Source organism: Alcanivorax sp. HI0044, from assembly GCF_001634945.1.
This window is the reverse complement of sequence record NZ_LWEZ01000225.1, coordinates 1-48075: the sequence shown is the minus strand read 5'-3', so window position 1 is coordinate 48075 and position 48075 is coordinate 1. Positions and strand designations below refer to the sequence as shown.

The window sequence follows — 48075 nt, the reverse complement described above, 5'->3', positions numbered from 1 at the left end:
AGGGAATCTCGTCGCCCTTGGCAAGGCCGGGCAACCAGCGGTCTTTCTGTTCCTGGGTGCCGTATTCCGCCAACAGTTCACCCGGGCCGAGAGAGTTGGGCACCATGGCGGTGACGGCGGCGGTGAGTGAGCGGGTGGCAATCTTGCTCATGATGCGGCTTTGCGCATAGGGCGAGAAGGCCTTGCCGCCGTATTCGGTGGGAATGATCAGGCTGAAAAAGCCCTTGTGCTTGAGGAAATCCCAGACCTCTTCGGGCAGGTCTCGCAGTTCGTGGAAGATCTGCCACTCATCAAGCATGTCGCACAATTGCACCACTTCGTTGTCGATGAAGGACTGCTCGTCATCGGTGAGCGTGGTGAACTGAATGTGAGCGAATTTCTCCCAATCCGGTCGACCGGAGAACAGGTCGGCTTCGAACCAGGTGGTGCCCGCCTCGATGGCTTCACGCTCGGTATCGCCTATGGCTGGCATGACCTTGCCCAGCGCGTTGTAGACCGGTTTGGTGATGAATTTCTGGCGCAGGTCCACGTGGTTGAGCACGGTAACGCCGGCGGCGAGCAGAATCAGGGAAATGGGATGGAACAGCCAGGAAGCGAGGAAGCCGCAGAGCAGCCACACAATAACGAAAACGGCACTGCCAATGCCTCGGCTGATTTGCTGATAGAAGAGGGTCATCAGCGTGGCAATTAACAACACAATAGCCAATAGGCTAAGCATGGTGATCTCCTTTGCCTGGGTGGAATACCTTCCAGCATACGGGCGTTACCATGGAGAGCGCGTGAAACTGCCGCCAGGAACTTCAAACCGTACACCGGACTTCAGTCTAACGCGCAGATGGCACAAGTTGCACAGGATTTAACCGGATTTAATCTGGATGATGCCTTACACTTGGCGCCACTTTTAATGCGTTTTCAGGAGCATAGCGTTGCAGCCGAACAGCCCTATCATTGAAGCCACAGAGCAGAATATTCAGCAAATCCTTGAACAATCCCAACAGATCCCGGTGATCGTGGATTTCTGGGCCAGCTGGTGCCAGCCCTGTCAGCAGATGGCGCCGATACTGGAGCGGCTGGTCAATGAATACCAGGGCAAGGTGCTGCTGGCGAAGGTGAATGCAGATGAACAGCAAATGCTGGCCAGCCAGTTTGGTGTGCGCAGTCTGCCCAGCCTGAAACTGGTGTATCAGGGGCAGCTGGTCAGCGAGCTGGATGGGGCACAGACCGAAGGCGCGTTGCGCCAGTGGTTGGCCCCGGTGGTTGATCCGGAAGCGGCACAGCAACAGCAGGAAGAAGGGTTCATCGAGCAGGTGCGCATGGCCATTGAGGCGGGCCACACGGAGCAGGCGGAAGGCGCGTTACGGCAGACTCTGGAACAGAGCCCGGACAAGCATGCCATTCGTGCCCTGCTGGTGGAATTGCTGCTGGGAGAAGGGCGCCTGGATGATGCCCAGTCGGTGCTGGCGCAAGTGACAGAAGATGCGGAACCGTTACGCCCGTTCCGGGCACGTTTCGCGTTGCTGGAGAAGCTGGAAGGGGCCGGGGAGAGTCTGACGGAGCTGTCTGCCCGTATTGCCGACAAGCCCACGCCGGAAGATCTATATGCCTACGGCTTGCAGGCCGCCGCAGCGGGGCAGTTTCAAGCGGGGCTTGAGGCGCTGTTGCAGCTGTTGCGTAACCACCGTGATTTTCGCGATGGCGTCGCCCGCAGTGCATTGCTGGAAGTGTTCGAATGCCTGCCCAAAGGCGATCCGCTGGCCAGTGAATACCGCCGCAAGATGTTCAATTACCTTTACTGAGCCTCCCGCCCAAGGGCAGCGGCCATCTCCGTTGCCCTTTCTGTTCTGCTTTCTTGCCTGTCTTCTCTCTGCTTGCTTTTCTCTCTGCTTGGCGCTGGTGTGTTTTGGTGCGTACCGGCACGTCTTGTGCTGTTTGATCCGGGGGCGTGCGCCAATTTAATGCCGTTGGCGCCCATCCATGGTGCATCTTTATGGTGCGACGTTCTTTTGTGGTGCGCAATGAATAATGTTCACCGCTAACCGATTGAAATCGCGTGCACTATTTTGTGGCCTGATTCTTGAATGCTCCTTGTCGGTGCAAGTTTCCGGCACGTTTTGTGTTGGTGCATGAGGACGAGGAGATACCGAATGAAAATGCTGACTGCGGTGGTCAAGCCGTTTAAGGCCGAAGAGGTGCGTGATGCGCTGGCCCAGATTGGGGTGCAGGGCATGACGATTACCGAGGTAAAGGGGTTTGGACGCCAGAAAGGGCACACCGAACTGTATCGGGGGGCAGAGTACGTGGTGGATTTTGTTCCCAAGGTGAAGCTGGAGCTGGCGGTCCGTGAAGAGCAGCTGGACCAGGCGATCGAGGCAATCATGAAAGCGGCCGGCACCGGCAAGATCGGCGATGGCAAGATTTTCGTGACGGACCTGGAGCAGGTGATCCGTATCCGTACCGGTGAAACTGGCAGCGAAGCCATTTAAGGGGCCCGGCGATGAAAAAATTGATAGCTGTATTGTTGATGTTGCCTTCGCTGGCGCTGGCCGATGGTCTGGATACCGGTGACAGTGCCTGGATTCTCACCGCCACCGCGCTGGTGCTGTTCATGACGCTGCCGGGCCTGAGCCTGTTCTACGGCGGCCTGGTGCGTGCCAAGAACATTCTGTCTGTTTTGATGCAATGTTTCGCCATCACCTGCGCGGTGTCGCTGGTGTGGTTGATCTGCGGTTATTCCCTGGCCTTTTCCGATGGTGGCAGCATGAATGCCTGGATCGGTGGCCTGGACCATGTGTTCTTTTCCGGGATTACCCGGGAGACGCTGGAAGGCACTTTGCCGAAAAGCCTGCACGGGCTGTTCCAGATGACGTTTGCCATCATTACTCCCGCCCTGATCGTCGGTGCCTTTGCCGAGCGCATGCGCTTCGGTCCGATGCTGGCGTTTTCCGTGCTTTGGCTGCTGGGGGTGTATATCCCGGTGTGTCACTGGGTCTGGGGTGGCGGCTGGCTGGCTGACCTGGGGCTGTACGACTTTGCCGGTGGCACCGTGGTGCATATCACTGCCGGTGTGGCCGCGCTGGTGGCCGCCGTGGTGCTGGGTAACCGAAAAGGGTTCCCGACCCAGGGCATGATGCCGCACAACATGACCATGACCGTGACTGGTGCCGGCATGCTGTGGGTGGGCTGGTTCGGTTTCAATGGTGGTTCGGCCCTGGCAGCCAATGGCGATGCGGCCATGGCCATGCTGGTGACGCACATTTCTGCCGCCGCCGGTTCGCTGGCGTGGATTACCATGGAGTGGAAAAAATTCGGCAAGCCATCCGCACTGGGCATTGCGACCGGTATGGTGGCCGGTCTTGGCACGATCACCCCGGCGTCAGGCTTCGTTGGGCCGGCCGCCGCGTTGGTGATTGGCCTGTCTGCGGGTGTGATCTGCTTCTACGCGGTGATCTTTATCAAGCACAAGCTGAAAATCGATGATTCCCTGGATGTCTTCCCGGTTCACGGGGTTGGCGGTATTCTCGGTACCCTGTTTGCCGGTATTTTTGCCTCCACTGAGCTGGGGCTGTTCTCCGGTTACGGCTTTGCCAGGCCCGAGTACACCATGCTGGACCAGCTGGGCGTCCAGGCGCTGGGTGTGGTGGCCACCTTTGTTTACACCGCGGTGGTGACCTGGGTGCTGCTTAAGCTGGTGGCCCTGTTTGCGCCGTTGCGTGTAGATGGCGACGAAGAGACACAGGGCCTGGATATTGCCCTGCATGAAGAGCGTGGCTACGACCTCTGATCGTTTGTTTGACGCTGATTTAAGGCGTTCGAAAAGCCCGGCATTTTGCCGGGCTTTTTTGTCCTATAAGGACGCATCTGCGGCTATTGCCACCCCCTGAGCCTTTCTATAAGGTACGGGTAAGTTTCGAACGCTCGTTTGAATTGGCTAGCAGCAATAAAGCCTGTGCCAGCCCTGTGAAAGGGGGCGTCGAAGTCATATTGATAGGTTTAAGGAGAAACAAGAATGAGCCTGGAATTTCTGTCTGACGAGTGGTTTGCAAAAGTAAAAGAAATCCGTGATGGCGCGGGTAATGTTGAAGCGCCGGCAGCTCTGGCTGACCTGGTAATCAATATCACTGTGAATGCTGACGGTGGCGACAAAGAGCTGGCTCTGGTGGGTGGCATGATCGAAGAAGGTCATCACGCTGACGCTCCGACGACCATGATCCTGCCGGCCGACCTGGCCAAGCGCATCTTCATCGAAGGTGACCAGTCTGCGGGCATGCAAGGCTTCATGAGCGGCCAGATCCGCATTGAAGGCGACATGAGCAAGCTGATGGCGCTGCAAACTGCACAGCCTTCTGCTGATCAGGTAGCCCTGATGAAGCAGATCCAGGACGTGACCGCGTAATACTGCGTTTTCGTTCCATAACAATGCCCGCCTTGTGCGGGCATTGTTGTTTTGAAAGACGCAAACATGCAGCAAGCAACACGCTGCACGCCGGTTGCGTGTTATGTGCCTCTTGCGAGACGTTCGCTGTGATTCAGATTCTGTAACGGCGTGGCCACTGTCACTGGCTGAACGCATAGCTGATCCAGCCAGCCGTGCGCACTGCGCTTGCCCGCATCCAGGTATTCGCTGAGCGAGTCTCGCCAAGGCTCGGCATACAGGGCCAGGCATAGCGGTTGCCGGCGTAGGGGATCGTGGGCAACGCAAATATGCTCCATCGACGCCGCCGCCAACAAATCCTGAACCATGGTTGTGGGCAGGGTCAGCAGGTCACAGGGCAGGCACAGGCACAGGCCGCGGATTTCCCCCAGCGCGGCTTCCAACCCGGCTAGCGGTCCAGGAAAACCGTCGCGCTGATCCGCGACCACCTGATCGGCCCAGGCTTGATAGCGGTCAGCATTGCGATTGGCACTGATCACAATGCGGGTGGGGCGGGGGAGTAGATTATCGAGCAGGTGAGTGACCAGCGGCTTGCAATCCACCTCCACCAGTCCCTTGTCGGCACCGCCCATGCGTTGGCCCTGCCCGCCGGCCAGAATGATTAAGGTATAGTCGACCATATTGCCTTCTCGTCTTGCTCTCGCGTTGGGTTCCGGGGGCGAATCGGCTATGCTCTGCGCGCGCGTTGGGCGATGCTGACAGCTTGTGTTTTGCCAGCCCCGAGTGCAGACACGTTTCAGGGACATTATGTGACTACCGCCCGTAATCATCTTACCGATTTAGCGCGCTTTGCGCCGCTTCTGCCTGGCTACCAGCCCCGTGAACCGCAGCTGGAAATGGCTGATGCGGTGGAAGACGTGATTGGCAGTGGTGCCACCCTGCTGGTCGAAGCGGAAACCGGCACCGGCAAGACGCTGGCTTACCTGGTGCCTGCACTGCTGTCTGAAGGCCCGACGTTGGTGTCCACCGGTACCAAGAGCTTGCAGGACCAGCTGTTCTTCAAAGACCTGCCCATGGTCAAGAAAGCCCTGAACCTGCCGAGAAAAGTGGCGCTGTTAAAAGGGCGTGCCAATTACCTATGCCCGTACCGGTTGGAGTTGCATCAGGAAGACGCCCGTTTTCTCACCCGTGAAACCGTAGGGCAGATGCAGATTGTGGCGCACTGGGCCGGGCGCACCCGTACCGGTGATATCGCCGAGCTGCAACAGATCCCGGAAGATGCGCCAGTATGGCCCTGGGTGACCAGTACCGCGGACAATTGCCTGGGAACGGAGTGCCCCCGCTATAACGAATGCCCCCTGATGAAGGCCCGCAAAGAAGCCCAGGAAGCTGACCTGGTGGTGGTGAATCATCATCTGTTCTTTGCGGATGCCGCATTGCGTGGCAATGGTGCGGCGTCTGAATTATTGCCCACCGCCAACACGGTGATTTTCGATGAGGCACATCAGCTGCCTGAAATTGCCGCGGCGTTTTTTGCGGACACCCTGAGCACACGGCAGATTCAGGAACTGGGCCGCGATAGCCTGTCGGAAGCCGGGCATACCGCAGCCGATCTGGCAGAGCTGAATCGCCTGGTTGCCGCCGTGGATAAAGGGGGCATGGACTTGCGTTTGAGCCTGGGTGACGGTGAGCGCCGTGAGCCCTGGACGGAAGTGGCCGAAAACAAGGCGGTGGTTGAAGCCGGGGAAGCTCTGCTGCAGGCCTTGCAGGAGCTGGACGCCTTCCTCGGACCGTTGGCCAAGGCGAGCAGAGGCATGGACGCCTGTTCCCGGCGGGCCAGTGAGCAGGTGGATTGCCTGGCGGCCTACCTGAAAGGCGGCCAGCCCAACCGGGTGTACTGGTTTGAGACGTTCAAACGTTCAGTGGTGCTGCACAGCACGCCGTTGTCTGTGGCCGCGCAGTTGCGGGCCCAGCGTGAACGTCACCCCTGCAGCTGGATTCTTACTTCAGCCACTTTGTCGGTGGGCGGGCGCTTCGAACATATTCAACATCGCCTGGGGCTGGACTCCGCCCGCACGCTGCGTCTGGAAAGTCCCTTCGATTTCAAACGCCAGGCGGTGTTTTATGCCCCGGAAGGCCTGCCGGCCCCGAACGACCGCGAGTACACCGCACAGCTTACCAATGCCATGGTGCCGGTGATTAATGCGGCGAAAGGGCGCACTTTTTTCCTGTTTACGAGTCACAGAGCGTTACGCGAAGCGGCCGTTATCCTTCGCCAGAAGCTGGATTACCCTTTGCTGGTGCAGGGCGAGTCTGGCCGGCGTGAATTGCTGGAAGCATTCCGGGAGAAGGGCAATGCCGTGTTGCTGGGTACCAGCAGCTTCTGGGAGGGCATTGATGTCCGCGGTGAAGCGCTCAGTTGTGTGATCATTGATAAATTGCCTTTTGGCTCTCCTGGTGACCCGGTGGCGGCAGCGCGTATCGAGCACATTAACCGCAACGGCGGTAATGCGTTCCGCGATTATCAACTTCCCCAGGCGGTGCTGGCCTTGCGCCAGGGGGCCGGGCGGCTGATTCGTGATCCGAAAGACACAGGTTTACTGGTGGTGGCGGACCCGCGGCTGTTAACGCGCAGTTATGGCAAGTTGTTCGTCAACAGCCTGCCCAACATGACCCGCACCCGTAAACTGGACGTGGTGCAACGGTTTTTTGATTATCTGGCCCGGCAGGGCCTGGAAGCGGAAAAGATGGAATCATGACGCGGATACTCGCACTGGAAACCGCAGGCGAAACCTGCTCGGTGGCGTTGCTGGACGATAGCAATGTGGTCGAATGTTTTGAACACGCGCCACGGCGACAGACCGAGCTGGTGCTGCCAATGGTTGAAGGGCTGCTGGCCGATGCCGGGGTCCGCTTGAAGGACCTTGATGGCATTGCCTTCGGCCATGGCCCGGGCGCGTTCACCGGCGTGCGTGTGGCTGCCGCGGTGACTCAGGGGCTGGCGTTTTCGGCGGACCTGCCCGTGGTGGGGATTTCCACCCTGGCGGCCTGCGCACTCAGTGCGCAGGCGATACAGGCGCACTCCCATGTGATTGCCTGTTTCGACGCACGTATGGGCGAGCTGTACCTGGGTGCCTATGAGTGTGAGGACGGCGCGGCCAATGCGGTTCTCAACGATGGCCTGTTTAACCCCGATGCCTTGCCGGATTTGCCGTCGGCGGACTGGATGATTGTCGGTTCCGGGCTGGTCTACCAGGACGCGCTGGTGGCGGCCTATGGCGCAAGCCACTGCGTTGTTGACGCCCATCCCCATGCGAAAGCGGTGGCGCAACTGGCATTATCAGCATTCGAACGCGGAGAGGGTGTCAGTGCGGAGCTGGCACAGCCAGTCTATTTGCGAGACCAAGTGATTCAGGGAGCTGTACGATGATCAACTGGGACCTTCCCAATGTGCATGAGCTGACGGTGACCGTACCAGCCGAAGCCATTGATGTGATGGGGCATGTGAACAACACCGAGTACCTGCGCTTTATGGAGCAGATCGCCTGGCATCACACCACCGAACTGGGATTGGGCTGGGACCTGTATCAGAAGCTCAACCGGGGCATGGTGGCGCGCCACACCGAAGTGGATTATCTGGCCCCGGCCTTTGAGGGTGAAAACCTGAAAATCGGCACCTGGATCGTTCACAATGATGAGCGCATCAGTATTACCCGCCGTTATCAGATTGTGCGTGAATCCGATGGCCTGACCCTGCTGCGCGGTCGTACCCGTTGGGTGTGTGTGGCACTGGATTCCGGCAAGCCGCGGCGTATGCCCCCGGAGTTCCTGAAGGGTTATCAGATTACCGCTGACGAATAGAAAACGTTACGAGTGACGAGGAGCGAGTTTCGAAAACCAAACCGGTTTTGATGTTCGCTCCTCGCAACTAGTGACTCGTCACTGACGTTTCATTTAATAAGGATATTCCATGGATTGGTTTCAGGCTCTGGTTTTGGCCCTGATACAGGGGCTCACCGAGTTCCTCCCTATCTCCAGTTCCGCCCACTTGATTCTTCCATCACAGATTTTGGGCTGGCCCGATCAGGGGCTGGCTTTTGATGTGGCGGTGCATTTGGGCACCTTGCTGGCGGTGATGGTGTATTACCGCCGTGATCTGGTGGCCATGGTAGGCGGCGCTGGCGTGGCGGTGCAGCAGCGGCAAATGAATGATGACCTGAAGCTGGGGTTACTGGTGGTGCTGGCCACCATTCCGGCTGTGGCGTTCGGTTTTCTTGGTGATGATTTTATTGAGCAGGAATTGCGCTCGGCGCTGGTGATTGCCATCACTACGTTGGTATTCGGGGCTCTGTTATGGGCATCTGATGCCTTCGGCAAGCGGGCGTTTTCGCTGGCCCGGTTGGGTATTGCCGGCGCCATTTTTATCGGCCTGGCCCAGGCGCTGGCGTTGATCCCAGGCACCTCGCGTAGCGGCATCACCATTACCGCGGCGCTGGCATTGGGGTATCGCCGTGAAGACGCGGCGCGTTTTTCCTTTTTGCTGTCCATACCGGTGATTCTGGGCGCGGGGCTGCTGAAAACCAAAGATCTGATCGAACAACAAATCGCGGTGGACTGGGCGATGATGGCCCTGGGTGTCGTGGTTAGCGCGGTGACGGCTTACCTGACGATTGTGTTCTTCATTCGCCTGCTGGAGCGCATCGGCATGCTGCCGTTTGTCATCTATCGGCTGATTCTGGGCGTGGCCCTGTTGTTCTGGCTGGCATGACCCTGAGTGGCTCTCTGGACACTGTGCTCGGTCTGTTACCCGGTTGCCCGTCAGGCTTGCCGGGTGCGCCGGTGGAAAACGAAGCGCAGGCCTGTGCTCGCTCGCTCGAACTGGTGCTGGGCTGGCATAATGCGTGCCTGAGCCTGTGGCGTCCGCAGGGTAAGGAAACGCCGCTGGCGGTTAGCTTCTGTGACGGAAAGCAGGGCTACCGGCTAACGACTGAGCGGGTGCGGCACGAGCGCCTGATCAAGGCGCTGGGCAAGCCCAAAGACGAGCGGATCCGGGTGCTCGATGCCACCGCTGGTCTCGGTCGTGATGCCGCGCTGATGGCGCAGGCAGGGTTTCAGGTGTTGCTGGCGGAACGTTCGCCGATTCTTCATGCCATGCTTGCGGATGGCCTGCAAAGAGCGCCAGCCGGCCTGGTTGCCAACATGCAGTTGCTGGCGTGCGAGGACAGCAGAACTACTGAGCCGCGGGCTCTCCACGCTGTGTATCTGGATCCCATGTTTCCAGCTCGGGAAAAAAGTGCTGCGGTAAAGAAAGACTTGCAGTGGTTGCAGCGGCTTTGTCCCTATCCGGACAAGGCTGAAGAGGAGCAGCTACTGGACTGGGCCCGCTCCCTTTCCCCCGCCCGTGTCGTCGTAAAACGCCCGGTAAAGGCGAGCTATCTGGCTGACATCGAGCCGTCGTTCAGCCAGAAAGGCAAGGCGGTGCGCTTCGATATCTATACGTGCACCTGAGCCAGCTCACTACTCCTCTCAGTAATCACGTCCCCACGACCGGTTCGCTAATACCCTGGCTTTATTCCCGGGTATCTTGATAAGAGAGGGGCGGCGGTGCCGGCGTTTATACTGGCCACCGTTGGCGGTGGCCGGCATGATCAGGAGCCGTCAGAAGAGGCGGTAAGCAGGTTGCCTAAATTGCTTACCCGGGTGACACGCCGAATGGCGTCACTGATATCGGGGCTGAGAATACGGTTAGCCTCGTCATCCAGTGCTTCCAGTTTCTCACTGAATTCCAGTGCGCCGCTGCCGCCGGGGGTGACCAGGCCGGTGGTGTAGAGCTGGGCGATAAAGTTCTTCAGCACTACCTTGTCGAAGAATTCCGGAGAGTTGAATTCGTACAGCAAAGAAAGGCGCTGGGCTGTCTGGTGGGCCAGTTCCCCTAGCTGTTCGGCGGTAAGCATGCCGGACCCATATTGCACCAGCAGCCGGATGGTCAGGTAGTAACGCTCCAAAGAGGGCATTACGGTCTGGCCAAGATGGTCCAGCATGTCGGATTCGTGGGTATGAATCGCGGCACCGTGCAGGCAGTCATTTTCACGGCCGATCAGTTGTTCCTGCTGCAGGACGGTGACGATATTATTGACGGCAGCTGCCAGTTCCTCGTCATCCTGCCAGTGCAGGAAGTACTCGTTACGCAGGAAAGGATAGAGCAGACGCACCATGCTTTGCAGTACATCCATGCTGATGGATCGTGCATTCATTACCAGCGAGCAGATCAGGCCCGGCAGAATGAACAGGTGCAGACTGTTGTTGCGCACGTACGCCATTTGCAGGGCGGTTTTTTCATCGGTGGTAACCACGTCGCCCAGCTTGTGTTCAATACGTTCCAGGAAGTCGTGCTCCAGGCCGTACTCAATAATGGCACTGGCGTCATCGTTGGCTAGTGCCGCGTTGTCACTGTAAGGCGCTTGTTTGAGCAGGGAAATATACAGGTCCAGTTGCTGACGAAGCTGGGCAATATCCATGGTGTGCTTGGGAGAGGCCAGCAACGCCAGGCTGAGCAGATTGACCGGGTTCGCCACAGCGGCAGCATTGATGGATTCGACCACCTCTTGTCCCAGTTCTTCCACCGCATGTTTGAACCAGGGTGGATTGTCACCGGGGGCCACGGTTTCATTGCGCCATTTCGGGTTATGGCCGTCCAGATAGTCCACCAGCTTGATCGGTTCACCGAAGTTCAGGTGCACCTGGCCAAAGTGGCTACGTAGCACGGAGAGTGATTTCATCAATCCGCCCACGGATTCCTTCTGCTTTTTCTTGCCGTGCAATTCACCGATGTATGAGCCGGCCTCAATCACTTTTTCGTAGCCCACATAGACGGGCACAAACGCGATTGGCTTGCGTGAATCACGCAGGAAGCTGCGTACGGTCATGGCGAGCATGCCGGTACGGGGTTTGAGCATACGGCCGCTGCGGCTACGCCCGCCTTCCACAAAATATTCGATGGAAAAGCCACGTGCTGTAATGGTGTGCAGGTATTCGCTGAATACGGCGGCGTACAGGGGGTTGTCACGGAAGCTGCGGCGCATGAAGAAGGCGCCGCCGCGACGCAGAATAGTGCCCACAATGGGCAGGTTCAGGTTGATGCCGGCGGCAATATGCGGTGGTACCAGGCCGTTGCGAAACATCACGAAGGACAGCAGCAGGTAGTCAATGTGGCTGCGATGGCAGGGCACGTAGATAATTTCGTGATCGCCGGCCACCTTGGTCAGGTTGTCCATGTTGTAGAGGCGAATGCCGCCATACAGCCGGTTCCACACCCAGTTCAGAAACAGCTCCAGGGTTCGGATTACGGTGTGGGAGTAGTCGGCCGCAATTTCCATGGCGTAACCGCGAGCCTTGGCTTCCAGCTTTTCTTCACTGACGTCCTGACGCTTCGCTTCAGCGCGAATCACTTCTCGCACCGGTATGGAATCGACCACGGTATTGGTCAGGGTGCGCCGGTGTGACAGGTCGGGGCCGATGGCCGCTTCCTGCTGACGGCGAAAGTGCACCCGCAGGATGCGCGATGCCTTGCGCACGGCCTGGTCGTCTTTCTGGCACTGGTCAACCAGGGTGCGCAGGGACATGGGGCGGCTGAACTGCACGTATAGTTGGCGGCCCTGGGTGATGATGATGAAGAATTTCTTGATAAACCCGGCCGGAGACCAGTTATCCGAAAACAGGATGCGCCACATGGAGTTTTCTTTTTCCGGGCGGCGCCCCCAGAACACGGAGACGGGCACAAGCTGTACATCGGCTTCCGGGTTGGCACGCAGGGCTGCAACCAGTTTTTCCAGCCGGGGAGGGGACACCGCCCGGCGCTGACGGCGGTTACCCAGTTGGCGGCGGTAAAGCTGAAAATAACTGTGGTTGAGGTGGGTTTTTCCCAGTGTCAGGCCGCGCAGGGCAGAAGAGAGCCCCAGCTGCCGGGCGGTCTGGTCCGCCACGGCTGCGTCGGCAGCAGAGCGGTCGCTGAGTACATAGACCACCGGAGTATTGGCAGCAAGCTGCAGTTCCTTGGGATCCGAAGGGAGCGCATTGGCGCGGGTGCACAGGCGTAAAAATACGCGTATGAGGAAGAAGCCTAGTCGATCCAGGCCAAGCCAAGGTGTCATAGTCGGATACAGTTAACGAATGTGAGCCAAGTGTATCGAAAGCCCTGAGCCTGGAACACCAGCGGATATTTCAATTTGTTTCAAAATTGCTGCGACTGGACGACAACGAGCGTATGGCAGGGGCCGGCGCTGATTCGACCTGCTATAATTGTGGGAATTATTCCCCGCCATGGACAGAGTGAAGGAGCCTCCGGTGTCGACACCGCAATCCGGTATTTTTGACCGCAGTTATGCCCATCATGGGTTTTTCGAGTTCAGTCTTGGCAGTGGCCACAAGACCGAGTCATTGCGCCAGGCCCTGCGTGATCTGGTTGCGCTGAAGAGTGAAAAGACGCCGGTTTTACTGGGTTTCGGGCCAGATCTCTGGGCCTGCTTTGATTCGCGCTTCAGTTTTCCGCCTTTTTCTTTGGAGGGGCACATTCCGGCCACCCAGGGGGATTTGTGGGTGTGGGTGCAGGCCCGGGAGGCGGGAGACCTGTTCGATACCAGCATGCTGGTACGCCAGGCGGTGGGTGACCTGCTCGCGACCCAGCTTGAGCTAACCGCCTTTGTGTACCACGACATGCGCGATTTGACCGGTTTTGTGGATGGCATCGGCAACCCCACCGGGGAAAAGGCGGAACAGGCGACTTTTATCGCTGAGCCGCACCCCGGCGCGGGCGGTAGTTGGGTGCTGACCCAGAAATGGATTCATGACCTGGGCAAGTTCAACCGGTTACCGGTCAGTGAGCAGGAAAATGTGTTTGGCCGGACCAAGGAAGACGCCGTGGAGTTCGATGATGAGCGCATGCCCGCAGATGCCCACGTAGGACGCGTCGATGTCGACCGGGATGGTGTAGCGCAGAAAATGTGGCGGCGGTCGGTCCCTTACGGTGACAGCGGCCAGCATGGCCTGTATTTCCTGGCGTTTTGTTGCGAGCTGGACCGTTATGATTTTCTGCTGCGACGCATGTATGGCATTGCGGATGACTCAGTGAAAGATCGGTTGCTGGAATTTACCCGGCCGGTGATGGGCTCCTGGTGGTATGCCCCGTCCCAGGATTGGCTGGATGCGCTCTGATTCAGCGTATATTGGGGGCGTACCATGAAGAGCTGTGTTTCTGGTCCTTCGCTGGCCTGTTTGTTGGCGCTGCTGGCAGGGTGTGAAACCGGTGGCACCCAGGTGGTGCAGTCCTATCCGGGGCAGTTTGGTGTGTTTTGCCCGCAGTGGAGCGAATGCCTTAATGCGGCGCAGCGGGCCTGTGGTGGGGTGGGGTATACCATCGAGCGGGCGGCCCCGGAAAAAGGGGAGCTGGAAGTCATCTGCCAGGGTGGCAATCGTCGACAGGAACCCTCGGCAAGTACACCGGAGCAGTTGCGCGAGCGCTGCCTGCAATCGCCAGACTATCCCTGCTGAGTCCCTGCCGAGCGCTACAAAGCGAAAGCGTATGACGAGCAGGGTGCCTGGCGTCAGTCTTTCCCGTTCTGTGTGTCGTCGTCGCCGGAATCCAGCCAGATAAACAGGGCAAAACTGCCCGCAAAGACCAGAATGCCGGCAATCACGGCGATTCCTGCCAGAACCACGCTGTCCATATACATAAAAAATCCTCCCGGAGCCTGTCTCGGTAGCATGACAGGTTCCGGGAGGATAGTGATGATGCAGGTCAACATTTGCCACCGGAAGCCGGTAGCGACACAGACCTAGTCGCCGGTTTTCCAGCCGGTGAACATTTTCTTCACCAGGAAGGGCGTGAGCTTCAATGAGGCGCCGAGCCACTGGCCAACGCTGGACGGGAAAACGAACAGCAGGGCGTTCTTGATGCCGTTGTAGGTGGCTTGATCAAACGGGTACCAGAAAATATTGCGTTTGGACGGCAGAATATCCCAGTTCACCACTTTCGCCTGCGTCATTTCTTCCAGCCCTTCCGGGCCATGGGTGCGGCCAATGCCGGATTCCTTCCCGCCACCCCAGGGGGTTTCGGACAGGCCGTGGCTGTAAAGATGATCGTTTACGGTGGTAACCCCGGATTGCAACCGGGCGGCAATGGCTCGGCCGCGTTTGTTGTCTTTGGTCCACACCGAGGAGGTCAGCGCCAGATGCGAATCGTTGGCTTTGCGAATGGCCTCTTCTTCATTGGCCACACGTTGTACTGCGATCAACGGGCCAAAGGTTTCATCGCACATGGTAAGCATGTCGTCGGTGACCTGGGTGAGCAGGGTGGCGGGGAAGAAGAAGCCGTTTTCCACATTGCCCACCGGGCGTGACTGGGCTTCGATGCGGGCGCCTTTGGCCAACGCATCTTCCACGTGTTGCTGCACGGTGCGCAGCTGACCGGCCGTGGTCAGGCTGCCGATATCCACATCAAAACTGTTGCAGCCGATGCCGTGGCGCAGTTGGCGAGTCTTCTTGGCCAGCAAGTCCACGAATTGGTCGTACACCGCATCCACCACATAGACGCGTTCCACGCCGCCACAGCTTTGCCCAGCATTCTGGTAGCCGGCCCAGGCGGCGCCGTTGGTGGCACGCTCCAGATCCGCGTCTTCCAGCACCAGCATGGGGTCATTGCCGCCCAGCTCCAGGGAAACCGGTGTCAGCGTTTGCGCGGCCTGGGCCATCAACGTTTTGCCCGCAGGTACCGAGCCGGTGAAGAACAGCTTGTCGATGCCGTTATCGAAAAAACCGGTGGCCACTTTGGAACCAGAGCCGACGATGTGTTGGAACAGGCCTTGGGGAAGTTCGCCGGCCGCGACGATTTGTTCGATGGCGCGGCCTACCGCCGGAGTGGCGGCGGCCACTTTCAGCATCACGCCATTGCCGGCCATCAGGGCCATGACGATTTCGCCGAAGGGAATCGACAAGGGGTAGTTCCAGGGGCTGATGATGCCCACCACGCCCAGTGGCACGCGCAGCATGTGGGTGCGCTTGTTGAAGAACAGGATGCTGCCAGCAGGGCGGTTACGCTCTTTCAGGTAATGCTCGGCGTTTTTTGCATACCACTTGCAGGCCAGGGCACAGGGCAACACTTCGGTGGCCAGGGCATCGGTGAGGGTTTTGCCGTTGCTTTCGCTGACGGTGCGCGCCAGATCATCCGCACGATCGACGATGTAGCTGCGCATCATCTGAATATGGCGAGCCCGTTCCTTGAAGGATTTGGCCGCCCAGATGGCTTGTGCCTCGCGGGCCTTGGCCAGCATTTGAGGCAAGGCGTCCAGGTTGGTTTCGCTCAGTTCGGCGACGGCGGTGCCAGTGGCGGGGTTGGTATCGACCACCACCTTGGCGGTCAGCTTTTCTTGTGCAGTCATGTGAAGGGGACTCCATCACGGCAGGCCGCAGTGGGCGGCCCGCAGGCTATTCGGGGCGTTAGGGAAACATAGAGTAAACACGCTGGCTAGGGCCTGTCGACAGGAATTTAGGGCGCTCCGGCTAGCGGCTACCTGACGTGTTCGCAGCTGGGGCATCCAGCTCTGCGGTCCCGGCGAGGCGCGCGGCCATCCGCTCGAAGGTCAGGGCGATGCGTTCCACGGCCCCGGCAATCAGTTCCTGGTTCCGCTGCTCCATGTTGCCGGCCTCGGCCATGGCGGTTTTCAGGCGTTCGGAGTCGGCGCGAAAACGGTCATCGCAATGCCCTCGGGCGCAGGCCTGGTAGGCATCCGCCAGGGACTGCTGCCACCGTGCTGCGCTGTCTTGCAGTGCGGGGGACGACTGGGTATTGATACGTCCTTGTACCCATAGGGAAACCTGGCCCAGGTTGAGGCCGGTCAGCCCCAGATCGGTAAAGTGACGGCGTTCTTCGGGCAGGGCCTTGTCACAGATAGTGAGCCAGCGAAGACGATCTGCCATGCGGGCGTTGAAGCCTTCTTCGTTAATACGGTGGCGATGATGGCCAATCATCGCCAGGTCCTGGGCGGTACCGCGAATCAGCCGCCGGCGCAGGCCCGGGCCATTGGGGGGCGTAATCAGCCTGAACATCATGTAGGCGATAAAGATACCACCGGTAATGGCCAGGCCGTTGCTGGCTACGCGGGCCACATCAAAATCCATGGCGTTACCGGGCTGCACCAGGATGATGTACGGAGTGCAGAACCCCAGGCCGTAGGCCAGGGTGGTCGGATTGCTGATGGCCAGTAGCGCCACGAACAGCGGTGCGCCAAGAATCAGGATCAGTAACGGAAAGTCACCGTTGCTCAGGGCCAGCAGGGGCAGGGTGAAAAACAGGGCAACGGGTGCCGCGAGCACTGAGGTGATGGTGGCCCGGCGCAGCACCACATCCGGTTCGGGCAGGCGGGCAAACAGGATGGTGAAGATCACCGGCATGATCATCAACATGATGGCCATGGGGCTGGCTGTGCCGATCCACAGTCCGGCAGCAATCATGAATACCAGGGCGCTGCGAATCCCCACGGCGGCGGCGATCTGCAGGTCACGGTAGGGTTTGAGACCCTGCGGGCGCAGTTGCATGTCCTTGCTGAAATGCAGGGCGCGGTTGGCTTCCAGAGCGAGAATAATGTCGGCGGTCAGGTTCAGGGCGACCTGGAAAAAGCGTCGTTGCAGCGGGGAGGCGTCGTCGTCCTGTTCGCCGCTGGCGGTTCGTAATTGCTGGCGCAGACGCTGTACTTCTTCCATGGCGTCTTCGGCGGACTGGGTTTCGCGCATGCGTTTGAAGGATTGGCGCAGCGATTCGAGCATGTCCTGCAGGGCGGGTGTCAGCAAGTCACTGTGGTTGCGCATCAGGCGGCCGATGACCCGGATGCGGGCGATCAACGACAGGGTCTTGTGGCAGATAACGGTGGCAGCGCGGGCCCTTCCCGGGCCCTGGGCGCCTTCGTAGAGGACGGCGCTGCTGTCATCACTCAGCGGGAAAATGCTTTGCAGCAGGGTGTCTACCTGAATGTGGCGCTGGGAGTGGGTGCCTGCCGGATTGAGTTCCAGTTCCAGGTAGGCAAGGGTTTGGTTGAGGGCGCCACGGGCGTGCTTCTGCAGCAGGTGGCTGACGCGGGCAGGCCACAGCAGGTTGCTGACCAGGGTTGCGCAAACCGCGCCGACAATAATTTCGCTAACACGGGCATTGGCCACATGAAAAATGCCAACGCTGGAGGTCGTGGTGGGGTTGGCGATGGAGATCACCACAATCAGCGTTGCAGTGATGCCGGCCATGGCAAAGCCATAAATGAAATTGGCTTGCCGTACCCAGGCAGAAGCCGCCGCATTGAGGCCGATCCACAGGGTCAGGGCCAACAGTGCCATGAACGGGTAGGGCAGCAAGGTGGCCAGGATCAACAGACCCATGGCGCCGCCCACCAGTGTGCCGCCGATCTGGCACAGGCCCTTTTCAATCACCAGGCCGGTTTCCGGCCGGACCTGCAGAAACACCGCAGAAATAAGCGCCCAGTAGGGCCGCTCAAGCTGCATGAGCATTGCCAGGTAAAGCGCCAGGCTCATGGCAATAATGCCCTTGAGCGCAAAGAGCACGGAATGGCGCTCCGGTGTGAGAATGACAGCCAGGCGGGGCGGCAAAGTCATGGCAGGTCAATCATTGCGTGGTGGGTGCGTCGTGCAGGCGCACGGTGGCGGTCATGCCGGCGGCCAGCAGGATGTCATCAGGGATTGACTCCAGTTCGATGTGCACCGGAATGCGCTGGGCCAGCCGCACCCAGTTGAAGGTCTGCTGTACCTGCGGGAGCAGCTGCCGGTCGGTCTGGGTGTTGGCATTGGCGATGGCCTGACCCACGCTGGTGACTTTTCCCTGCAGGGTGCGCGAGCCATTCATGAGGATCACGGAGGCGTCCTGACCCACGTGCACCAGTGGCAATTTGGTTTCCTCGAAATAACCGGTGACATAGAAACTGTCGGCTTTGACCATGGAAACCACCGGGCTGCCCTGATTGACAAAATTGCCTTGCTGCAGGGTCAGGTTGACGATGGTGCCGTCCGCCGGGGCATGAATGCGAGTGCGCTCAAGATTGATGTTGGCGCTGTCTCGTTCGGCCTTGGCCAGGGCTACATTGGCTTTGGCCAGTTGAGCCTGAATGCTGGCGCTCTCCAGGGCTTCCTTGCTGATGCTGTTATTGCTGCTGCGGTGCAGCTCCTGGCGGCGCTGATACTGGTGCTGGGCAAGGCGCAGGGCTTCCTGCTGGTAGAGCAGCTGGGCGTCGGCCTTGGCCAACGCGGCCTGGTAGCGGGTGTCATCGATGCGGAACAGCGGGTCGCCCTGGCTGACGCTCTGATTGTCTTCAATGTTGAGTTCACGGACCCAGCCGGAGACATCTGGCGACAGGGTGATGATTTCTGCCCGCACTTTGCCGTCCCGGGTCCAGGGCGCGTAAAGGTAGTAGTTCCATACCCAGTTGCCGGCGATCAGGGCCAGGATGACCAGAACGACGGTGACCAGAATTCGAAGCGATTGTTGCATGGCGCGTCCTTGTGTCAGTCAGCTCAATAGCCGCAGTGAAAGAGCAACAAAACAGACGAACAGGGAAAGGTAGAACCAGGCACCTTTCCAGACTTGGCGATGCCAGCCCAGCTGTCTCAGCAGCAGGTAAGTCATCAGGGTAAGCGCCAGTGCCAGCAGCACCAGTAATACCATGGGGCTGAACAGCATGCCGCCCACGGGGATTTCATGCAGCCACATGGTGCCTTCCGATCCGTGATGGAGCTTTTATAGTAGGGGCAGTTTGCCTGAATTTGTAGCAGGCTGCTGCGCCTGCCTGATACGTCCACGTTTTGGGTCAGGGCATTCAGGCAGAAGCGCCGGGGATATTTATACTGAGGTCATCAGGTGCTGGAGCAGCCGCTGATAGATCTGCGTCAGGGTGTCCAGTTCGCTGATGCTGGTGTGCTCGTCCACCTTGTGGATGGTGGCGTTGGTGGGGCCCAGCTCCACCACTTGCGTGCCGGTGGGGGCGATAAAGCGGCCATCGCTGGTGCCGCCGGCGGTGGACAGTTCGGTGTCCAGCTCGGTGACATCGCGGATGGCATTGACGGCCGCGTCCACCAGAGCGCCGCGGTCGGTGAGAAACGGCTGGCCGGACAGGGTCCATTGCAGATCATAGTCCAGGCCATGTTTGTCAAAGATGGCTCCGGTGCGCTCGCGCAGAATGGCGTCGGTGAGCTCAGTGGAGAAACGGAAATTGAAAATGATTTCGCAGGTGCCGGGAATCACGTTGGTGGCACCGGTGCCGCCGTTGATGTTGGAAATCTGGAAACTGGTGGCAGGAAAAAAATCGTTACCCTGATCCCACTCGGTGGTTGCCAGTTCCGCCAGTGCCGGGGCCACATCATGTACCGGGTTGCGGGCCAGATGCGGGTAGGCCACATGGCCCTGGATGCCTTTTACGGTGAGCCTGGCGCCCAGCGAGCCCCGGCGACCGTTCTTGATCACGTCACCGACAATGTTGGTGGATGACGGCTCCCCAACCAGACAGTAATCCATGTGTTCCTGGCGAGCCTGCAGGTGTTCCACCACCTTGACGGTGCCGTTAACCGATGGCCCTTCTTCGTCGGCGGTGATCAGAAAAGCCAGGCTGCCGTTATGGTCCGGGTGGGCGGCGATAAAGTCTTCCATGGCCACCATCATGGCGGCGATGGAGCCTTTCATGTCGGCGGTCCCGCGCCCGTACAGCAGGTCGCCTTCCTCGGTGGGGGTGAACGGATCGTATTTCCAGGTGGCGACGTCGCCGGTGGGCACCACATCGGTATGGCCGGCGAAAGCGAATACCGGCCCCTGCTTGCCGCGACGGGCCCACAGGTTGCGCACTTCCCCGAACCACAGGGTTTCACATTCGAATCCCAGCGCTTCGAGCTTTTCGATCATCCAGTCCTGACAGCCTTCGTCTTCAGGCGTGACGGACGCGCGGCGGATGAGTTCCTTGGTGTAGTCGAGGGTGCGGGACATGGGTATTCCAGTATCGGTGATTCGAAGCCGCTGTAGGAGCACCTCTCGAGGTGCGAACCGGTTTGGGAGAACCCCGGTGGCTGGTTCGCACCTCGAGAGGTGCTCCTACAGAGATTATGCGGACACGCCGGCGTGTTGCGTGAAGCGTACCGCGTGTTGCGTTAGTTATGCTTATGCAGCTCTTCGTTCAGGGCAATGGCGCTCTTGTTGGTGAGGCACTGCACGGCACCGCTGAGGGTGTCACGACGGAACAGCAGGTCGGATTGGCCAGCCAGGTCGCGGGCTTTCACTGTGTTGGCAATTTCGCCCTTGTCGTCCAGCAGTTGCACCTTGGAGCCGGAGGTGATGTACAGGCCGGCTTCGATGGTGCAGCGATCGCCCAGCGGAATGCCGGTGCCGGCATTGGCGCCCAGCAGGCAGCCTTCGCCCAGGGAAATGATGATGTTGCCGCCGCCGGACAGGGTGCCCATGGTGGACGCGCCACCGCCGATGTCGGAGCCTTTGCCCACAAACACGCCAGCGGAGATGCGGCCTTCGATCATGCCCGGGCCTTCAGTGCCGGCGTTAAAGTTGATGAAGCCTTCGTGCATGATGGTGGTGCCTTCGCCCACATAAGCGCCCAGGCGAACCCGTGAGGTATCGGCGATACGCACGCCGGCGGGCACCACGTAGTCGGTCATCTTGGGGAACTTGTCCACGCTGTTCACTTCCAGCACCTTGCCGTTCAGGCGGGCCAGCAGTTGACGCTCGGGCAGCTCTTCCAGGTCCACGGCACCTTCATTGGTCCAGGCCACGTTGGGCAGCAGCGGGAACATGCCGGACAGGTTAACGCCGTGGGGTTTCACCAGGCGGTGCGAGATCAAGTGCAGCTTGAGATAGGCTTCCGGGGTGGTGGCAGGCTCGGCGTCTGTTTCCAGCACAGTCAGCACCACCGGGCGATCGGATTCCTGAAACGCAACGGCATAGCTGGCTTCGTGCTCAAAACCGGCGTCACGCCATTCGCGGGCAATATGCTGAACCTGGCGGTGGGTCAGCTCCATGGCTGCGTTGCCGCCCTGGTAATCCAGCTCGTCGCGAATCACGTCGATCAGCTTGGCGTCCGGGTTAAGAGCCGGATCCGGGTAAAAGACTTCGAGCCAGTTGTCGTTACGGTTCTTGGTGCCGCAACCCAGTGCGATGGCGAAAAAATTACTCATGATGTCTCCTGACGTCGAGCTGGAGGCCTTGTGCCTGAAGCCGGACGTTGATCGGTAGTGTCGGGCATCCGGCGTTGGGCGTCCGGCGTTATTTCAATGTGGTTTCCCACTCGTCGGCCTTGAAGCCGGCGAGAATGAAATCGTTGCTTTGCAAAATCGGGCGCTTGATGACAGACGCATTTTCCATGGCCAGATTGACGGATTTCTCCGTGTTCATGGATTCCTTGACAGCATCGTCCAGTTTGCGCCAAGTGGTGCCGCGTTTGTTGATCACGGTTTCCCAACCCAGGGCTTCCAGCCATTGGCGTAATCGTTGTTCCGGCACGCCTTCTTTCTTGTAGTCGTGAAAGTGATAGGCCACGCCGTTGTCATCCAGCCATTTCATGGCTTTCTTCATGGTATCGCAGTTCTTGATACCGAAGACGGTCAGTTCCATGGAAAACCTATAAAGCAGTTGAAAGTTCAAAGTTCAAAGTTGAAACGCGGGCACGGTTATTATTCCTGCTTCAGCCTGTCTCGCGCTTTTCAACGTTTAACTTTCATCTTGTAACTCATCCAGCAACGCCTTGATCCGCTGGGCGCCTTCAATACATTCCTCCAGCGGGGCCACCAGCGCCATGCGTACCCGGTTTTCCCCCGGGTTTTTACCATTGATGGTGCGTGATAAATAGCGGCCGGGTAACACGGTGACGTTGTGTTCGGCCTGCAAACGCTGGGCGAAAGCTTCGTCACTGATGGGCGTTTTAGGCCACAAATAGAAGCCCGCTGCCGGGGCGGATACCTTAAGGGGGCCGCCAAGAATGTCCAGTACTGCGTCGAATTTTTCCCGATACAGTGCCCGGTTGGTTTGTACATGTTTTTCGTCATTCCAGGCGGCGATGCTGGCCAGCTGGTGATGAATGGGCATGGCACAACCGTGATAGGTGCGGTAACGCAGAAACCGTTGCAGCACTTCGCTGTCGCCGGCGGCAAAACCGGAGCGCAGCCCGGGCAGATTGGAGCGCTTGGACAGGGAGTGGAAGACCACGCAACGGCGGTAGTCGTGACGGCCCATCTCGGCGCAGGCTTCCAGCAGCCCGGTGGGAGGGGTGTCGCGATAGATTTCCGAATAGCATTCGTCTGAGGCGATAACAAAATCGTACTTATCCGCCAGCTGAATCAGGGCCTTGAGCTGGGCCTTGCTGAGCGTGGCCCCGGTAGGGTTGCCCGGGGTACAAATAAACAGCAGCTGGGTACGGGTCCAGGTGTCTTCACTGACCGCATCGAAGTCCGGTTGTAGGCCTGTGGCGTCGGTGCAAGGCAGGTACATGGGCTCGCCACCGGCCAACAGCGTGGCGCCTTCGTAAATCTGGTAGAAGGGATTGGGCATCAGCACCAGCGGCTGGCGCTGGCGATCCACCACCGCCTGGGTAAAGGAAAACAGGGCTTCCCGGGTGCCGTTTACCGGCAACACCTGGCTGGCCGGGTCGATATCTTGCAGGTGAAAGCGGCGCTTGAGCCACTGGCCGATGGCCTCACTCAATTCCGGGATACCGGCGGTGGTCGGGTAGTTGGCTAGCCGCGCGGTGGAGTCTTTTAATACCTGCTGCACAAAATCCGGCGACGGGTGTTTGGGCTCGCCGATGGACAGGGCAATGGGCGACTTGTCCGATTGGGGCAAGCCGCTGAACAGGGTCTTCAATTTTTCAAACGGGTAGGGGTGCAACCGTTCCAGATCTGGGTTCATAGGGTCAGGTGTTTCCGTTGTTCTTGTCGTCGAGTTCTTGCTTGAGGGTCTGCTGCAGTTCCTGGCACAACGTCGGGTCGGAAACCGGCTCGCCATCAAGGTCGGTAATGAAGAAAACGTCTTCGGCGCGTTCGCCCAGGGTGGCAATGCGGGCATTCTGCACCAGAATCTCGAAGCGCATGAAGATGCGCCCGATATGAGCCAGCAGGCCGGGGCGGTCCAGGGTCTGGATGTCCACGGCGGTACGGTCGTTGACGATGTCGTTGCTGATCACTACCTGGGTGGGCACATCAAAGTGTTTGTTGCGCCGGGGCATGCGGCGGCTCACCGTGGTGGCATAACGGTCCGGGTGCTTCAGGGTTTCGGTGAGCGTCTTGCGGATTTGCTCGATGCGCGCCCAGTCTTCGCCGATAGGCGTGCCGTGCTCATCGAGCACGATGTAGGTGTCCAGGCTGAAGCCGTCCGCGCTGGTGATAATGCGCGCGTCCATGATGGTCAGGCCCAGGCTGTCCAGGGCGTTCACGGTGGCGCTGAACAGGTTGCGGGTGTCCGGAGTGTAAATAAAGATCTGCGATCCGCCGGCCAGCACGCTCTGGCTCGATTCGCGAATCAGTACCAGCGGATCGTCCGGGTCTTCCCGGTCGAGCAGCGCTTCGGTGTGCCAGGAAATATCCCGTGGGGTTTCCCGCAGGAAGTATTCGTCGCCGATGTTGCTCCACAGTGCTTCGATTTTGGCGCCGTCGTGGTCGCGGTCTGTGAGCAGGCGCAGGGCAGCGTCGCGGGTTTCGTCGATCCAGTCCTGTTTTTCCACCGGGTTGTTCAGGCCACGGCGCAGGGCGCGCTTGGTTTCGGTGTACAGCTGACGTAACAGGGAGGCGCGCCAGGAATTCCACAGGGTCGGGTTGGTGGCGTTGATGTCGGCCACGGTGAGCACGTAGAGATAATCCAGGTGCACCAGATCGCCCACCTTGCGGGCAAAATCGTAGACCACGTCCGGATCGGAGATGTCCTTGCGTTGGGCGGTGACGCTCATGGTCAGGTGGTTGCGTACCAGCCAGGCCACCAGCTTGCCGTCCCAGGCGGTGAGACCGTGGCGTTGGCAGAAAGCGATGGCATCGTCCGCGCCGAGTTCGGAATGGTCGCCACCGCGGCCCTTGGCGATATCGTGATAGAGGCCGGAGGCGTACAGCAACTCGGGCTTGGGCAGGCGATAGAACACTTCGCTGGCCAGCGGGAATTCTTCGCGCAGGTCTTCGTAGCGCAGCCGGCGCATGTTCTTGATCACCAGCAGGGTGTGGGCATCCACGGTGTAAATATGGAAGAGGTCGTACTGCATCATGCCGATGATGCCGCCGAATTCCGGAAGGTACTTGCCCAGGATGCCGTAGCGTTTCATGCGGCGCAGCTGGGAGAACAGGGCATGGGGGCTGCGCAACAGCTGCATGAACAGGTCTGTGTTGACCGGGTTGTTACGGAAGGCGTCGTCGATCTGGCGGCGATTGTAGATCAGCGCGCGGACGGTGGAGGCGCGAATGCCTTTCAGGTCCGGGTTCTGGGCCATCAGCACAAAGGCCTCCAGCAGGGCGCTGGGGTGATGCTCGAACACTTCCGGGTTGCTGATTTCCAGGTAATCGTTGCGCACCTGGAAACGGCGATTGAGCGGGCGTACCTGCTCCTGGGTGTCGCTGCGCAGAATGACTTCATCAAATAGCTGCAGCAGCATTTCGTTGAGCACGGACAGGGCCAGGGCCACCCGGTAGAAGCCTTTCATGAAATGTTCCACTGCCAGGTTGGCACTGGAATCTTCATGGCCCAGCCGGTCCGCAAGCTGGCGCTGGTGATCGAACAACAGGCGGTTTTCGTTGCGCTCGGTCTGGACATGCAGCTGCCAGCGCACTTCCCAGAGGTAATCCAGGCATTTGCGCAGCACGCCGTATTCTTCCGGGGTAAGGAAGCCGTCGCTGACCAGGGCTTCCAGGCTGTCGGCGTTGAAGTGACGCTTGGCGACCCAAGCGATCATTTGCACGTCGCGCAGGCCGCCCGGGGCATTTTTCAGGTCGGGTTCGAGATTGTATTCGGTGTCATTGAAGCGCTTGTGTCGGGCGGTCTGTTCTTCCCATTTGGCGGCGAAGAAGGCGGCAGAATCCCACATGTGCTCCGGGCCGGTGCGGTCTTCCAGCTGCCCGCGCAGGGTGTCGTTGCCGGCGAGAGTGCGCGCTTCCATGATATTGGTGGCCACGGTAATGTCTTCCCGCGCCAGCTCCACGCATTCGTCCAGGGTGCGCACCGCATGGCCGATTTCCAGGCCCATATCCCAAAGAAAGGCCACGAACCGCTCAAGGTTGTCGCACAGCGCCTGTTCCGGGGTGTCGGCGAGCAGCACCAGCAGATCCACATCGGAGCAGGGGTGCAATTCCCCGCGGCCGTAGCCGCCGACAGCCACCAGCGCTACGTCATCGCGGTCGGACAGACCAAACAGGGACCAGGCTGCGATCATCACCTGGTCCACCATTGTGGCTCTTGTCTGGACCAGCTCGGTAATGTCGGTGGCCTCAAAGGTCTGATTCAGCCGCTCCTGGCCCTGGGCCAGATACTGGCGGGCGTATTGGCCCGGCTGGGCGCTTTCCTGCAAGGCGTCGAGCAGGGAGTCCTGGGATATTGCGGGTAGCAATGACACTTAATAGAGGTCCGTTTCTTCGCTGCGGGCGGTGAGTACTTCATAGCCATCGGCGGTGACCGCGATGGTGTGCTCCCACTGCGCGGACAACTTGCGGTCTTTGGTGACCACGGTCCAGGCGTCGGGCAGCAGTTTATTGGCGGCTTTGCCGGCGTTGATCATGGGTTCGATGGTGAACACCATGCCTTCCTGTAATTCAAGACCCGTGCCAGGCTTGCCGTAGTGCACCACCTGGGGTTCTTCATGGAAGCCCTCGCCGATGCCGTGACCGCAGTATTCGCGGACCACAGAGAAGCGTTCGCCCTCGGCCATTTTTTGAATCCGATGACCAATGTCGCCGAGCTGTATGCCGGGCCGGACCATGCGAATACCGGCCAACATGCATTCGCGGGTAGTTTCCACCAGCCGGCGGGCCAGCACAGAGGGCTCGCCCACGTAAAACATCTTCGAGGTGTCGCCATGCCAGCCGTTCTTGATGACAGTGACATCGATATTGACGATATCGCCTGTTTTCAGGGCTTTGCGGTCGCTGGGAATGCCGTGGCAGACCACATGGTTCACCGAGGTGCATACCGATTTGGGGAAGGGCATGCGACCGGGGGCGCCGCCATAGCCCAGAGGCGCAGGAATCGCCTGCTGTTTGTTGACGATATGGTCGTGGCAGATGCGGTCCAGTTCCTCGGTGGTGACCCCCGGTTTGACGTACTCGCCGATCATTTCCAGGACTTCGGCGGCCAGCTTGCCCGCTTCACGCATTTGCTCGATTTGCTCGGGGGTTTTAATGACGACATTCATGAGGCTTGGGGAAACTCCTGCTTTTTCAGTGAGTTGGGCGGGGCTTGGGCAAAGCATTTTGGGCCGGGTAGACACCTTTGCGTTGCCTGTGAGGGGCGGCTGTGGTATAAAGCGCGCGCTTTCCCGCTCTGCGTCGGTCAACAGACGACGGTGTCGCATTGTAACCGCCGATGAGTGGGGAAGGAAATCACACATGCCCCGTCACATAGCCCTGGGTGCCTTCTGGTCTGTAAGTTGGACCGATTTGGTTGGGTTTATGCGGGGGCGTGGAGGCCTAACCCAAAGTGGAGTACTAACAATGTCTAGCGTAACTATGCGCGATATGCTGAAAGCGGGCGTGCACTTCGGTCACCAAACCCGTTACTGGAATCCGAAGATGAATGCTTACATCTTCGGCGCCCGCAACAAGATTCACATCATCAACCTGGAGCAGACCCTGCCCCTGTTCAACGACGCCATGGCGTTCCTGAACAAGCTGGCGGCCAGCAACAACAAGATCCTGTTTGTTGGTACCAAGCGTGCGGCGCAGAAAGCGGTGAGCGAAGAAGCCCAGCGTTGCGGTATGCCCTATGTGGATCACCGTTGGTTGGGCGGCATGCTAACCAACTGGAAAACCATTCGTCAGTCCATCAAGCGTTATCGTGAGCTGGAAGCCCAGTTCCAGGATGGCACTTTTGACAAACTGACCAAGAAAGAAGCCCTGATGCGCAAGCGCGAGATGGACAAGCTCGAGCGTTCTATCGGTGGTATCAAGGACATGGGCGGCCTGCCTGACGCACTGTTCGTGATCGACGTGGATCACGAAGACATCGCGCTGCAGGAAGCTCGCAAGCTGGGGATCCCGGTTGTTGCAGTGGTTGATACCAACTCCAACCCGGACGGCGTTGATTACGTCATTCCCGGCAACGACGACGCAATCCGCGCCATTCAGCTGTATGTGAAAGCCGCAGCTGACGTGATTCTGGAAGGCAAGCAGTACGCCCAGAACCAGACCGGTGGCGAGAGCGAGTTCGTCGAGGTAGCAGATGAAGCCCAGGGCGAAAAAGCCGAAGGTTAATCTATCGGTGGGCGAGCCGCTGGCTCGCCCGCTTTACCGAAACATACCAAAGTTAAGAGGATAATCATGGCTGCTGTTACTGCTGCAATGGTTAAAGAGCTTCGTGAGCGTACCGGTCTTGGCATGATGGAGTGCAAGAAGGCGCTGGTTGAAGCAGATGGCGATATCGAAAAAGCCATCGACGATATGCGTAAATCCGGCCAGGCCAAAGCGGCCAAGAAAGCCGGCCGCACCGCTGCTGAAGGCGGTGTGGTGATTGCTACCAACGACGCAAACACCGTTAGCGTGATGGTGGAAATCAACTCCGAAACCGATTTCGTTGCCCGTGATGAAAACTTCCTGGGCTTCTGTGACAAAGTAGCTGGCGCTGCTCTGGCCGCAGGTGAAACCGACGCCGCCAAGATTGGCGAACTGACTCTGGACGACGGGGCGACCGTTGAACAGGCCCGTCAGGCGCTGGTTCAGAAAATCGGTGAAAACATCCAGATCCGTCGTGCTGCCAAGCTGGAAGCGGAAGGTGCCATTGGCGCTTACGTTCACGGCGGCCGTATCGGTGTTCTCGTTGCCCTGAAAGGTGGCGATGCCGAGCTGGGTAAAGATGTTGCCATGCACGTGGCGGCGGTTAACCCGATGGTCATCAGTGGCGATCAGGTTCCCGCTGAAGTGCTGGAAAAAGAGAAAGAGATCATCCGCGCCCAGCCTGATATGGAAGGCAAGCCGGCTGAGATCGTTGAGAAAATGCTCGGCGGCCGTATCAACAAGTTCCTGAAAGAAGTGAGCTTGCTGGACCAGCCGTTCGTGAAAGATCCGAATACCACTGTCGGTGCGCTGGTTAAAGCGGCCGGTGCTGAAATCGTCGCTTTCGAGCGTCTGGTTGTCGGCGAAGGTATCGAGAAAGAAGAAGTCGACTTCGCGGCCGAAGTGGAAGCTGCGGCCAAAGGCTAAGGCTCGCGAGTTCGATGTGCAAAAGGGCGCCTTGCTGGCTTGACTAGCAGGGCGTTTTTTTCGCCTGTTGAACGGCAGAAAGTGAAAAGCGCTTGCAACCATCGTGCGGGGCGGTACTGTGCTATGCAGCACAGGCTCGTGCGTTTGAATGCAGTGAAAGGCCGGCCTGGGCCGGTAAAAATGATGACGATGGCGGGTTATTCATGGGTGGCGGTTTCGTATGAGTGGTGGAGAGAAAGACATGCCGACGAACAAGGAGCGCTCACCGCGCTATAACCGTATTCTGCTCAAGCTGAGTGGTGAGGCGCTGGCGGGTGAAGAGGGGTTCGGTATCGACCCGAAGGTACTGGATGCCATTTCCCTGGAAATCGGCCAATTGGTTGGCATCGGCGTTCAGGTCGGCCTGGTTGTTGGCGGTGGTAATCTGTTTCGTGGCGCGGCGCTGCAGAGCGCCGGCCTGGACCGGGTCGCCGGGGACCATATGGGCATGCTGGCCACGGTGATGAATGGCCTGGCCCTGCGCGATGCCCTGGAGCGCTCCAATATCCGCACTCGCCTGATGTCGGCGATCCCCATGAGTGGTGTGGTGGAGCACTATGATCATCGCAATGCCAATCGCCACCTGAAAAACGGTGAAGTGGTGATCTTCTGTGCCGGTACCGGCAATCCCTTCTTTACCACCGACTCTGCTGCCTGCTTGCGCGGCATTGAAATCAGTGCCGATGTGGTATTGAAGGCCACCAAGGTGGATGGGGTCTATAATGATGATCCGGTGAAAAACCCGGATGCGGTCAAATACGACACCTTGACCTATGATGAGGTGCTGGATAAAAAGCTGGGTGTCATGGATCTGACGGCTATTTGTCTGTGCCGCGACCATGCCATGCCGTTGCGTGTTTTTGATATGAACAAGAAGGGTGCCCTGCTCAATCTGATGCTGGGCGGTAATGAAGGTACCCTGGTGGAAGCCGCGCAGTAAGCGCTGGCGATACCGCTGATAGAGCGAGGAATAACGGTGATTGACGATATTCGCAGTGATGCGCAAAGCCGCATGAAAAAGAGTCTTGAGGCACTGGATTCAGCCATGAAACGGGTGCGGACCGGTCGGGCACATCCCAGCCTGCTGGACAATATTACCATTGAGTATTATGGCGCTGAGACGCCGCTCAACCAGATGGGTAATATCTCGGTGGAAGAAGGCAGAACGCTGACGGTTTCGCCGTTCGACAAGTCAATGATTCCGCAGATCGAACGTGCCATCCTGATGTCCGATCTGGGCCTGAACCCGTCCACGTCCGGCACCCTGATTCGTTTACCGCTGCCGCCGCTGACCGAGGAAACCCGCAAGGATCTGGTGAAGGTGGTGCGCGCAGAAGCTGAACAGGCTCGTGTCTCTATTCGCAACATTCGCCGTGACGCCAACAGCGACCTGAAAGAGCTACTCAAGGAAAAAGAAATTTCCGAGGATGAGCAGCGCCGTGGCGAAGAACAGATCCAGCAGCTCACCGATAAAATGGTGGCGGAAGTGGAAAATGTTCTGAAAGAGAAAGAAGAGGAATTGATGACCGTTTAATCGCGGCTTGCGAACGGTAATCTGACTGACATTTCGGGCTGCGCGTCAGCCCGTTTTTATTATTGGCGGATGCAGTATGGCCGACAATCAACCGCATTCCAGTGCCCCCGATCTCGATTCCCACCAGGGCAGTGTGCCTCGCCATGTGGCGATCATCATGGACGGCAACAACCGCTGGGCCCGTAAGCAGGGTTTACCGGGAGAGGAAGGGCATCGCGCCGGTGAGGCAACGGTGCAGGCGATCATTCGCCAGGCTGCCCAGCGGAGCATAGAGGCGTTGACGCTTTTCGCGTTCAGCTCGGAAAACTGGCGCCGGCCCCAGTCTGAAGTGGATCACCTGATGGCTTTGTTCCTCAAGGCATTGGGTGGCCGGGTTGAAGAGCTGCATGGCCATGGTGTACGCATCCGTTTTATTGGTGACCGCTCAGCGTTCGCAGCGGACCTGCAGGACGGCATGGCCGAGGCGGAATCGTTGACGGCCGCGAACAACCGCATGACGGTGGTGATCGCGGTGAATTATGGCGGGCAGTGGGATATTGCCCATGCCGCCCGGATAATGGCGGAAAAAGTGGCCGCCGGTGAGATGCAGCCAGAGCAGATCAGCGCGGAGTCCATGGCGCCGCAGCTGTCCATGGCGGATTTACCGCCCCCGGATTTGCTGATTCGCACTGGTGGCGATCAAAGAATAAGCAACTTTTTGTTGTGGCAACTGGCTTACAGTGAACTGTATTTCTCACCGTTGTTGTGGCCAGATTTTGACGCTGATGCCTTTGATGCAGCGTTACAGGATTTTGCTGGCCGCCAGCGACGCTTTGGTCGTTCCGGTGAGGAAGTGGCCAGCTTGAGTGGAGAACAATAATGCTAAAGCTGCGCGTGATTACCGCGCTGGTGCTGCTGCCAATCGTGCTGGCCGCCGTTTTCGGGCTGGATCGCCTACCGTTTGCCCTTGTGGCCGGGGTGTTTTTTGTCTTGGCTGGCTGGGAATGGGCGGCCATGATGGGCAAGATTAGCCTGACTGTGCGTTTGGCCTGGGTGGCGGCACTGGCTGTGGCGATGGCCGCAGCGGAGTATTTTCATCCCGCCTGGTTGCTTAATGCGATTCCCGTGTGGTGGTTGCTCGCGCTGGTGTTGGTGGTGGGATACCCGGGCAATGCTCGCGTCTGGTACCGCCCTGCGCTGATGGCGCTGGTGGGCCTGTTGTTGCTGGTTCCGTCCTGGGCCGCCATTGTGCAATTGCAGAGCAATGGTGCCCTGGGCCTGGCGGGCCCCTGGGCGCTGATGTTTATTCTTCTGTGGGTGTGGGCGGCGGATACCGGTGCGTATTTTGCCGGTCGCACCTTTGGCAAACACAAGCTGGCCCCGCTGGTGAGCCCAGGCAAGACCATTGAAGGCCTGTTGGGTGGTGTCGCTCTGGCGCTGGTTGTTGTGGCAGGTGTGTACGCTGCAGGCCTGCTGGACGCCCAGTTGTGGCCGTTAATGCTAGTGGCCTTGTTTACTGTGCTGGCGTCAGCCCTGGGCGACCTGTTTGAAAGCATGGTAAAGCGCGAGCGCGGCTTCAAGGACAGCGGCACCATCCTGCCCGGTCACGGCGGTATGCTGGACCGCATCGATAGCGTCACAGCGGCCATGCCCATCGCTCTGGCCGGGTTCAACTGGTTTGCCCTGCCGGGAGGCAGTTTGTGACACCCTCTGCAAGCGATTCACACCGCGTTCCTCGCTCTGGCAGGCAGCGCCTGACGTTGCTGGGGGCCACGGGCAGCATTGGTCAGCAAACCCTGGATGTGGTGGTGCGTCACCCGGAGCGCTATGAGGTGTTTGCGGTCACTGCCGGTACCCAGTGGCAGGCCATGGCGCGGCTGTGCGAAACGGTACAGCCGCGTTATGCGGCCATGGCAGACCCCGCCGCCGCCACGGCGCTGCGGAACCATCTGGGTAGGGCTGGGTCACAGGTAGAGGTTCTGGCAGGCCCTGAATCTCTCTGTGAGCTGGCGGCTCACCCGGATGCGGATACGGTGGTGGCAGGCATTGTCGGTGCTGCCGGTGTGCGTCCGACTCTGGCTGCGGTGGAGGCAGGCAAGCGGGTGCTGCTGGCCAACAAGGAAGCGCTGGTCGTGACTGGGTCCTTGTTTATGGACGCAGTGAAGCGTCACGGGGCCACATTGCTGCCGCTGGATTCCGAGCACAACGCCATTTTTCAATGCTTGCCATCCGAAGGGGTCAACGCGGGGGTTGAGCGTCTGCTACTGACGGCATCTGGCGGCCCTTTCCGGGAGTTCAGCGCAGAACAGTTGCAAGCGGTCACCCCGGAGCAGGCGATTAAACATCCCAACTGGGATATGGGGCCGAAGATCTCTGTGGATTCCGCCACCTTGATGAACAAGGGGTTGGAGTTTATCGAGGCTTGCTGGTTGTTCGATGTACCGCCCGCCATGGTGGATGTGGTGGTGCACCCCCAGAGTGTGATTCACTCCATGGTCGCTTACCGAGATGGCTCGGTGTTGGCGCAGATGGGCACACCGGATATGCGTACCCCCATCGCCTGTGGTCTGTCGTGGCCGGAGCGGGTGGAATCCGGGGCCAAGCGGCTGGATTTTGCGGCGCTGGCCGGGCTGAATTTTGAATTGCCTGACCTGAAGCGGTTTCCCTGTCTGGGTCTGGCGCGTGATGCCATGGCCGCCGGCGGGACCGCAACGGCGGTGCTTAATGCGGCCAATGAAGAGGCTGTGGCGGCTTTTCTGAGCGGTCAACTCGATTTTATGGGCATTGCGGATGTGGTGGCGCGGACCCTGGAGCAGCAGGATGCGCCAGCCTGCCGGGATGTGGATGCGGTCATGGAGATTGATCGCCAGGCGCGGCAGGTTGCCCGCCGTTGGATTAAGGAGCGTGGATGCTGACGTTGCTGGCATTCGTCGTCACGATTGTAATCATTGTGGCTTTCCATGAATGGGGCCACTTTCTTGCTATGCGCGCCTTTGGCGTCCGCGTTCTGACCTTTTCTGTGGGCTTCGGCCCGAAAATCCTGCGTTTTACCGATAAGAAGGGCACTGAGTGGGTGATCAGCGCGATTCCCCTGGGTGGCTACGTGAAGCCGCTGGATGTCCGTGAAGATGAGACGGCGGAAGGTGCGCCGGGCGAATTTTCCGCCAAGCCGGCCTGGCAGCGCGTGATTACCTATGCGGCGGGCCCGGTGTTCAACTTTATCCTTGCCATGCTGATCTACTGGGTGTTGATGTTTGGCTACGGTCAACGTGGCCTGGAAGCCGTGGTGGGCCCGGTGACGCCGGATTCTGTCGCCGAGCAGGCCGGTTTTGTGCCCGGGGATCGCATCGTTGCAGTGGGCAACACCGAGCTGCAGGGCTGGCGCGCCTTCTACAACGAATTGATCCTGCATCTGGGCGAGCCGGATACCCTGGCGATCACCGTAGAGCAGGCTGGAGGTGGCATCACGGTTCGTGAGCTGGATACCTCGCCCTGGTCCGCGGATCTGGACAAGCCGCCCCTGGAAGCCCTGGGGCTCAATCAGGCCGTGGTTATCGGTGAGCTCCAGGCGGGCAGCCCGGCAGAGCAGGCCGGCCTGACCGGTGGTGATCAGGTGCTTACCCTGAACGCTGAACCGGTATTCAGCTGGTCCCAGTGGCAGGAAAGTATCATGGCTGCACCGGGTGAGTCCCTGGCTGTCGGTGTACTCCGCGGAACGCGCATTGAGACGCTCCAGGTGGTGCCAGCCACGGTGACCGAAAACGGTGAATCTTTTGGCCGTATCGGCGTGGGCCTGGGCGGCGTTTACCAGCAGGAATTTGGTGTGCTGGGGGCTGTCAGTGCGGCGAGCAGTCGCTTTGCCGAGCAGGTCAATGTGGTGGGCGCGAGCCTGGTGAAACTGGTCACCGGCAAGCTTTCTCTCGATAACCTGGGTGGCCCCATCACCATTGCCCAGGTGGCCGGCGAAAGTGCGTCCATTGGCATTGCCAGCTTCCTGGCATTGCTGGCTTACCTCAGCATCACGCTGGGGGTGATTAACCTTCTACCCGTACCAATGCTTGATGGCGGCTGGATTTTCTTTGGAATCATTGAAATGATTCGCGGTCGCAGTTTACCTGAGCGGTTCTTGATGGCCGCACAAGGTGTTGGGCTGACGCTCGTGGTCAGCTTCATGTTATTGGCCATTTACAACGACTTGGTGAAGCAGTTTTCATGAGATTTGGGGACATTCTGAGCAGCCCCCTGAAGGGCCTGCTAGCGGTTTTTTGCCTGTTGGCAGCACCGCTGCTAAATGCGGACACACAGTTACCGTTCAAGGTCCACGATATTCGTGTAGAAGGCCTCCAGCGTCTGCCTGTGGAGCGGGTCTACGCCTCCCTGCCGATTCAGGCTGGTGACACGGTTAACCGTGGTCAGGTGGTCGATGCGGTTCAGCGCCTTTTTGCCACCGGCAACTTTGAGGATGTGCAGCTGGGCCGTGACGGTGACGACCTGGTGGTGATTGTTGCCGAGCGCCCGAGTATTGCGCGTATCGAACTGTCTGGTAACAAATCCATTGACGAAGAAAATCTGCGCAAGGGCCTGACAGAGGCGGGGCTTGCTGAAGGTGAAGTGTTCCAGCGCTCTACCTTGCAGGCGATTGCGGGCGAACTGGAGCGCCAGTACGTCAGTCAGGGCCGCTACGGGGCAGATATCAAGACCGAATCGGTGGCGTTGCCGCGCAACCGGGTGGCTCTGAAGATCGAGATTTATGAAGGTAAAGCCGCGAGAATTCGCAATATCAACATCGTAGGCAATCAGCTGTTTGACGATGAAACCTTACTGGAAGATTTTGAGCTGCATTCTTCCGGCTTCTGGTCGTTCATCAAGGGCGATGACAAATACTCCCGGGAAAAACTGGGTGGCGACCTGGAGCGGCTGCGCTCCTATTACCTGGATCGTGGTTATATCAACTTTTCCATCGAATCGACCCAGGTGTCAGTCACTCCGGATCGTCGTAGTGTCTTTATCACCGTGAATGTTGCCGAAGGCGAACAATACACCGTCAATGAGGTGAATCTGGCTGGTGACCTGGTGGTGGAAGAGGAACAGTTGCGTCCCTTGTTGATCGTTAAGAAAGGGCAGGTGTTCAGCCAACAACTGGTGACCTATACCAATGATCTGATCAAACGCCGTCTCGGCAATGAAGGTTACACTTTCGCGGAAGTTAACGGCCGTGAGCATAATGCCAATGACGAGGATCACACTGTTGACGTGACCTTCTATGTGGATCCTGGCCGCAAGGTCTATGTCCGCCGGATCAACTTTAGTGGTAACGCCAAGACCGACGACGAAGTGCTGCGCCGTGAGCTGCGTCAGTTCGAACAGGCGCCGGCAAACACCTCATTGGTCGACTTGTCTCGTCAACGTTTGCAGCGCCTGGGTTACTTCAGTGTGGTAGAAGCGGACACGCCGCGGGTGCCCAATGCGGATGATCTGGTGGATGTGAACTACAAGGTGGAAGAGCAGCCTTCCGGCTCCATCGGTGCCAACGTGGGTTTCTCCGACGCTTCCGGTTTTATCTTCGGTGCCAACGTGACCCAGAATAACTGGCGCGGTAGTGGTAACCGGGTCTCCTTTGCGCTGAGCCGCTCCGACATCCGTGATTCCTACAGCTTTTCTCATTACAACCCGTATTACACCTTGGACGGGGTAAGCCGGGGCTTCAGCCTGTTCTATTCCGAAATTGATTTCGATGAAACCACGGTGGCCTCCTATGCGGCGGATCGTCTGGGTGGCTCGGTGACGTTTGGTTATCCCATCTCGGAATATTCCCGTCTGAGCTTCGGTGCCACCTACGAGAAAACCGACATTACCACCGGTGATTTCGTGGCCGTGGATATTGCCAACTTCCTGATCGAAGAGGGCACCAAGTTCAATGAATACAAGGCCAATGCCTCACTGCAGACCAGCACCCTGAACCGGGGCATCCTGCCTGATCGCGGTTGGTCGAGTACCCTTGGCTTTGAAGTGGCGGTGCCGGGGTCCGATTACGGCTTCTACAAGCTGAACTGGACCGGGCAGAAATATTTCCCCATTACCCAGCGCTGGACGCTGCGCACCCGTGCTGATGTGGCCTATGGTGATGGCTACGGCGACGACACGGTGCTGCCGTTCTTCGAGAACTATTATTCAGGCGGTATCGGCTCCGTGCGTGGCTACGAGTCTCGCTCCCTGGGGCCACGCTCTGAAGGCTTGAGTTATTACCTCAATGGCACCACGGATCCCAGCCCGGATCCCATCGGCGGCAACTTCCTGACAGAAGCGAGCATGGAGCTGATTTTCCCGACGCCCTTTGCGCCGGAGTCACGAAGCGTGAGAACCTTCCTGTTCGTGGATGCGGGGAACGTGTTTGAAACCGAGCGGGATGATATTTTTGCGGACTTTGAGCCACAGGATATTCGTACCTCTGCCGGTATCGGGCTGACCTGGTTGACGGCCATCGGGCCGCTCAGCTTCAACCTCGCCAAGGCGCTGAACGACCAGCCAGGCGACGACACGGAAGTATTCCAATTTTCTCTGGGACAGACTTTTTAGGAGTTTAATAATGATGAAAAAAACACTGGTAGCACTGACACTTATTCTGCCTTCACTGGGCATGGCTGATGCCTCCGTTGGGGTTCTCGATCCGATTGCTGCATTGCAATCGTCGGATAACGTGAAAGCAAAAATGTCATCCCTGGAAAATGAACTGTCTGCCGATGAGCAAAAGCTCAACGCTCTGCAGAATGATGTGCAGAAACTGCAGCAAAAATTGCAAAAAGAAGCCATGACCATGTCAGCGGATCAGCAAGACACGTTGAAGACGCAAGGTCAGCAGAAAATGATCGAAATCCAGAGCCTGCAGCGCAAGCTGCAAAAGCGTGCCAACGAAGCGCAGCGTGACATTCTGGAAGAAATGCAGCCGAAACTGAAAACCGCCATGGAAGCCGTGGCCAAGCGTGAAAAGCTGGATGTGGTTCTCAATGCCCAGGCGGTGATGTACACCAAGCCTGACCTGGACATTACCGAGGCTGTGGGCAAACAACTGAACAGCATGAAATAATGCTGACCCTCGGAGAACTTGCAGAAAAGCTGGGTGCGGAGCTGGTCGGAGAGGCCAGCCACGTAGTCGATGGTCTGGGCACGATCCAGTCCGCGTCACCCAGCCAGCTTACCTTTCTTGCCAACCCTCGTTATCGGTCGTTTTTGGAACAGACCGGCGCGGGGGCGGTGCTGATCCCTGAGTCTCAGCGGGAATATTGCCCGGTTGCGGCCTTGATCGTTAAAGATCCGTACCTCGCGTTTGCCAAAGCCAGTGCGTTTTTTGAGGTTGCACCACAACCGCAGGCGGGTGTGCATCCTGCTGCTGTGGTTGATGCAGCGGCACAGATTGCTGATTCAGCCTCTATTGGCCCGAACGTGGTGGTGGAAGCGGATGTGACGGTGGGAGAGGGTGCTGTCATCATGGCGAACAGCGTGGTGGGGGCTGGTTCGCGTATCGGGGATCAGTGTCGAATTTGGCCAAATGTTACAATTTACCATGGTGTCACACTGGGTCCGCGCACTATCATACACGCCAATTGCGTGATCGGTGGCGATGGTTTCGGTTTCGCCTTTAATGGCGCGGGTTGGACCAAGCTTCACCAGGTCGGTGGTGTCACCATCGGTGCCGATGTGGAAATTGGCGCTGGCACCACAGTAGATCGTGGGGCAATCGAAGATACCATCATTGGTAATGGCGTGATTCTGGACAATCAGATTCAGGTCGCGCACAACGTTGTCATTGGTGATCATACCGCTATCGCCGGGAAAGCTGGCATCGCTGGTTCAGCCAAAATCGGTTCCTTCTGCCTGATTGGTGGAGCGGCCGGTATCGCTGGTCACATCGAGGTGTGTGACAAGGTGCAAATTCTGGCCATGTCACTGGTCTCCAGCTCTATCAAGGAACCGGGTACCTATGGTTCTGCGTTGCCCGTGGATAGCCAATCCCGCTATCGTAGGAACGTGGCGCGTTTCCGGAATCTGGATGATCTGGCCCGCCGTGTGCGCAAGCTTGAGCGTTTAAGCGACTAATTATCCGCGATTTGCGGTACTTGCCTGTGTGGAACACATGATGATGGATATTCAAGCGGTCAGGGAATACCTGCCCCATCGTTACCCTTTTTTGTTGATTGACCGGGTGTTGAATCTCGAGCCCGGGAAGCGGATTGAAGCGTTGAAAAACGTGACGATCAACGAGCCGTTCTTCAATGGCCATTTTCCTGACGAGCCCATCATGCCCGGCGTATTGATCATCGAAGCGATGGCGCAGGCTGCAGGCATTCTGGGTTTTGTGACGGAAAATAAAAAACCCTCAGACGGCTATATCTATCTGCTGGTGGGGACTGACAAGGCGCGCTTCAAGCGTCGTGTGATCCCGGGGGATACTCTCCACCTGTTCGCTGAATATGTGGTGGTAAAACGCAATATTCTGAAATTCACCTGTGAGGCGCAGGTAGATGGGAAAACGGTTGCCAGCGCAGAAATGCTGGTTGCTGAGCAAAAAGTCTGATCCCCACCCGTACGCCAGTGCGAGGCTGGCGTATACTGCCTGCCACCATCATCAAAATAAAAGTGACTAGTCCATGATTCATCCGACCGCCCTTATTGATCCGGCCGCGGAGCTTGCAGAGGATGTGCAGGTGGGTCCGTACTCCATTATTGGCCCCGACGTGAAAATCGGTGCGGGCACCGTAGTGGCGTCCCATGTTGTCATCAAAGGGCCGACCACCATTGGTCGCAATAACCACATCTTCCAGTTCGCGTCCGTCGGCGAGGACTGCCAGGACAAGAAGTACAACGGGGAACCGACTCGTCTGGAAATTGGCGACGACAATGTCATCCGTGAATCGGTCACCATTCATCGCGGTACCATTCAGGACAATTCCCTGACTAAAATCGGTAGTCGTAACTTGCTGATGGCCTATGTGCATGTGGCGCATGACTGCATGATTGGCGATGACTGTATTTTTGCCAACAATGCCTCGGTGGCGGGCCATGCTCATGTGGGCAATGGCGTGATTCTCGGCGGCATGACCGGTGTGCACCAGTTCTGCAAAATTGGCTCCTACGCCATGACCTCCGGCTGTTCGCTGGTGCTGAAAGATATTCCGGCTTACGTGATGGTGTCCGGCAACCCGGCCAGCGCCCGCAGTATGAACTTTGAGGGCATGCGCCGTCGTGGCTGGTCCAAAGATGTGGTTAGCAGCCTGCGCAAGGCCTATAAGGTGGTCTACCGCCAGGGGCTCACATTGGAACAGGCGCTGGCCGAACTGGAAGCCATGGAACCGTCGGATGCGCTGCAGATCTTCATCGATTCCCTGAAAGCCTCTGAGCGCGGTATCACCCGCTGACATGGCACAGCGCAAGGACGCACCGCTGGTCGCACTGATTGCCGGGGAAGCTTCCGGGGATATTCTTGGTGCGGGCCTGATGCAGGCCCTTGCTGCCCGTTATCCCGGTGCCCGGTTTATCGGTGTCGGTGGCGAAGAGATGGCCCAGGCAGGGCTCACCAGCTTGTTCCCCATGGAAAAACTGTCGGTGATGGGAATCACCGAAGTGCTTTCCCATCTGCCTGAGTTGCTGCGTCTGCGTAAATCCCTGGTCCGCTTTCTGCTGGAACAGAAACCGGATGTAGTCATCGGGATTGATTCCCCGGATTTCACTTTGCCCATTGCGCGTCGGCTCCACGATCGCGGCCTGAAAACCGTGCACTATGTGAGCCCGTCGGTCTGGGCCTGGCGGCAGGGGCGTATCAAGGGCATCAAGAAAAGCATTGATCTGATGCTGACCCTGTTGCCGTTTGAAGCCCGGTTCTATGAGCAGCATCAGGTACCGGTGGCCTTTGTGGGCCACCCGCTGGCCGACCGAATACCCCTGGAGACGGATGTGCCGGGAGCTCGCAAGGCACTGGGCCTGGATCCACAAGCGCGCATTCTGGCCGTGCTGCCGGGCAGTCGGGGCGGGGAAGTGGGGCAGTTGATGCCCGCCTTTCTGGAGGCCATGGTAGTGCTGAATCAGCAGGATCCGGCGCTGCATTATGTGATTCCTGCGGCCAATAATGCCCGCCGTGAGCAAATCCAGGCACTGCTGGACGCCCAGCCTGATTTGCCTGTGTCGCTGGTGGATGGCCAGAGCCGTACGGTAATGGCCGCCGCTGATGTGGTGCTCATGGCATCCGGCACTGCTACCCTGGAAGGTTTGTTGCTGACCAAACCCATGGTGGTAGGCTATCGGGTCGGGGCGGTGACCTACGCCATCGTCAGCCGTTTGATAAAGAGTGAATTCGTATCACTGCCGAACCTGTTATGTCGGCAGGAAATGGTGCCAGAACTGATTCAGGAAGCGCTGACCACGGATGCGATTGTCACTGCTGTGCGCCGCTGGTTCGATCAGCCTGAGCTGGCCCAGGCCCTGAAAGCTCGCTTCCAGGACGTACATCAACAGCTTCGCGGTGGCGCCAGCGAGAAAGCGGCGGCGGCCGTTGCCCAATTGCTGGAGGCCTGATGGCACAAACGCAGCAGCGTGACCCCTTTGCCGAGTATGCCCTGGCAGATCCCTTTATTCCTTCTGCCTTTCTCTGGCAGCCGGGCATGCATGTGGCGGGCGTTGACGAAGTGGGCCGTGGCCCTTTGGTCGGTGCGGTGGTAACCGCGGCGGTTGTCCTGGATCCGCAACACCCCATAATGGGCCTGGCTGACTCCAAAAAAATCAGTGAAAAGAAACGCTTGGCGCTGGAATCTGAGATCAAATCTCATGCTCTGGGTTGGGCGCTGGGGCGGGCTGAGCCGGCTGAAATCGACGAACTGAATATTCTGCATGCCACCATGCTGGCGATGCAGCGAGCCGTGGAAGCGTTACCCCTGGTGGCGCAGGCGGTGCTCATTGATGGCAATCGGGTGCCGGCGTTGCCCTGTCCGGCGGAGGCGGTGGTAAAAGGGGATGGGCGCGTACCGGCCATCTCTGCCGCTTCGATTCTGGCCAAAGTGGCGCGAGATCGGGAAATGCATGCGCTCCACGAACGCTACCCCCAATATGGCTTCGACCGCCACAAAGGCTACCCGACAGCGGTACACATGGCGGCCCTGGAACAACATGGCGCCCTGGCCGAGCATCGCCGCTCCTTTGGCCCGGTCGCCACCGCAATTGCACAAGGGAACCTGTTTTGAGCGATCCCCGTTTTGTCCACCTGCGCTTGCATACTGACTATTCGTTGGTCGATGGCGTTGTGCGGGTCAAGGAACTGATCAAGACCTGCGTGAATGACCGGATCCCGGCGGTGGCGGTCACCGACGATTCGAACCTGTTTGCGCTGATCAAGTTTTATCAGAATGCCATGAATGCGGGGATCAAGCCGCTGATGGGCGCCGACCTGTGGGTGCAGGGCACCCACATAGAGGAGCCCGCTTGCCTGTCGTTTCTGGTGCTCAACGAAGTGGGCTACCAGAACCTGACCTTGCTTATCAGTCGCGCCTGGCAAACTAACCAGGACCGGGGCCGAGCGCTGGTGAAGCCGGAATGGGTAGCAGAGCTGAACGAAGGGCTGATTGTGCTTTCTGCTGCCTCCCAGGGTGAAGTGGGGCAACTGCTGCTGGCTGAAAAGTATGAGCAGGCACAACAGTATGCGAGCTGGCTTGCCTCTGTATATGGCGACCGCTTCTATCTGGAAGTGCAGCGGACCTCGCGCCCGGGCGACGAAGATTGCCTGCATGCCAGCGTTGCGCTGGCAGGGCAACTGGGATTGCCGGTGGTGGCGACCAACGATGTGCGCTTTCTGCGCCGGGAAGATTTCGAAGCCCACGAATCCCGGGTGTGCATCCATGATGGCAACACCCTGGACGATCCGCGTCGGCCGAAGAAATACTCCGAAGAGCAGTATCTGAAATCCGCCGATGAAATGGCGGCGCTGTTTTCTGATCTGCCCGAAGCGCTTGCGAATACGGTAGAGATCGCCCGCCGCTGTACTTTGGACATTCGCCTGGGGGAAAACTTCCTGCCGGACTTCCCGATTCCGGAAGGCATGACCATCGAGCAGTATTTTGAAAAAGTCTCCCGCGATGGGCTGGAAGAGCGCCTCAAAACGCTGCTGGATGTGAATGACCCCGAGTATGCGGTAAAGCGCAAAGATTATGATGATCGGCTGACCTTCGAGCTGGATATCATCAACCAGATGGGGTTCCCCGGTTACTTCCTGATCGTTGCCGACTTTATTCAGTGGGGCAAGGACAACGAAGTGCCGGTAGGCCCGGGCCGGGGGTCCGGTGCCGGTTCCCTGGTGGCCTATGCCATGAAGATTACCGACCTGGATCCCATCGGCTACGACTTGCTGTTCGAACGTTTCCTTAACCCGGAACGGGTCTCCATGCCCGACTTTGACGTCGACTTCTGCATGGAAAAACGCGACCGCGTAATCAACTACGTGGCGGACAAGTACGGCCGTGATGCGGTGAGCCAGATCATCACCTTCGGCACCATGGCCGCCAAGGCGGTGGTGCGCGACGTGGCGCGGGTGCAGGGCAAGCCCTACGGCCTGGCTGATCGCTTGTCCAAGATGATCCCGGGCATTCCGGGCATGACGCTGACCAAGGCTCTGGAGCAGGAAGAAACCCTGCGCGAATTCCTGGAAAGCGATGAAAATTCCGACAAGGACGCAGCCAACGAAATCATGGAAATGGCCTTCAAACTGGAAGGCCTGACCCGGAACGTGGGCAAGCACGCCGGGGGCGTGGTAATCGCGCCGGGCAAGCTGACGGACTTCGCGCCGCTGTACTGTGAAGAAGACGGCACCAACCTGGTTACCCAGTACGACAAGGATGATGTGGAATCCGCCGGCCTGGTGAAGTTTGACTTCCTTGGCCTGAAAACCCTGACCATCATTGATTGGGCCGTAAAAGCCGCCAACGTGAAGCGCGGCCGTGAAGGGCTGGACGATCTGGTTATTGACCACATTCCGCTGGACGACGGCCCCAGTTTTGACCTGCTCAAACGGGGCGACACCACGGCGGTGTTCCAGCTGGAAAGTCAGGGCATGAAGGAGCTGATCAAAAAACTCCAGCCCGACGTATTCGAAGATATTATCGCGCTGGTGGCCCTGTATCGTCCCGGGCCGCTGGAATCCGGCATGGTTGATAACTTCGTGAACCGTAAGCACGGTCGCGAACCGCTGGCCTACCCGGATCCACAGTACCAGCACGAGTGGCTGGAGCCGATCCTGAAACCCTCCTACGGGGTTATCCTGTATCAGGAGCAGGTGATGCAGATTGCCCAGGAGCTGGCCGGCTACACGCTGGGCGGCGCTGACATGCTGCGCCGGGCCATGGGCAAGAAAAAGCCTGAAGAAATGGCCAAGCAGCGGGCGATCTTCGAAGAAGGGGCGAAAGGAAAGGGCGTTGACCCGGACCTGGCCATGAAGATCTTCGACCTGGTGGAAAAGTTCGCAGGCTACGGGTTCAACAAATCCCACTCTGCGGCCTATGCGCTTGTCGCTTACCAAACTGCCTGGCTCAAGGTTCACTACCCGGCGGAATTCATGGCGGCCACCATTTCTGCCGATATGCAGAACACCGACAAGGTGGTGACCTTCATTGATGAATGCAAAACCATGGGTTTGCAGGTATTGCCGCCGGATGTGAATTCCTGTGGCTACCGCTTCACCGTGAACCCGGAGGGCGACATTGTTTATGGGTTGGGGGCCATCAAGGGGCTGGGTGAAGGTCCCATCGATGCCATCGTATCGGCGCGGGCAGATGGCGGTGAGTTCAAGGACCTGTTTGATTTTTGTCGCCGCATTGACCTGAAAAAAATCAACCGTCGTTCACTGGAAGCCATGGTGCGCGCCGGGGTACTGGACAAGCTGGGGCCGAAAAGCAGTTTCCACGACCGCGCGCAGTTGCTGGCTACCTTGCCGGACGCCATTGCCGCTGCAGATCAGGATGCCCGCAACGAAGCGGCCGGCATCATGGATATGTTCGGGGCCGTGGATGACAGCCCGGCCACGGCGGTGGAATGGAAGCCGGCCCGCGCCTGGAACGATGAGACCCGTCTTAATGGCGAGCGTGACACCCTGGGCCTGTTTTTGACCGGCCACCCCATCGACCAGTATGAAAAAGAAGTGCGGCAGTTCGTTACCGCCCGAATCAATTCCCTGCAGCCCACCGGGAAAGGGGAGGCCGCCACCATCGCCGGGCTGGTGGTGGCATTGCGTATTACCCGTAGCAAACGCAGTGGCGATCGCATGGCGTTCATTACCCTGGATGACAAGACCGGGCGGGTGGAAGTGTCTGTATTCGGCAAAACCTTCGCTGAATTCGGCGAGCTGGTGCAGAAAGATACCCTGCTGATCTTCAAGGGCGGCGTCCGTAACGACGAATACACCGGCGGCTTTAATCTGGTCGCCGATGAAATCATGGATATGCGTCAGGCCCGGGAAACCTTTGCTCGCCGTTTGCGGGTGGCGGTGCCGGTGGCGGACGATTTGCCCCAGCAGCTCCAGCAGATGCTGTCGCCTTACCAGGGGGGCAACACCCCGGTGCTGCTGGATCTGGACCACAACATTGCGGCTGCCAGTTTCTGGCTGGGCGATGAATGGAAAATCAGCCCCCACGAGTCACTGGTGGAAGAGCTGCGCGTCCGCTTTGGTGAAGACGCGGTGCGGATGGAGTATTAACGCTAGACGCACCACGCAGCACGCTTCAACACGAGAAAGCTGCGCAGTAGTGGAGGTGTCAGAGTCCGCGACTTAGGTGCTTGGGAGCGACGCAGGGCCGTTCTTTATGTTCGATGCGCTCCCGCGTTGTTGCGTGAAGCCTGATGCGTGCAGTGTCTCCCTTTGAAACAGTTTGCAACCTAGCCATGTCGGCCATCTCTCGACGTTGTCATTGGGTTGCGGCTACACTTGTTGCATTCTTTTATGGGCAGGTTGCGTTTGGGGATCCCCGGCGTAGCGTTTCTGCCTTGTTGGCGCCAGGGAACGGCCATTCTGGTCCGGGCGCATGCTGATAACACCTTGAACAGGCTCAGAATATGAATCCCAATTTCCTCGAATTTGAACAACCGATTGCCGACCTGGAAGCGAAAATCGAGGAATTGCGTTTGGTGGGCAGTGGCAGCGAGGTGAACATTTCCGAGGAGGTGGCCAAGCTGCAGGAAAAGAGCATTACGCTCACCGAAAGCATCTTCCGCGGCCTCAGCTCCTGGCAAATTTCCCAGCTGTCCCGACACCCCAAGCGCCCCTACATGCTGGACTACATCAAGCGGATCTTTACCGATTTCGATGAGCTGCATGGTGATCGTGCCTTTGCCGACGACCCGGCCATTATCGGCGGTATGACGCGCCTGGGGGGCCAGCCAGTCATGGTGATTGGCCACCAGAAAGGTCGCGAAGTGAAAGAGAAGGTGCGCCGTAATTTTGGCATGCCGAAACCGGAGGGATACCGCAAGGCGCTGCGCCTGATGGAAATGGCCGAACGTTTCAAGCTGCCGGTACTCACCTTTATTGATACTCCCGGTGCCTTTCCGGGTATTGATGCGGAAGAACGTGGTCAGTCGGAAGCAATCGCCCGTAACCTGCGTGTGATGTCCCAGCTGAAAACCCCGATTATCGCCACCGTCATTGGCGAGGGCGGGTCTGGCGGCGCCCTGGCCATCGGTGTCTGCGACCATTTGCAGATGCTGGAATTCTCCACCTATTCGGTGATTTCCCCGGAAGGCTGTGCCTCGATTCTCTGGCGCAGTGCCGACAAGGCCCCGGAAGCGGCGGAAGCCATGGGCCTGACGGCCGGCCGGCTGCATGAACTCGGCATCGTGGACCAAGTGATCAAGGAGCCGTTGGGCGGCGCTCACCGTGATCACGACCAGGCCGCGGACGCCGTTCGCAAGGCGCTGGAAACCCAGCTGGAATCGCTGCGCGCCATGGACATGGATGCGCTGATCGACCGCCGTTACGAGCGCCTGATGAGCTACGGCAACGTGACCAGCGACCCCGCTGACGAATAACCATGTCCTATGCTGCCGGGTTCAGCCAGTCGCTGGCTGAACAGGCCCCCGACGGGCCTCTGCTGCTGGCCCTCAGTGGCGGTCTGGACTCCTGCCTGTTGCTTCATCTCCTGATCAAAGCGGGTCTGGGTCCGCGTCTTTCCGCTGTTCATATTGACCATCAATTGCAGGCCGATAGCCAGGGCTGGTCGCGTTTTTGCCAGTCGCTGGCGGACCAGCAAGGTATCCCGCTCGCTATTGAAACGGTGGCTGTCGACATGGCCAACGGGCTCGAAGCCGGTGCCCGTGAGGCCCGTTATCGTGTGCTATTGCCGCTGGCGCGCGCCCAGGGCGCAACACTGGTGATGGCCCACCATCGCAATGATCAGGCGGAAACCCTGCTGTTCCGGCTGCTGCGTGGAGCGGGTGTGCAGGGGCTATCGGCCATGCGTGAGCACAGTCAGCAACAAGGTGTGCCCCTTTGGCGGCCGTTGTTGGGGGTTGGCCGCCAGACGCTGGAGAGCTGGGGAGCGGCGTTATCGCTAAACTGGCGCGAAGATCCCAGCAATCAGGATCAGTCCCTGCGCCGTAATTATCTGCGCCACACTATTCTACCGGCACTGCGTGATCGCTGGCCCGGCGCCGATGCCACGCTTGCCCGGGCGGCAGACCACATGGCTGAAGCTGGTGAGCTGCTCAGTGAAATTGCGGAACAGGATGCGGATAACCTTGGCGTGGCCGGAGCGTCTTTTCCTCTGACCGATTTGGCGGATTTGTCTCTGGCGCGGCAGCGCAATGTGCTGCGCTGGTGGCTACAGCAAAACCGGGTCACCGCGCCCAGTGCGGCGGTGCTTGAACAGTTGCGGCTGCTGCATCTGGCTGCGGTGGATAGCCAGGCGCGGGTGGAGTGGGGTGGCTACACGGCACGCTTGTACCGTGGAGCATTGTATCTGGATTCACGTGGGGCCTTTCAGCCCTGGCAGGGCGATGTGCTCTGGCTGGAAGGGGCGCCGCCACCGACCTTGCCCCACTGGCATTGGTCAAAGCAAGGTGGTGAGGGAGACATTTGGGTGCTTCGTCCACCGGGTAATCTGCAGCTCAGGGCTTTGTCCGGTTCTCTGGCCGTGCGCCGTCATGGACTGCATCAACAGATCAAGGAACTCTGGCGCGCGGCGGGCGTGCCGCCCTGGCAGCGGCGGCAGTGGCCATTGCTGTTCCGTGATGGGGATGTGGTGAGTGTGCCGTTGGTGGGGCTGGCCGATGGTGAAGACAGTGACAATAGTGAGCGCTGGTATTTGTTACCTTCAACCGCAATGTCACACTAGCAAGCCTTCCCGCATGTAATCCCGGCGCCGGGAGTTGTCCGTTCTGGCGCACAGTAAAATACGAAACGCCTGCTCGTTTCAGTATTCCTCCTCTGCCAGACTTGCGCTGACTGATCCCGAATCTCTTGCGTCTTCAACCCCAGCCGAAAAGGGAGTGCCATGCAGGCCCTTCAGCAACATTTGCAGCAGACCTTTCAGCTTCAGGCCTTTCGCCCCGGGCAGCAGGCAGTTATCGACGCATTGCTGGCCGGGCGTTCGGCGCTGGCGGTGTTTCCCACTGGCGGCGGTAAAAGCCTGTGTTACCAATTGCCGGCGTTGATGTTCAGTGGTGTGACCCTGGTGGTGTCGCCGCTGATTGCATTGATGAAAGACCAGGT

General features: G+C 58.8%; 44 protein-coding genes. 30 read left to right on the top strand and 14 right to left on the bottom strand.

Annotated elements, in window-relative coordinates:
* Nucleotides 1-718: acyl-CoA dehydrogenase family protein (locus A3730_RS02940; RefSeq protein WP_197477242.1), on the bottom strand; the 718-nt coding region annotated here is incomplete at its 3' end.
* A gap of 208 nt (nucleotides 719-926) precedes the next feature.
* On the opposite strand from A3730_RS02940, the gene A3730_RS02935 reads away from it, so the two are divergent.
* The 4 genes from A3730_RS02935 to A3730_RS02920 all read left to right on the top strand — a co-directional run bounded on the left by A3730_RS02935 (nucleotide 927) and on the right by A3730_RS02920 (nucleotide 4393).
* On the top strand, nucleotides 927-1796 hold the full coding sequence (locus A3730_RS02935; RefSeq protein ID WP_063537441.1) for a tetratricopeptide repeat protein: 870 nt from the start codon (nucleotides 927-929) through the stop codon (nucleotides 1794-1796).
* Nucleotides 1797-2144: 348 nt separating this feature from the next.
* A complete protein-coding gene (locus tag A3730_RS02930; RefSeq protein ID WP_063518540.1) occupies nucleotides 2145-2483 on the top strand; it encodes a P-II family nitrogen regulator in 339 nt (112 codons plus the stop codon).
* Nucleotides 2484-2494: 11 nt separating this feature from the next.
* Nucleotides 2495-3781, top strand: coding sequence for an ammonium transporter (locus A3730_RS02925; protein ID WP_063518539.1), 1287 nt, complete (start codon nucleotides 2495-2497; stop codon nucleotides 3779-3781).
* Nucleotides 3782-4006: 225 nt separating this feature from the next.
* Nucleotides 4007-4393: an SCP2 sterol-binding domain-containing protein gene (locus tag A3730_RS02920; protein ID WP_007150082.1), complete on the top strand. Its 387-nt coding sequence runs from the start codon at nucleotides 4007-4009 to the stop codon at nucleotides 4391-4393.
* A 101-nt stretch (nucleotides 4394-4494) separates the two neighbouring features.
* On the opposite strand, the gene mobA is transcribed toward A3730_RS02920, so the two are convergent.
* Nucleotides 4495-5052, bottom strand: coding sequence for a molybdenum cofactor guanylyltransferase MobA (mobA, locus tag A3730_RS02915; protein WP_063518538.1), 558 nt, complete (start codon nucleotides 5050-5052; stop codon nucleotides 4495-4497).
* A 129-nt stretch (nucleotides 5053-5181) separates the two neighbouring features.
* Here mobA and A3730_RS02910 point away from each other — a divergent pair, with 129 nt between their 5' ends.
* From A3730_RS02910 to A3730_RS02890, 5 genes are all read left to right on the top strand, one after another.
* The gene (locus tag A3730_RS02910) at nucleotides 5182-7131 is read left to right on the top strand and encodes an ATP-dependent DNA helicase (protein WP_063518537.1); all 1950 of its coding nucleotides are present in this window, start codon (nucleotides 5182-5184) and stop codon (nucleotides 7129-7131) included.
* The gene (gene tsaB / locus A3730_RS02905) at nucleotides 7128-7802 is read left to right on the top strand and encodes a tRNA (adenosine(37)-N6)-threonylcarbamoyltransferase complex dimerization subunit type 1 TsaB (RefSeq protein ID WP_063518536.1); all 675 of its coding nucleotides are present in this window, start codon (nucleotides 7128-7130) and stop codon (nucleotides 7800-7802) included. The genes A3730_RS02910 and tsaB overlap by 4 nt, the downstream gene beginning before the upstream one ends.
* Nucleotides 7799-8233, top strand: coding sequence for a thioesterase family protein (locus A3730_RS02900; RefSeq protein ID WP_082872234.1), 435 nt, complete (start codon nucleotides 7799-7801; stop codon nucleotides 8231-8233). Before tsaB ends, A3730_RS02900 begins: the two co-directional genes overlap by 4 nt.
* Before the next feature lie 109 nt (nucleotides 8234-8342).
* On the top strand, nucleotides 8343-9140 hold the full coding sequence (locus tag A3730_RS02895) for an undecaprenyl-diphosphate phosphatase (RefSeq protein WP_063537439.1): 798 nt from the start codon (nucleotides 8343-8345) through the stop codon (nucleotides 9138-9140).
* Complete coding sequence (locus tag A3730_RS02890; protein ID WP_082872233.1) at nucleotides 9137-9880, top strand: class I SAM-dependent methyltransferase; 744 nt, start codon at nucleotides 9137-9139, stop codon at nucleotides 9878-9880. Before A3730_RS02895 ends, A3730_RS02890 begins: the two co-directional genes overlap by 4 nt.
* A gap of 140 nt (nucleotides 9881-10020) precedes the next feature.
* Here A3730_RS02890 and plsB read toward each other — a convergent pair whose 3' ends face one another.
* Nucleotides 10021-12522 (bottom strand): glycerol-3-phosphate 1-O-acyltransferase PlsB, encoded by a 2502-nt coding sequence (plsB, locus tag A3730_RS02885; protein ID WP_063520668.1) that lies wholly within the window; start codon nucleotides 12520-12522, stop codon nucleotides 10021-10023.
* A gap of 193 nt (nucleotides 12523-12715) precedes the next feature.
* Between plsB and A3730_RS02880 the strand changes: the two genes are divergently transcribed.
* Nucleotides 12716-13582, top strand: a complete 867-nt coding sequence (locus tag A3730_RS02880; RefSeq protein ID WP_231883822.1) for a Dyp-type peroxidase — start codon at nucleotides 12716-12718, stop codon at nucleotides 13580-13582.
* Between the two features lie 24 nt (nucleotides 13583-13606).
* On the top strand, nucleotides 13607-13918 hold the full coding sequence (locus A3730_RS02875; RefSeq protein ID WP_063520666.1) for a hypothetical protein: 312 nt from the start codon (nucleotides 13607-13609) through the stop codon (nucleotides 13916-13918).
* A 53-nt stretch (nucleotides 13919-13971) separates the two neighbouring features.
* Here the strand turns inward: A3730_RS02875 and ccoM are convergent, their stop codons facing one another.
* The 11 genes from ccoM to map form a co-directional block, all read right to left on the bottom strand.
* Nucleotides 13972-14100, bottom strand: coding sequence for a cytochrome c oxidase subunit CcoM (ccoM, locus tag A3730_RS32895; protein ID WP_255363141.1), 129 nt, complete (start codon nucleotides 14098-14100; stop codon nucleotides 13972-13974).
* Nucleotides 14101-14202: 102 nt separating this feature from the next.
* Entirely contained in the window at nucleotides 14203-15804 is a 1602-nt protein-coding gene (locus A3730_RS02870; protein WP_063520665.1) for an aldehyde dehydrogenase family protein, read from the bottom strand.
* 121 nt (nucleotides 15805-15925) lie between these two features.
* Nucleotides 15926-18022, bottom strand: coding sequence for an FUSC family protein (locus A3730_RS02865; protein WP_063520664.1), 2097 nt, complete (start codon nucleotides 18020-18022; stop codon nucleotides 15926-15928).
* Between the two features lie 10 nt (nucleotides 18023-18032).
* Complete coding sequence (locus tag A3730_RS02860) at nucleotides 18033-18911, bottom strand: HlyD family secretion protein (RefSeq protein WP_063520663.1); 879 nt, start codon at nucleotides 18909-18911, stop codon at nucleotides 18033-18035.
* Between the two features lie 18 nt (nucleotides 18912-18929).
* Nucleotides 18930-19130, bottom strand: a complete 201-nt coding sequence (locus tag A3730_RS02855; protein WP_063520662.1) for a DUF1656 domain-containing protein — start codon at nucleotides 19128-19130, stop codon at nucleotides 18930-18932.
* Nucleotides 19131-19259: 129 nt separating this feature from the next.
* Nucleotides 19260-20393 (bottom strand): succinyl-diaminopimelate desuccinylase, encoded by a 1134-nt coding sequence (dapE, locus tag A3730_RS02850; protein ID WP_063520661.1) that lies wholly within the window; start codon nucleotides 20391-20393, stop codon nucleotides 19260-19262.
* Between the two features lie 161 nt (nucleotides 20394-20554).
* A complete protein-coding gene (gene dapD / locus A3730_RS02845; RefSeq protein ID WP_063520660.1) occupies nucleotides 20555-21589 on the bottom strand; it encodes a 2,3,4,5-tetrahydropyridine-2,6-dicarboxylate N-succinyltransferase in 1035 nt (344 codons plus the stop codon).
* Nucleotides 21590-21677: 88 nt separating this feature from the next.
* On the bottom strand, nucleotides 21678-22025 hold the full coding sequence (locus tag A3730_RS02840; RefSeq protein ID WP_063520670.1) for an ArsC family reductase: 348 nt from the start codon (nucleotides 22023-22025) through the stop codon (nucleotides 21678-21680).
* Nucleotides 22026-22121: 96 nt separating this feature from the next.
* Nucleotides 22122-23315, bottom strand: a complete 1194-nt coding sequence (dapC, locus tag A3730_RS02835; RefSeq protein ID WP_063520659.1) for a succinyldiaminopimelate transaminase — start codon at nucleotides 23313-23315, stop codon at nucleotides 22122-22124.
* Between the two features lie 4 nt (nucleotides 23316-23319).
* Nucleotides 23320-25992, bottom strand: a complete 2673-nt coding sequence (locus A3730_RS02830) for a [protein-PII] uridylyltransferase (RefSeq protein WP_063520658.1) — start codon at nucleotides 25990-25992, stop codon at nucleotides 23320-23322.
* The gene (gene map / locus A3730_RS02825; protein WP_063520657.1) at nucleotides 25993-26787 is read right to left on the bottom strand and encodes a type I methionyl aminopeptidase; all 795 of its coding nucleotides are present in this window, start codon (nucleotides 26785-26787) and stop codon (nucleotides 25993-25995) included.
* A gap of 298 nt (nucleotides 26788-27085) precedes the next feature.
* Here map and rpsB point away from each other — a divergent pair, with 298 nt between their 5' ends.
* The 19 genes from rpsB to A3730_RS02730 all read left to right on the top strand — a co-directional run.
* Complete coding sequence (gene rpsB / locus A3730_RS02820) at nucleotides 27086-27844, top strand: 30S ribosomal protein S2 (protein WP_039925878.1); 759 nt, start codon at nucleotides 27086-27088, stop codon at nucleotides 27842-27844.
* A gap of 66 nt (nucleotides 27845-27910) precedes the next feature.
* Nucleotides 27911-28789, top strand: a complete 879-nt coding sequence (gene tsf / locus A3730_RS02815; RefSeq protein ID WP_007150241.1) for a translation elongation factor Ts — start codon at nucleotides 27911-27913, stop codon at nucleotides 28787-28789.
* A gap of 241 nt (nucleotides 28790-29030) precedes the next feature.
* Complete coding sequence (gene pyrH, locus A3730_RS02810; protein ID WP_063521455.1) at nucleotides 29031-29768, top strand: UMP kinase; 738 nt, start codon at nucleotides 29031-29033, stop codon at nucleotides 29766-29768.
* Between the two features lie 36 nt (nucleotides 29769-29804).
* Entirely contained in the window at nucleotides 29805-30362 is a 558-nt protein-coding gene (gene frr / locus A3730_RS02805) for a ribosome recycling factor (protein ID WP_063537437.1), read from the top strand.
* Between the two features lie 76 nt (nucleotides 30363-30438).
* Nucleotides 30439-31221: a polyprenyl diphosphate synthase gene (uppS, locus tag A3730_RS02800; protein WP_063521579.1), complete on the top strand. Its 783-nt coding sequence runs from the start codon at nucleotides 30439-30441 to the stop codon at nucleotides 31219-31221.
* Nucleotides 31221-32045 (top strand): phosphatidate cytidylyltransferase, encoded by an 825-nt coding sequence (locus tag A3730_RS02795; RefSeq protein ID WP_063521578.1) that lies wholly within the window; start codon nucleotides 31221-31223, stop codon nucleotides 32043-32045. The genes uppS and A3730_RS02795 overlap by 1 nt, the downstream gene beginning before the upstream one ends.
* Nucleotides 32042-33256, top strand: a complete 1215-nt coding sequence (gene ispC, locus A3730_RS02790; protein WP_063521577.1) for a 1-deoxy-D-xylulose-5-phosphate reductoisomerase — start codon at nucleotides 32042-32044, stop codon at nucleotides 33254-33256. The genes A3730_RS02795 and ispC overlap by 4 nt, the downstream gene beginning before the upstream one ends.
* Entirely contained in the window at nucleotides 33250-34557 is a 1308-nt protein-coding gene (gene rseP / locus A3730_RS02785) for an RIP metalloprotease RseP (RefSeq protein WP_063521576.1), read from the top strand. Before ispC ends, rseP begins: the two co-directional genes overlap by 7 nt.
* Nucleotides 34554-36917, top strand: a complete 2364-nt coding sequence (bamA, locus tag A3730_RS02780) for an outer membrane protein assembly factor BamA (RefSeq protein ID WP_082872231.1) — start codon at nucleotides 34554-34556, stop codon at nucleotides 36915-36917. Before rseP ends, bamA begins: the two co-directional genes overlap by 4 nt.
* 10 nt (nucleotides 36918-36927) lie before the next feature.
* Nucleotides 36928-37425 (top strand): OmpH family outer membrane protein, encoded by a 498-nt coding sequence (locus A3730_RS02775; RefSeq protein WP_063521575.1) that lies wholly within the window; start codon nucleotides 36928-36930, stop codon nucleotides 37423-37425.
* Nucleotides 37425-38435 (top strand): UDP-3-O-(3-hydroxymyristoyl)glucosamine N-acyltransferase, encoded by a 1011-nt coding sequence (gene lpxD / locus A3730_RS02770; RefSeq protein ID WP_063521574.1) that lies wholly within the window; start codon nucleotides 37425-37427, stop codon nucleotides 38433-38435. The genes A3730_RS02775 and lpxD overlap by 1 nt, the downstream gene beginning before the upstream one ends.
* Nucleotides 38436-38472: 37 nt before the next feature.
* Nucleotides 38473-38913: a 3-hydroxyacyl-ACP dehydratase FabZ gene (gene fabZ, locus A3730_RS02765; protein ID WP_231880776.1), complete on the top strand. Its 441-nt coding sequence runs from the start codon at nucleotides 38473-38475 to the stop codon at nucleotides 38911-38913.
* A gap of 73 nt (nucleotides 38914-38986) precedes the next feature.
* On the top strand, nucleotides 38987-39754 hold the full coding sequence (lpxA, locus tag A3730_RS02760) for an acyl-ACP--UDP-N-acetylglucosamine O-acyltransferase (RefSeq protein ID WP_063521572.1): 768 nt from the start codon (nucleotides 38987-38989) through the stop codon (nucleotides 39752-39754).
* A gap of 1 nt (nucleotide 39755) precedes the next feature.
* Nucleotides 39756-40907, top strand: coding sequence for a lipid-A-disaccharide synthase (gene lpxB, locus A3730_RS02755; RefSeq protein ID WP_063521571.1), 1152 nt, complete (start codon nucleotides 39756-39758; stop codon nucleotides 40905-40907).
* Complete coding sequence (gene rnhB, locus A3730_RS02750; RefSeq protein ID WP_197468840.1) at nucleotides 40907-41569, top strand: ribonuclease HII; 663 nt, start codon at nucleotides 40907-40909, stop codon at nucleotides 41567-41569. The genes lpxB and rnhB overlap by 1 nt, the downstream gene beginning before the upstream one ends.
* Entirely contained in the window at nucleotides 41566-45066 is a 3501-nt protein-coding gene (gene dnaE, locus A3730_RS02745) for a DNA polymerase III subunit alpha (protein ID WP_063537435.1), read from the top strand. The genes rnhB and dnaE overlap by 4 nt, the downstream gene beginning before the upstream one ends.
* Before the next feature lie 356 nt (nucleotides 45067-45422).
* Nucleotides 45423-46394, top strand: coding sequence for an acetyl-CoA carboxylase carboxyltransferase subunit alpha (locus tag A3730_RS02740; RefSeq protein ID WP_063518510.1), 972 nt, complete (start codon nucleotides 45423-45425; stop codon nucleotides 46392-46394).
* Nucleotides 46395-46396: 2 nt separating this feature from the next.
* Entirely contained in the window at nucleotides 46397-47698 is a 1302-nt protein-coding gene (tilS, locus tag A3730_RS02735; protein WP_063518509.1) for a tRNA lysidine(34) synthetase TilS, read from the top strand.
* A 159-nt stretch (nucleotides 47699-47857) separates the two neighbouring features.
* Nucleotides 47858-48075 (top strand): DEAD/DEAH box helicase (locus tag A3730_RS02730; protein WP_156500833.1); only part of this gene is annotated, 218 nt, incomplete at its 3' end.

Excerpts from the sequence above, each read along its gene's own strand:
- A3730_RS02930 (WP_063518540.1), top strand. The coding sequence starts at position 2,145 with ATGAAAATGCTGACTGCGGTGGTCAAGCCGTTTAAGGCCGAAGAGGTG.
- A3730_RS02925 (WP_063518539.1), top strand. The coding sequence starts at position 2,495 with ATGAAAAAATTGATAGCTGTATTGTTGATGTTGCCTTCGCTGGCGCTG.
- A3730_RS02920 (WP_007150082.1), top strand. The coding sequence starts at position 4,007 with ATGAGCCTGGAATTTCTGTCTGACGAGTGGTTTGCAAAAGTAAAAGAA.
- mobA (WP_063518538.1), bottom strand. The coding sequence starts at position 5,052 with ATGGTCGACTATACCTTAATCATTCTGGCCGGCGGGCAGGGCCAACGC.
- tsaB (WP_063518536.1), top strand. The coding sequence starts at position 7,128 with ATGACGCGGATACTCGCACTGGAAACCGCAGGCGAAACCTGCTCGGTG.
- A3730_RS02900 (WP_082872234.1), top strand. The coding sequence starts at position 7,799 with ATGATCAACTGGGACCTTCCCAATGTGCATGAGCTGACGGTGACCGTA.
- A3730_RS02895 (WP_063537439.1), top strand. The coding sequence starts at position 8,343 with ATGGATTGGTTTCAGGCTCTGGTTTTGGCCCTGATACAGGGGCTCACC.
- A3730_RS02890 (WP_082872233.1), top strand. The coding sequence starts at position 9,137 with ATGACCCTGAGTGGCTCTCTGGACACTGTGCTCGGTCTGTTACCCGGT.
- plsB (WP_063520668.1), bottom strand. The coding sequence starts at position 12,522 with ATGACACCTTGGCTTGGCCTGGATCGACTAGGCTTCTTCCTCATACGC.
- A3730_RS02875 (WP_063520666.1), top strand. The coding sequence starts at position 13,607 with ATGAAGAGCTGTGTTTCTGGTCCTTCGCTGGCCTGTTTGTTGGCGCTG.
- ccoM (WP_255363141.1), bottom strand. The coding sequence starts at position 14,100 with ATGTATATGGACAGCGTGGTTCTGGCAGGAATCGCCGTGATTGCCGGC.
- A3730_RS02870 (WP_063520665.1), bottom strand. The coding sequence starts at position 15,804 with ATGACTGCACAAGAAAAGCTGACCGCCAAGGTGGTGGTCGATACCAAC.
- A3730_RS02865 (WP_063520664.1), bottom strand. The coding sequence starts at position 18,022 with ATGACTTTGCCGCCCCGCCTGGCTGTCATTCTCACACCGGAGCGCCAT.
- A3730_RS02860 (WP_063520663.1), bottom strand. The coding sequence starts at position 18,911 with ATGCAACAATCGCTTCGAATTCTGGTCACCGTCGTTCTGGTCATCCTG.
- A3730_RS02855 (WP_063520662.1), bottom strand. The coding sequence starts at position 19,130 with ATGTGGCTGCATGAAATCCCCGTGGGCGGCATGCTGTTCAGCCCCATG.
- dapE (WP_063520661.1), bottom strand. The coding sequence starts at position 20,393 with ATGTCCCGCACCCTCGACTACACCAAGGAACTCATCCGCCGCGCGTCC.
- dapD (WP_063520660.1), bottom strand. The coding sequence starts at position 21,589 with ATGAGTAATTTTTTCGCCATCGCACTGGGTTGCGGCACCAAGAACCGT.
- A3730_RS02840 (WP_063520670.1), bottom strand. The coding sequence starts at position 22,025 with ATGGAACTGACCGTCTTCGGTATCAAGAACTGCGATACCATGAAGAAA.
- dapC (WP_063520659.1), bottom strand. The coding sequence starts at position 23,315 with ATGAACCCAGATCTGGAACGGTTGCACCCCTACCCGTTTGAAAAATTG.
- map (WP_063520657.1), bottom strand. The coding sequence starts at position 26,787 with ATGAATGTCGTCATTAAAACCCCCGAGCAAATCGAGCAAATGCGTGAA.
- rpsB (WP_039925878.1), top strand. The coding sequence starts at position 27,086 with ATGTCTAGCGTAACTATGCGCGATATGCTGAAAGCGGGCGTGCACTTC.
- tsf (WP_007150241.1), top strand. The coding sequence starts at position 27,911 with ATGGCTGCTGTTACTGCTGCAATGGTTAAAGAGCTTCGTGAGCGTACC.
- pyrH (WP_063521455.1), top strand. The coding sequence starts at position 29,031 with ATGCCGACGAACAAGGAGCGCTCACCGCGCTATAACCGTATTCTGCTC.
- uppS (WP_063521579.1), top strand. The coding sequence starts at position 30,439 with ATGGCCGACAATCAACCGCATTCCAGTGCCCCCGATCTCGATTCCCAC.
- A3730_RS02795 (WP_063521578.1), top strand. The coding sequence starts at position 31,221 with ATGCTAAAGCTGCGCGTGATTACCGCGCTGGTGCTGCTGCCAATCGTG.
- rseP (WP_063521576.1), top strand. The coding sequence starts at position 33,250 with ATGCTGACGTTGCTGGCATTCGTCGTCACGATTGTAATCATTGTGGCT.
- bamA (WP_082872231.1), top strand. The coding sequence starts at position 34,554 with ATGAGATTTGGGGACATTCTGAGCAGCCCCCTGAAGGGCCTGCTAGCG.
- A3730_RS02775 (WP_063521575.1), top strand. The coding sequence starts at position 36,928 with ATGATGAAAAAAACACTGGTAGCACTGACACTTATTCTGCCTTCACTG.
- lpxD (WP_063521574.1), top strand. The coding sequence starts at position 37,425 with ATGCTGACCCTCGGAGAACTTGCAGAAAAGCTGGGTGCGGAGCTGGTC.
- fabZ (WP_231880776.1), top strand. The coding sequence starts at position 38,473 with ATGATGATGGATATTCAAGCGGTCAGGGAATACCTGCCCCATCGTTAC.
- lpxA (WP_063521572.1), top strand. The coding sequence starts at position 38,987 with ATGATTCATCCGACCGCCCTTATTGATCCGGCCGCGGAGCTTGCAGAG.
- lpxB (WP_063521571.1), top strand. The coding sequence starts at position 39,756 with ATGGCACAGCGCAAGGACGCACCGCTGGTCGCACTGATTGCCGGGGAA.
- rnhB (WP_197468840.1), top strand. The coding sequence starts at position 40,907 with ATGGCACAAACGCAGCAGCGTGACCCCTTTGCCGAGTATGCCCTGGCA.
- A3730_RS02740 (WP_063518510.1), top strand. The coding sequence starts at position 45,423 with ATGAATCCCAATTTCCTCGAATTTGAACAACCGATTGCCGACCTGGAA.
- tilS (WP_063518509.1), top strand. The coding sequence starts at position 46,397 with ATGTCCTATGCTGCCGGGTTCAGCCAGTCGCTGGCTGAACAGGCCCCC.